34 protein-coding genes and 4 tRNA genes are annotated in these 46,268 nt (G+C 58.8%); 34 read left to right on the top strand and 4 right to left on the bottom strand.

The genetic code is table 11. From position 1 onward, the window contains the following. Window positions 1-249: 249 nt before the first annotated feature. Genes coaE through uvrB form a run of 3 tightly spaced genes read left to right on the top strand, consistent with a single transcriptional unit; the run spans window position 250 to window position 3,757 of the window. Window positions 250-891 (top strand): dephospho-CoA kinase, encoded by a 642-nt coding sequence (coaE, locus tag AAAT03_RS09275; RefSeq protein WP_117564883.1) that lies wholly within the window; start codon window positions 250-252, stop codon window positions 889-891. Next, window positions 884-1,465 carry a lytic transglycosylase domain-containing protein gene (locus tag AAAT03_RS09270; RefSeq protein ID WP_089573603.1) on the top strand — a complete coding sequence of 194 codons (582 nt, stop codon included), beginning with the start codon at window positions 884-886 and terminating at the stop codon, window positions 1,463-1,465. The genes coaE and AAAT03_RS09270 overlap by 8 nt, the downstream gene beginning before the upstream one ends. A 51-nt stretch (window positions 1,466-1,516) precedes the next feature. Beyond that, window positions 1,517-3,757 carry an excinuclease ABC subunit UvrB gene (gene uvrB, locus AAAT03_RS09265; RefSeq protein ID WP_349103179.1) on the top strand — a complete coding sequence of 747 codons (2,241 nt, stop codon included), beginning with the start codon at window positions 1,517-1,519 and terminating at the stop codon, window positions 3,755-3,757. Window positions 3,758-3,822: 65 nt separating this feature from the next. Here the strand turns inward: uvrB and AAAT03_RS09260 are convergent, their stop codons facing one another. The 4 genes from AAAT03_RS09260 to AAAT03_RS09245 all read right to left on the bottom strand — a co-directional run bounded on the left by AAAT03_RS09260 (window position 3,823) and on the right by AAAT03_RS09245 (window position 9,945). After that, window positions 3,823-5,463, bottom strand: coding sequence for an FAD-dependent protein (locus AAAT03_RS09260; protein WP_117655644.1), 1,641 nt, complete (start codon window positions 5,461-5,463; stop codon window positions 3,823-3,825). Between the two features lie 80 nt (window positions 5,464-5,543). Then, window positions 5,544-6,815, bottom strand: coding sequence for an NAD(P)/FAD-dependent oxidoreductase (locus AAAT03_RS09255; RefSeq protein WP_117564881.1), 1,272 nt, complete (start codon window positions 6,813-6,815; stop codon window positions 5,544-5,546). Then, window positions 6,816-7,646, bottom strand: a complete 831-nt coding sequence (locus tag AAAT03_RS09250) for an Mrp/NBP35 family ATP-binding protein (protein WP_022094864.1) — start codon at window positions 7,644-7,646, stop codon at window positions 6,816-6,818. A gap of 145 nt (window positions 7,647-7,791) precedes the next feature. Next, window positions 7,792-9,945 (bottom strand): LTA synthase family protein, encoded by a 2,154-nt coding sequence (locus tag AAAT03_RS09245; protein WP_158555245.1) that lies wholly within the window; start codon window positions 9,943-9,945, stop codon window positions 7,792-7,794. Window positions 9,946-10,138: 193 nt separating this feature from the next. Here AAAT03_RS09245 and uvrA point away from each other — a divergent pair, with 193 nt between their 5' ends. The 31 genes from uvrA (at window position 10,139) to AAAT03_RS09090 (ending at window position 45,811) form a co-directional block, all read left to right on the top strand. Beyond that, window positions 10,139-13,018 carry an excinuclease ABC subunit UvrA gene (uvrA, locus tag AAAT03_RS09240; RefSeq protein ID WP_117635941.1) on the top strand — a complete coding sequence of 960 codons (2,880 nt, stop codon included), beginning with the start codon at window positions 10,139-10,141 and terminating at the stop codon, window positions 13,016-13,018. A gap of 132 nt (window positions 13,019-13,150) precedes the next feature. Continuing rightward, complete coding sequence (gene ybaK, locus AAAT03_RS09235) at window positions 13,151-13,651, top strand: Cys-tRNA(Pro) deacylase (RefSeq protein WP_089573609.1); 501 nt, start codon at window positions 13,151-13,153, stop codon at window positions 13,649-13,651. A 3-nt stretch (window positions 13,652-13,654) separates the two neighbouring features. Next, window positions 13,655-15,337, top strand: coding sequence for a murein biosynthesis integral membrane protein MurJ (gene murJ / locus AAAT03_RS09230; RefSeq protein ID WP_349103178.1), 1,683 nt, complete (start codon window positions 13,655-13,657; stop codon window positions 15,335-15,337). 6 nt (window positions 15,338-15,343) lie between these two features. Beyond that, a complete protein-coding gene (gene uvrC / locus AAAT03_RS09225; RefSeq protein WP_311774759.1) occupies window positions 15,344-17,284 on the top strand; it encodes an excinuclease ABC subunit UvrC in 1,941 nt (646 codons plus the stop codon). Window positions 17,285-17,649: 365 nt separating this feature from the next. Next, entirely contained in the window at window positions 17,650-19,263 is a 1,614-nt protein-coding gene (locus tag AAAT03_RS09220; protein ID WP_117655648.1) for an ABC transporter substrate-binding protein, read from the top strand. Window positions 19,264-19,420: 157 nt separating this feature from the next. After that, window positions 19,421-20,377 (top strand): ABC transporter permease, encoded by a 957-nt coding sequence (locus AAAT03_RS09215; RefSeq protein ID WP_055251823.1) that lies wholly within the window; start codon window positions 19,421-19,423, stop codon window positions 20,375-20,377. Window positions 20,378-20,380: 3 nt separating this feature from the next. Then, the gene (locus tag AAAT03_RS09210) at window positions 20,381-22,396 is read left to right on the top strand and encodes a dipeptide/oligopeptide/nickel ABC transporter permease/ATP-binding protein (protein ID WP_035138893.1); all 2,016 of its coding nucleotides are present in this window, start codon (window positions 20,381-20,383) and stop codon (window positions 22,394-22,396) included. Continuing rightward, window positions 22,397-23,224, top strand: a complete 828-nt coding sequence (locus AAAT03_RS09205) for an ABC transporter ATP-binding protein (protein WP_089573612.1) — start codon at window positions 22,397-22,399, stop codon at window positions 23,222-23,224. 80 nt (window positions 23,225-23,304) lie between these two features. Continuing rightward, window positions 23,305-24,282: an acetylxylan esterase gene (locus AAAT03_RS09200; RefSeq protein ID WP_117647499.1), complete on the top strand. Its 978-nt coding sequence runs from the start codon at window positions 23,305-23,307 to the stop codon at window positions 24,280-24,282. Further along, window positions 24,275-25,126, top strand: coding sequence for an acetylxylan esterase (locus AAAT03_RS09195; protein WP_117786311.1), 852 nt, complete (start codon window positions 24,275-24,277; stop codon window positions 25,124-25,126). Before AAAT03_RS09200 ends, AAAT03_RS09195 begins: the two co-directional genes overlap by 8 nt. 68 nt (window positions 25,127-25,194) lie before the next feature. Next, on the top strand, window positions 25,195-26,115 hold the full coding sequence (locus tag AAAT03_RS09190) for a dihydrodipicolinate synthase family protein (protein ID WP_035138887.1): 921 nt from the start codon (window positions 25,195-25,197) through the stop codon (window positions 26,113-26,115). 169 nt (window positions 26,116-26,284) lie between these two features. After that, entirely contained in the window at window positions 26,285-27,250 is a 966-nt protein-coding gene (locus AAAT03_RS09185; protein WP_022094876.1) for an ROK family protein, read from the top strand. 70 nt (window positions 27,251-27,320) lie between these two features. Beyond that, on the top strand, window positions 27,321-28,007 hold the full coding sequence (locus tag AAAT03_RS09180) for an N-acetylmannosamine-6-phosphate 2-epimerase (RefSeq protein WP_022094877.1): 687 nt from the start codon (window positions 27,321-27,323) through the stop codon (window positions 28,005-28,007). 101 nt (window positions 28,008-28,108) lie between these two features. Beyond that, a complete protein-coding gene (gene rapZ / locus AAAT03_RS09175) occupies window positions 28,109-29,029 on the top strand; it encodes an RNase adapter RapZ (protein ID WP_022094878.1) in 921 nt (306 codons plus the stop codon). 6 nt (window positions 29,030-29,035) lie between these two features. Continuing rightward, entirely contained in the window at window positions 29,036-29,965 is a 930-nt protein-coding gene (whiA, locus tag AAAT03_RS09170; RefSeq protein ID WP_099431435.1) for a DNA-binding protein WhiA, read from the top strand. A 193-nt stretch (window positions 29,966-30,158) separates the two neighbouring features. Next, the gene (gene gap / locus AAAT03_RS09165) at window positions 30,159-31,184 is read left to right on the top strand and encodes a type I glyceraldehyde-3-phosphate dehydrogenase (RefSeq protein ID WP_099431436.1); all 1,026 of its coding nucleotides are present in this window, start codon (window positions 30,159-30,161) and stop codon (window positions 31,182-31,184) included. A gap of 140 nt (window positions 31,185-31,324) precedes the next feature. Further along, the gene (locus tag AAAT03_RS09160) at window positions 31,325-32,515 is read left to right on the top strand and encodes a phosphoglycerate kinase (RefSeq protein ID WP_117564871.1); all 1,191 of its coding nucleotides are present in this window, start codon (window positions 31,325-31,327) and stop codon (window positions 32,513-32,515) included. Continuing rightward, entirely contained in the window at window positions 32,508-33,275 is a 768-nt protein-coding gene (gene tpiA, locus AAAT03_RS09155) for a triose-phosphate isomerase (protein WP_022094882.1), read from the top strand. Before AAAT03_RS09160 ends, tpiA begins: the two co-directional genes overlap by 8 nt. Before the next feature lie 5 nt (window positions 33,276-33,280). Continuing rightward, entirely contained in the window at window positions 33,281-34,834 is a 1,554-nt protein-coding gene (gpmI, locus tag AAAT03_RS09150; protein WP_349103177.1) for a 2,3-bisphosphoglycerate-independent phosphoglycerate mutase, read from the top strand. Window positions 34,835-34,998: 164 nt separating this feature from the next. Further along, window positions 34,999-35,253 (top strand): preprotein translocase subunit SecG, encoded by a 255-nt coding sequence (secG, locus tag AAAT03_RS09145; protein WP_006236144.1) that lies wholly within the window; start codon window positions 34,999-35,001, stop codon window positions 35,251-35,253. A gap of 290 nt (window positions 35,254-35,543) precedes the next feature. Further along, window positions 35,544-37,220 (top strand): ABC transporter substrate-binding protein, encoded by a 1,677-nt coding sequence (locus tag AAAT03_RS09140; RefSeq protein WP_349103176.1) that lies wholly within the window; start codon window positions 35,544-35,546, stop codon window positions 37,218-37,220. A 157-nt stretch (window positions 37,221-37,377) separates the two neighbouring features. Next, complete coding sequence (locus AAAT03_RS09135) at window positions 37,378-38,415, top strand: ABC transporter permease (RefSeq protein ID WP_117635931.1); 1,038 nt, start codon at window positions 37,378-37,380, stop codon at window positions 38,413-38,415. Window positions 38,416-38,429: 14 nt separating this feature from the next. After that, complete coding sequence (locus AAAT03_RS09130; RefSeq protein ID WP_117635930.1) at window positions 38,430-39,365, top strand: ABC transporter permease; 936 nt, start codon at window positions 38,430-38,432, stop codon at window positions 39,363-39,365. 2 nt (window positions 39,366-39,367) lie between these two features. Beyond that, on the top strand, window positions 39,368-40,459 hold the full coding sequence (locus tag AAAT03_RS09125; protein ID WP_117735802.1) for an ABC transporter ATP-binding protein: 1,092 nt from the start codon (window positions 39,368-39,370) through the stop codon (window positions 40,457-40,459). Further along, a complete protein-coding gene (locus AAAT03_RS09120; RefSeq protein WP_349103175.1) occupies window positions 40,460-41,488 on the top strand; it encodes a dipeptide ABC transporter ATP-binding protein in 1,029 nt (342 codons plus the stop codon). 593 nt (window positions 41,489-42,081) lie between these two features. Beyond that, window positions 42,082-42,171: transfer RNA gene (locus tag AAAT03_RS09115), tRNA-Leu, on the top strand. A gap of 59 nt (window positions 42,172-42,230) precedes the next feature. Continuing rightward, on the top strand, window positions 42,231-44,576 hold the full coding sequence (locus tag AAAT03_RS09110) for a SpoIIE family protein phosphatase (RefSeq protein WP_349103174.1): 2,346 nt from the start codon (window positions 42,231-42,233) through the stop codon (window positions 44,574-44,576). Window positions 44,577-44,657: 81 nt separating this feature from the next. Beyond that, window positions 44,658-45,404 carry an anti-sigma factor antagonist gene (locus tag AAAT03_RS09105; RefSeq protein WP_117735800.1) on the top strand — a complete coding sequence of 249 codons (747 nt, stop codon included), beginning with the start codon at window positions 44,658-44,660 and terminating at the stop codon, window positions 45,402-45,404. A gap of 105 nt (window positions 45,405-45,509) precedes the next feature. Continuing rightward, a tRNA-Gly gene (locus AAAT03_RS09100) sits at window positions 45,510-45,585 on the top strand. A gap of 34 nt (window positions 45,586-45,619) precedes the next feature. After that, a tRNA-Cys gene (locus AAAT03_RS09095) sits at window positions 45,620-45,693 on the top strand. A gap of 42 nt (window positions 45,694-45,735) precedes the next feature. Continuing rightward, window positions 45,736-45,811: transfer RNA gene (locus tag AAAT03_RS09090), tRNA-Gly, on the top strand. Window positions 45,812-46,268 lie beyond the last annotated feature (457 nt).

Below are 46,268 nucleotides of genomic sequence, written 5' to 3'. Positions count from 1 at the left end.
CATCGCGCCGAGAGTACTGCGGGGCCAGCCCGTGGGAGGCCAGGGCGCCGCTGACCGGTGGACGGCACCGAGCCGTCGGATGACTTGAAGAAGGGGGAGGCCTCGCGGCCTCCCCCTTTTTTGCGTTTTATAAAGAGCTGTAATACAAGAACTCGCCTTCTTTTAGCTTGTCTTACTGTTTGGCTGTATTTTGAGTCCTTCTTTTGTATTTGCGCGATAATAACTCCCATTGGCGTTAGGGAGGACTTGATGTTTACCGTTTTTGTCTTGGGCAATATTGCTTCGGGTAAGTCGACTGCCTGCCGCTATCTCGAATCTCATGGCGCCATGCTTATCGATCTGGACGAGCTTGCCAAATCGCTGTATGTGCCAGGCTCCGATATCGTCAATGCCCTCGCGGAAGAATTTGGCTGGGATATTTTGGATGAGGAGGGCGGCATTCGCCGCAGCATCCTCGCTTCTCGAGCTTTCGCTTCTCCTGATTCGGTCGCACGGCTCAATGGCCTTGTGCACCCCGTTCTCATTGAACAGCTTTCGCTTAGGATTCTCGATCCGGTTTGTTGTACGGTTTCGTCCCCCCGTTATCCCTTTGCGGTTGTCGAGGTTTCTGCCCCGACTGGTTTTGAGGATGCTTTTGGCCTGGCTGATGAAATTCTGGTTATCAGTGCTCCTTTGGCAGTTCGTCGCGAGCGTGCCATTCATCGTGGTATGGAGTCCTCTGATTTTGATGCTCGCTCTGCATGCCAACCTGATGAGGCTTCGCTTTGCAATCTCGCTACGACGGTAATCGATAATGCGGGAGGCGATAATTCGCTCTTTGAACAACTGGACGCATGGCTTGTGCGCCATGGCTTCGGGGATGTAACGGATAAGGAGGAGGCCGATGCCTAAGACACGTTTCTTTACGTGGTATCGCGTTGCGCCACTTGCCGTTGTGCTCGTCTTCGGCTTTATTTCGCTCGTCTACTCGTATGCTCCTGCCGCCTTCTTTAAGCCTTTGTATCCAATTGACTACGAGGCGTATGTAAAGCAATCGAGCATTTCGCACAATCTTGATCCATATCTGGTGTGTGCTGTCATAAAGTCGGAATCGAATTGGGATCCCGAGGCTGAGTCGAATCAAGGCGCTCGGGGATTGATGCAGCTGATGCCCGAGACTGCCCAGGATATGATTGCCAAGGGTCTTGTCGATGGTAGCGAGTATTCCGCCGACAACCTTAACGATCCCGCTACGAACATCGAGTTTGGCTGTGCGTATCTTTCGTATCTTCTAACGTATTTTAACGGGTCGACTGACAGCGCCATTGCCGCCTATAACGCCGGCATGGGCAATGTCGACGGATGGGCGCAGCAGAGCACGTCGCTTCATAATGCAATCACCTTTCCCGAGACGCAGGCGTATCTGATTCGTGTCAATAATGCCTGGGTTCGCTACAAGACCCTCTATCCCGATCGGTTCGTATAGGACTATGCCTGCCGCCTGCGTATACTGCAGATATATGAGTTAGGAGTATCCATGGCGGAATTTGAAGTTGAGCGTGTTGGAGGAGAGCTCAAACGTTTTGGCGTTGAGGGCTCTGAGGTGCCGTTTGAGGTCGTGTCTCCCTATGAGCCTGCAGGTTCTCAGCCTAAGGCCATTGAGTCGCTTGTGCAGGGTGTGAGGGACGGAGATCGCTATCAGGTTTTGCTGGGCGTGACTGGTTCGGGCAAGACCTTCACGATGGCTAAGACTATTGAGGCCCTGGGGAAGCCGACGCTGGTCATGGCTCCCAATAAAACGCTCGCCGCTCAGCTTGCGAGCGAGCTCAAAGAGTTCTTTCCCAACAACGCTGTGGTCTACTTTGTCTCGTACTACGACTACTATCAGCCCGAGGCGTATGTGCCGCAAAGCGATACATATATCGAGAAAGACTCCTCGATTAACGAAGAGGTCGAGATGCTGCGCCATCAGGCGACCGCGTCACTGCTCTCTCGACGCGATGTGATCGTTGTCGCATCGGTCTCGTGTATCTATGGCATTGGCTCTCCTGAGGACTATGCGGGTCTGGCTCCAAACGTCGACAAGAAGGTGCCGCTCGAGCGCGATGACTTTATCCATGCACTTATCGACATTCAATATGATCGCAATGACTATGACCTAGCGCGCGGCACGTTCCGCGTGCGCGGCGATGTTGTCGACGTGTATCCGCCTTATGCCGAGCATCCGTTGCGGTTTGAGTTCTTTGGCGACGAGGTTGAGCTTATTGCCGAGATCGATGAGTTTACCGGTGAGATGCTTCGTGAGTACGAGGCCATCCCCGTATGGCCGGCATCGCACTACGTGACCGAGAAGCCGAAGGTCAAGGCGTCTCTGAAATCAATCAGTGAAGAGTGCGAGAAGCGTGTGGCCGAGCTCAAGGCGACCGACAAGTTGCTCGAGGCACAGCGTCTGCAGCAGCGCACCGACTATGATCTCGAGATGCTCGAGACCATGGGTTTTTGTAACGGTATCGAGAACTACTCGCGTCATCTGGACGGTCGAAAACCGGGCGAGCCGCCGTTTACCCTGATCGATTACTTCCCTAAGGACATGCTCTGCATCATCGATGAGAGCCATGTGACGGTGCCGCAGATTCGCGGCATGCACGAAGGTGACCGCTCGCGTAAGGTGACGCTGGTGGAACACGGTTTTCGCCTTCCTTCGGCACTCGATAACCGCCCGCTTCGTTTCGATGAGTTTGAGGCAAGGATCCCCCAGTTCATCTACGTTTCGGCCACGCCGGGCGACTACGAGCTGCGGGTGAGCCAGAACGATGTTGAGCAGATTATTCGTCCGACCGGCCTGCTCGATCCCAAGATCGATGTGCGTCCGGTTCGCGGTCAGATTGACGATCTTGAGGACGAGATTCGCGAGCGCGTTGCCCGCAAGGAGCGCGTGCTGGTGACCACGTTGACCAAGCGCATGGCCGAGGACCTGACCGACCATCTGCTTGATGCGGGCATTAAGGTCAATTACATGCATTCTGATACGGCGACAATGGACCGTGTCGAGATCCTGCGAACGCTGCGCGAGGGCAAGATCGATGTTCTCGTTGGCATCAACCTGCTTCGCGAGGGCTTGGATCTTCCCGAGGTCTCACTGGTGGCAATTCTCGATGCCGATAAGGAAGGCTTCTTGCGCAACCGCCGTTCGCTGATTCAGACGATTGGCCGCGCGGCCCGTAACGCCGATGGCGAAGTCATCATGTATGCTGACGTTGTGACCGATTCGATGAAAGAGGCCATCGAGGAGACGCAGCGCCGTCGCGAGATTCAGATGGCATATAACGAAGAGCATGGCATTGTGCCCAAGACGGTGCGCAAGGCCATCAACGACATCTCAAGTTTTATTGCCGAGGCCGAAAAAACCGTGGGTTCCAAGGGACGCTCGAAGGGCGACTCTCTTGGCCATGGCGCATTCTATACGCCCGATGAGTCGGGCGAGGGTGGCGTGCCGGAAACGGTGGCGCCCGAGCAGACACTTGCGGAGCAGTTGGAAGAACTGCCGCATGACGAGCTCGTGCGGATCGTCGAAACCATGGAAGAGGATATGCGTAACGCTTCTGCCGCCATGGACTTTGAGGAGGCGGCGCGCCTGCGCGATGCCGTCGTTCAGATTCGGGCGATGCTCGAGGGTGCGTCTGAGGACGAGACGATCGAGCGCTTACGTTCGCAGGCTCGCAAGGGTTCCACGTTCGCATCGGGCAGAAAACGCCAGGGTGCACGGTTTAAGAAATAGCGAACATGCCCCGAGTTCCCTGCGGAGCTCGGGGCATGCGTCTTTTGCGCGCTGGAATTCGTGCGTTAGAGGTCTGCGATCAGGGCTTCGGCACAACGGATGCCGTCGGTGGCGGCGCTCATGATGCCGCCGGCATATCCAGCTCCCTCACCGCAAGGGTAGAGGCCCGGGGTCGACACGGCATGGCATGTTCGGTCTCGGGTGACGGTGACCGGTGAGCTCGAGCGAGTCTCCACGCCGGTAAGGACAGCATCGGAGCGGTCGTAGCCTCGTAGCTTTTTTCCAAGTAGGGGAAGTCCCAGGCGGAGCGACTCGACGATATGCTGCGGCAGGGCTTCGTCAATTGCCGTCCAGGTCACACCGAGCGGATAGGTGGGCTTTACCTTTCCGGGCGCCTTGCTGGCGCGTCCTGCGAGGAAATCTCCGACGAGCTGTGCCGGTGCGTTCCAGTTGGAACCGCCCAGGCGGTAGGCGGCCGCCTCGCAGGCGCGCTGGAGCTCGATGCCGGCGAGTGGGTCATCGTTGGGAAGGTCCTCAGGCGTGACGTTAACGAGCAGGGCGGCATTTGCGTTGCGTCCGTCGCGGGCATTGAGACTGGCGCCGTTGACGCACAAGTGGCCCTGCTCGGAAGAGGCGGCGACAACCTGCCCGCCGGGACACATGCAAAACGAGAACACGCTGCGGCCGTTGGGAAGATGGGCGACGAGCTTGTAGGGGGCTGCTCCGAGGGCAGGATGTCCCGCCGAGGCTCCGAATTGGGCTCGGTCGATGTCGCGCTGCGGATGCTCGATGCGAACGCCCATGGCAAAGGTCTTTTGTGCGAGGACCACGTTGTGGTCCTTAAGGAGCTCAAAAATATCGCGAGCAGAATGCCCGCAGGCGAGGATGAGGTGCTTTGTCTCGATTGGCTCGCAAGCGGTGTCTTGGGACGATTGGACATCAATACCGGTGATGGCGCCAGACGCGTCGATGCGAATGTCGACGAGCTTCGTTCGATAACGGACGACACCTCCGAGCTGCTCGATGCGCTGGGATATAGCGGTGACGACCGTGGGAAGGATGTCGGAGCCAATGTGCGGCTTGGCATCCCACAGAATATCGCGGGGCGCACCCGCCTCGACGAAGGTTTCGAGGATAAGGCGATGGGCGGGATTTTTGGTTCCCGTATTGAGCTTGCCGTCCGAGAAGGTCCCCGCGCCGCCCAGGCCAAACTGGATATTGCTCTCGGGGTCGAGGATGCGCTCCTTTAGAAAGAGGTCGATCGCCTGCGAGCGGCGAAATGCCGGGTCGCCGCGCTCGATGAGCAAGGGCTTAAGACCTGCTTCGGCGAGCGTAAGCGCAGCGAAAAGGCCGGCGCATCCGGCGCCGACAACGACAGGGCGTTCTTGAGGTACGTCGGAGGCGGGGGAGGGGAATGAAGGCTCATCGTCTTCTATCGCGCGTACGCGCGAGCGGTCACGCTCGGCAACGCTGTCGACCGCTTCTCGCTCGAGGTGGGGACTAGTCAGCTCAACACGAAAGCTCAGGATAAAATGGACGTCTCGTTTTTTGCGAGCGTCGATTGACTTGCGGTGGAGCTCGATGGACTTGATCTCGGAGTCCTTGCAACGTAGGACGCGCTTGGCGACTCGCTTGCCAACAATGAGACAGGCATTTTCATCGTCGGCTTCATCGAGCGACGCGTTGACTTGGGTGATTTCGATCATCGAGGTCTCCTTAGAGGCAAGAAAGAGGCCGTCCGGTATCCCAGACGGCCCGAATGCGTTTTTGATTATAGACTGCGCGGCTACAGGCTGCTTGCAGCGCGAATGCCCGAGATCCAGGCCCACGCAAGGTTAAAGCCTCCGCAATCGGCGTCGATGTCGAGCGCTTCACCGCAGACGTAAAGCGGGGCGTCGACAACGCTGCGCGCGCGTAGGCTGGGTGTTGAGATGCTCTCGACAGATACGCCACCACGCGTGACCTGCGCTGAGCGCTCCTCGGCTGTTCCCTTGACGAGCAACTTAAAGTGCTTGAGGATCGAGACCAGGTGGATGACATCGTTGGAGCCTGGATGGCACTGCTCGAACGCTGTGCAGACGACGCGGGAGAGTTGCGGGGCGAGCATGCCGTCGAGCCAACGGGGATCGCGGGGCGAAAAGCCGCCGAGCAGCTCAACGCGCCGGTTGAGCGTATCGAGCAACTCGTCTTTGGAGAGGTCGGGGAAAACGTCGAGCAGGATCGTATCGCCGTGCTGGATACGACGAGAGAGGTTGAAGACAGCGACGCCCGAGATACCGAAGGTTCGAAACAGCACTTCACCGTCTTCGTGCCAGAGCTCATTATGATTGCGGGCGAGCGTCAAGCGGGCGCGGACGCGCAGGCCATCCAACGTCTTGAGCGCCGCCCGATCGCCAAAGACCGTTGCCGATACGGGGCAGAGGATGGGGCGCAGCGAAGTGAGGGGGAGGCGAAACGTATCGGCGATACCGGTGGGGTTGCCGCCCGTGGCGATAATTACGGCATGTGCCTGCAGGGCCACGTTCTTGCGAGGGACATCAGCGAGCGCTTTCCGAAGCGAGCGGAGCTCCGATTTTCGGTCGTCGTGCTTTTTTGCCTTGAGCGCCCGCGCTGGACGGTCTATTTGGAGTGCCCAGCCTTCGGAAGCTTTGTGCGCCGAGGCAACGTAGGCTCCGCAGATTAAGGTGATACCTAGGCGGTCGCAAACGTTGAGAAGCGCGTCGCGCACCGATTCGGCGCGAAGGGAGCGCGGGTACAGCCGGCCTTCCTCGGAGGTTGTCATGATACCCAGCGAGGAGAAGAAACCCATAAGCTCTTGTTCGGGCTGGGGGCCCATGACGGATGTGACGAATGCTGGGTGGTTATACCGCTGAGGATCGATCGATTCGTTGGAGAGGTTGCAGCGGCCGTTACCGGTCGCAAGGAGCTTAAGGCCGCAGGCGACATCGCGCTCAACGATGCAGACGCTTTTGCCAACGCGTGCGGCCGTAATGGCGGCGGCGAGGCCTGAAGCCCCGCCGCCGATTACCAGGACGTCATAGAAGGCGCTCGCGTTCACTTAGGCCTCGTCGGTCTCGTGCGGGGTAATAGCCTCGACGGCAGAGACTGCCTTGGGCAACATGCCATCGGGCAGCGCGGTCTCGACCTCGCCCTTATCGCAGGCCTCGGCGAGTGCCGGATTAATGGGAAGCTGCCCCAAGATGTCGAGGTTATAGCGCTCTGCGACCTCGGGGAGCTTGCTCTTGCCAAAGACCTCGATCTTCTTGCCGCAGTCGGGGCACTCAATATAGCTCATGTTCTCGACAATGCCCAGAATGGGGACGTTCATCTTCTCGGCCATGTTGACCGCCTTGGCGACGATCATCGAGACCAGATCCTGCGGGCTCGTGACGATGACGATGCCGTCGACGGGCAGCGACTGGAAGACGGTGAGCGCGACGTCGCCTGTTCCCGGAGGCATGTCGACCAGCAGGTAGTCGATGGGGCCCCACGAGGTCTCGCTCCAGAACTGCCTAATGGCGCCTGCGATGACCGGACCGCGCCAAAGGACGGGGTCGGTCTCGTTTTGGAGCAGCAGGTTGGAGCTCATGACCTTGACGCCGTGCTCGGAGATTTCGGGCAGCATAAGGTTGCCAAGGGCATGGACGTGGCGTCCACTCATACCGAACATCTTGGGGATAGAGGGACCGGTGATGTCGGCATCGAGGACGCCGACCTTGTGGCCGTGACGGGCAAGCTCGGTGGCGATGGCACCGGTGACAAATGACTTGCCGACACCGCCCTTGCCGGAAAGCACGGCGATGACGCGCTTGACCTCGGACAGCGTGTTCTCCTCAAATTGCGACGGCGACGTTTGTCCGCCGGCGGCCTGTGCGTGTTCGCAACCCATGTATGACTCCTTTGTATATGCTGGGGCCGGGGCCCCGCGATGTGACACGAGCGTCATTGTACCCTCGTTTGCGAGCGGGAGTCATTTGCGATGCGTTTGGGCCGAGCGTGCTTGCAATACGATGGGCCCAAGCGAATGGGCGGGCTTACTGAACTTTGCTGGCGAACTCGAGGTATTGCATGCGCTGCAGCTTGTCGATCGTCGAGGCGTAGGGGCTGTCTTCCGATTCCAAGTCGTAGCGCAGCCCGTCGGCACCGAGATAGCCGGCGACATTGATGGTGGGCACATCTGACCTTGTCGCAAGCAGGGCCTTTTGGTAATTGGTGAGCGGGGCGCCGATCTTATTAAGGGTAATGGCTGCAATCTCGTTTGCCCCGACGGTGTCGTAGACGTTGAGCTCGGTATTGCCGGCGATCTCATAGTTAGCCCAGACGAGATATGTCGACTGATAGATACGGAAAGCGTGGCTTGCCGTATCTTCCTGAGGGTACAGCTCGTCGTTGAGAGTCGTTGCGGCGCTCGGCTGATGGTCGCCAAAAAAGACAAGAACAACCGGTCTGCCGATGTTGCGGAGCTCGTTGATAAAGTACTCGAGGTCCCGGTCGGATGCGTTGATGCAGGTGAGATAGGTGTTGAGCGCGCTGTTGGCGCCTTCGCTGGCTCCCTCGACCCAATAGTTTGTCAGCTCTTCGGCGGGAACGGTGCCATAGTCGTAGCCGCCGTGATTTTGCATCGTGACGTCAAAGATGAACTGCGGCGCTTCGTCGGTTCTAAGCAGGTCGAGTATCTTGTCGTAGGTGGCGTAGTCGCATACGCCGGCATGGTAATAGGGCGCACCTTCGAAATCGCCGATTGAAAGAAAGTCTCCAAAGCCCAGCTGCTGATAGATTTTATCTCGATGGTAGTTGACGGGGTTTTGCGGGTGCATAGCGGTAGTGGTATACCCAAGCTCTTTAAGGTCCTTTGCCAGGCTGTTTACGCCATTCATCTGATACAGCTGATAGGGGATCTTGCCTAATCCGACAAAGGCCGTTGTCGCTCCGGTCAAAAATTCGAATTCGGAGTTCGCCGTTCCGCCACCGGCGACCGAAGCGAGCATGGTGCCGCGAACAAGTGTGTCGGGAAGCGAGTTGTAGAATGCGGGGCCGGAGTACCCGGCCGCCTGGAGCTGCTCAAAGCACGAAAGGTCGCTAAAACTCTCGTTCATGATGGCAACAATCGTCGGCTTGATTTCATTGAACTGGGCAACGGCCGCCGCGCGCTGTTCGCTCGAGCCATATGTGCTGTCGTAGACGGCGGCGAGCTCCTGCTCGATGCTCTGCGCCTCATCGGGCGTATAGTCTTCGGGCTTCTCAATGGGCAACTCGTTGACCATTTCGGTGAACGAAGTGATAAAACCCTGAGACGCATACGTGGTGATGGGCTGCCAACGGTCAAATCCAAAATCCAGCGCCTGCTCCAAGTCGATGTTGGAAAAGCCTGAGAGCCCCACAACGGTCACTAGCAGAAAAGCACAGAGGTTAGCGGCGATAGCGGGGAAGACATGGGTGGGCGTACGGAGCTTTCGCGGTCGGATGAGCGAAAGAAGCCCCAGGGAAATCTCCAGCAGGGCGAGAGAGGTTACGATTCCGGCGGTAAAGGTAAACTCGTATCCCTCGCTCACTTCCATTGCGGTGCCAAGGGCCAAGATATCGCTTGGCAGGATGGCTTCGCCTTTAAACGTTATGACGAAGTGCTCGGCAATGCCAAGGACGCAACAGACGACGGGCACGAGGACCATGACGCCTCCATGACGCTGTCCCAGCAAATAAAGGGAGAGCAGAACCGTCGCGAGCAACCCGACGGAAAACCCGAATGAGTTGGCGGGAATGCGATAGAACGTTTCGTTGCAGGCAATTTCGATTGAAACGAACGAGAGCGCTGAAACAGCGGCGATGACAAGGATGTCGCGGCAAATACAGGCAACCGTTCCCGTCGCAAGGTCGGTTTGGTCGATAAGTCCCGAAACCAAGGGCTCGACAAGAAGCATGACGGCGGCAGCACCGAGCGCCGAATAAGAAAGGACCCATAGGGAGCTGCCCTCATTTACGAGCGATTGATTCGTAATCCATGCAGCTACCACGCCGAGCGGGATGAGGAGCGTCGCGCACCAAAAGACGCGGGCAATGGGTGGCTTTTCGTTGCGTTTGATTGAAAAATACACGCGCACGACGACGGCGGCCACGATAAGGACGGCGATGAATATGGGCAGATTGGCCATGTCGCTCGAAGTGATTTCAAGGGGGATATCTTCGGTCATGGACGTTCCTCTGGTACAGCAAATTAAGTTCAGTATTAGATTACTGTAACCTTTCCACGGCATTTCGAGAAACAAAGCGCCCGATACGCAAAGCTAAAGGTCTGCGAATCTTGTATTACGAACATCTGTGCGCGTCGAGTGCGCTAAACTCATCGGCAGTATGATTCGATGCAATAGGAGGCAAGGAGCTTCCATGTCTGATTCCTCTATCGTTATTCGCGGCGCTCGTGAGCACAACCTCCGTGATATCGATGTTTCCATTCCGCGTGACCAACTCGTGGTCATTACCGGTCTTTCTGGCTCGGGCAAGAGTTCGCTGGCATTCGACACTATCTATGCCGAGGGCCAGCGTCGATACGTCGAGAGCCTTTCGAGTTATGCGCGCCAGTTCTTGGGCCAGATGGACAAACCCGACTTGGATTCAATCGACGGCCTTTCGCCGGCGGTGTCGATCGACCAAAAGACGACATCTAAAAACCCTCGCTCGACGGTTGGCACCGTAACCGAGATTTATGACTATCTGCGTCTGCTGTTCGCCCGTGTGGGCACCCCGCACTGTCCCGAATGCGGCCGCGTCATTGAGCGCCAGACGACCGACCAGGTCGCCGATAAGGTCCTGGCGGCGGGGGAGGGCCGCCGCGCGTTTGTGCTGGCACCGGTGGTGCGCGGGCGAAAAGGCGAGTACACCAAGCTGTTTGAGGACCTTCGCGCCGAGGGCTTTAGCCGCGTGCGTGTCGACGGCGAGGTTCGCTCGCTTGATGACCCTATCGATTTGGATAAGAAATTCAAGCACGATATCGAGGTCGTGGTCGACCGCATCGTGATTCGCGAGAACTCGCTGGGCCGTATTGCCGAGTCCGTTGAACAGGCGACTGCGCTGGCGCACGGCAATGTGAACGTATACTTGCTGCCCGACCGCGACGCTCCCGAGGGGACCGAAGGCGAGTTGCTGGAGTATTCGCTGGCGTTAGCGTGCCCGGAGCATGGACACTCCATCGATGACCTGCAGCCGCGTGATTTCTCGTTCAACGCGCCCTATGGCGCGTGCCCCGAGTGCGATGGCCTGGGCTTTAAGAAGACGGTCGATGCCGAGGCCCTAATCGAAGACCCCTCGAAGTCGATCGCCGACGGGGTCTTTGGCAGCCTGTTTGGCAACTCTAACTACTATCCGCAGATTTTCGCTGCGGTCTGCAAACACTTTAAGGTGAGCGTCGATACGCCGTGGGAGGATCTGCCTCCGCGGGTGTGTCGTGCGTTTTTAGACGGCATGGGCGACCAGAAGATTTCGGTCGACTATCAAAAGCTCGATGGGCGCCGCAGCCAGTGGGACACCAAGTTCTCGGGTGTGCGCAATATCCTGTACGAGCGCTATACCGAGACGACGAATGAGAACACCAAGGCGCGCTTGGAGAAGTACATCCGCGAGGAGCCGTGCTCGAGCTGCCACGGCGCTCGTTTGCGCCCCGAGATGCTCGCCGTCACCGTGGGCGGCAAGTCCATTTACGAGGTTTGTTGTCTGTCGTGCCGTGAGTCGCTCGAGTTTTTTGAGGGCCTGGAACTCACCGAGCGCCAACAGTTTATCGGCGGACGCATCGTCAAGGAAATCCTGGAGCGCCTGCGTTTTCTGGTCGATGTCGGACTCGACTATCTGACCCTCGATCGTGCCTCGGCGACGCTTTCCGGAGGCGAGGCCCAGCGTATTCGCCTGGCAACGCAGATCGGCGCCGGCCTCATGGGTGTCCTGTACATTTTGGACGAGCCATCGATTGGCCTCCATCAGCGCGATAACGAGCGCCTGATCAAGACGCTTGAGCGCCTACGCGATATCGGCAATACCGTCATCGTCGTCGAGCATGATGAGGATACGATTCGTGCTGCCGACTATGTGATCGACATGGGCCCCGGCGCGGGCGTGAACGGCGGACACGTAGTCGCGGCGGGAACGCCTGCCGATATCATGGCGTGTCCCGAGTCGATGACGGGCGCTTATCTGACCGGCAAACGAATGATCCGGGTTCCCGATGAGCGCCGCAAGCCCGGTCGCGGCTGCCTTAAGATCACGGGCGCCCGCGCCAACAACCTCAAAAACGTTACCGCCAAGATCGAGTTTGGTACGCTTACGGTCGTTACCGGCGTGTCGGGATCGGGTAAGAGCTCCCTGGTTACCGACACTATCGCACCTGCCCTTACGAATGCCATTCACCGTTCGACGCGCCCTGTGGGTCCGTATAAGAAAATCGAGGGCATCGAGTGTATCGATAAGGTTATCGATATCGACCAGTCGCCGATTGGCCGCACGCCGCGTTCCAACCCTGCTACGTACATTGGCCTGTGGGATGATCTTCGCGCGCTGTTTGCGAGTACGCCGGAGTCGAAGGCGCGCGGCTACTCGCCGGGACGTTTCTCCTTTAACGTGAGCGGCGGTCGCTGCGAAGCATGCAAGGGCGACGGACAAATTAAGATCGAGATGCACTTCCTTCCCGATATCTATGTCCCCTGTGAGGTCTGCGGCGGCAAACGCTATAACCGCGAGACGCTTGAGGTCACCTACCGTGGTAAGACCATCTCGGACGTGCTCGACATGAGCGTCACCGAGGCACTGGCCTTCTTTGGGAATATCCCGCAGATTAAGCGCAAGCTCCAGACGCTGTACGATGTAGGCTTGGGCTACGTGAGCCTGGGCCAGCCCGCTACGACGCTCTCGGGCGGCGAGGCGCAGCGTGTGAAGCTCGCCAAGGAGCTTCATCGACGCCAGACGGGCAAGACGTTCTATATTTTGGATGAGCCGACGACCGGCCTTCATTTTGAGGACGTCCGCCAGCTGCTCGATGTGCTGCAGCGCTTGGTCGATGCGGGCAACACGGTGCTGGTGATTGAACACAACCTTGATGTCATCAAGGTTGCCGACCGCCTGATCGATATGGGCCCCGAGGGCGGTAACGGCGGCGGAACCGTCGTGGTTTCGGGCACACCGGAGCAGGTTGCGGACTGTCCGCAGAGTTATACGGGCAAGTTTTTGGCGCCGTTGCTCAGGCGTGACCGGGAGCGTCAGGCTCAACTTGATGCTCAATAAATAGGCGATTCAGTTTATGGGCGCCATCGACTCCTTGTGATTCGATGGCGCTTGCTGTGTCGAAGTGACGTATGCAGCCGAATTGGACATATACTTAATCCTTGCGTCCGAATGCGAGGGAAAGGATATGCCATGGCAAAGGCTGTAAAGACGCCAAAAACCAATGCGATGCGCGAGCTGGAAAGCGCCGGCATTTCCTATGTTCTACATACGTACGAAGACGATGGTGATGAGTCGGCGGGCCTGGGGGTCGCGATTTCGGAGCAGCTTGGCGAGGAGCCCGGACAAGGATTTAAGACCTTGGTCTGCGTGACGCCGTCCAACGACCACGTCGTGTGCTGCATCCCTGTTGCCGACGAGCTCGATCTAAAGTCCGCCGCGCGTGCCGCGGGGGAGAAGTCCTTGGCCATGATGCATGTGAAGGATTTGCTTGCGGCGACTGGCTACGTTCGCGGCGGCTGCAGTCCGGTCGGTATGAAAAAACGCTACCGGACGCTCATTGATGAGACATGTGTCCTTTGGGATACCATTTTTATTTCGGGAGGCAAGCGTGGTTATCAGCTTGAGCTTGCACCCGATGATTTAATTGCATTTTGCGGGGCGACGGTCGCCCCGATTACGAGAGAGGACTGAGCGATGCCGCAGGAAGAATTGAAGTGCGGAGCTCATTTTGCAAAAGAATCTGCGCCTCAGACACTCTCATCCGAAGCTTCTTCGTCGCGAGACGACACTGACGACATGGGCTCGTCGGACTACTCCACGGTTGGTCGTTCCGCCGGGCTTATGACCATCCTGACCATCGTGTCTCGCGTCACCGGCTTTATCCGCACATGGGCAATGGCGGCCGCTATCGGCATGTCGCTGCTCTCGTCCTCCTATCAGGTCGCCAACAACCTGCCCAATATGCTCTACGAACTCGTGATGGGCGGCATGCTCGTGACGGCGTTTTTGCCCGTGTACATGGGCGTGAGGCGTGAGCAGGGTCGCGAGGCCTCGAACGAGTACGTGGGCAACCTGCTCGGTATTCTGCTATTGGTGCTGGGTGGCATTTCGTTGCTGGGGACCGTGTTCGCTCCGGGCTTTATTTGGACGCAATCGTTCCTTTCGGGTGACGGCGGCAGCATGGATACCGCTGCGTTCATGTTCCGTTTCTTCGCCATCCAGATTCTGTTTTATGGTTTGGGCTCGGTGTTCTCGGGCGTTCTCAACGCACACCGCGACTACTTCTGGTCGACGTTTGCCCCGGTCCTCAACAATGTGATCGTCATTGCGAGCTTTATGGGCTTTGCGCCCGTGTCCGCACAGTTTGGCGAACGTGCCGGCATCATCTTGATTGCGGCCGGTACGACCCTCGGTGTCTTTGTTCAGATGGCTTGTCAGATCCCCGCGCTTGGCAAGCACGGCGTGCATCCCCATATCCATATCGACTTTAAGGACCCCGCACTGCGCCAGACGATTGCGCTCGGTATCCCGACGCTGCTCGCCACGGTGTGCATGTTTGTCTCGACTTCTATCACCAACGCTGCTGCGCTGGTGGTCCAGCCCGAGACTGGTCCTTCCGTCATCGCCTATGCGCGCCTGTGGTACACGCTGCCCTACGCGCTGATTGCCGCCTCGCTTTCGACGGCGCTCTATACCGAGCTCTCTCACGACGCACAGGAGAAGGATTACGACAGCGTTCGCACGGGCATTTCGCGTGGCGTCGCCCAGATGCTGTTCTTCCTGGTTCCGTTCGCGCTGTACCTGATTGTCTTCGCGCGTCCGCTCAACATGATCTACTGCGCTGGCAAGTTCGATGAGTCCGGCGTGGCGCTGGTGTCCGAGTTCCTTGTCTACCTGGCGTTCTCGCTGCCGCTCTACGGCGTGGTCGTGCTGATGCAGAAGAGCTTCTCTGCCTTGCTCGACATGAAGCCCTATAGCCGCTATTGCCTGTATTCCGCCATCGGCCAGGCCGGCTCGGTTCTGCTGTTTGGCGTTGTACTGGGCTTCGGTATGCCGGCAATCGCGCTTTCGTATGTCGTCGACTACGTGATCTTGGTCGGTTGCTCGCTGTGGTGGCTGCGTCGTCGTCTGCGTGGTCTTCAGGTTAAATCTATCCTGCATGGCGGTTTCTTTGGCCTTTTGCTCGGTGGCCTGGGTGCTGCCGCAGGCGCCGGCGTCATGTGGGCGCTTGAGCACTTTGTCGGGGCACTTGGCGGCTCGATTCTGATTACTCTTGGCTACGTTTGCGTTGCGGGTGTCGTCTCGCTTGCTGTTACCTTTGGCCTTGCCGTCGTCCTTAAGATGCCCGAGGTCTCGGCGCTGATTCGTCGCAAGTAGGTGCGCGTGGCCGGTCACGACAACATTCCAACGCTTGCCGAGCAGGTTTCGCGCGTTCCCACGCAGCCCGGCTGCTACCTTTGGAAAGACGCCAAGGGCGATGTCATCTACGTGGGCAAGGCGAAAAACCTGCGCGCCCGTATGCGTCAGTACGTGACGCTGCAGGACGAGCGCCAGAAGATCCCGCTGATGATGCAGCTGGTGGCGAGCTTTGACTATATCGTGGTGGAGACCGAGCACGAGGCGTTGGTGCTCGAGCGCAATTTGATTGGTCAGTACCATCCGTACTTTAACGTCGACCTCAAGGATGACAAGAGCTACCCCTTTATCGCCATTACAAAGGGCGACCTGTATCCCGCTATCAAATACACGCGTGAGCGTCATAAGCCGGGAACGCGCTATTTTGGACCTTATACCGATAGCCGCGCGGCACGTGAGACGATAGATACGCTGCGCAAGGTTATCCCCATCTGCTCCGCATCCTGTGCGGAGTGGCGTCGTTGTCGCCGTATCGTCGAGTCCCACAAGGGCGAGGAAGACATCGTCAATATGATTTGCGCGCAAAACGGGCGCCCCTGCTTTGACTACCATGTCGGGCGCGGCCCGGGTGCGTGTGTCGGCGTGATTTCCCCGGCAGACTATGCCAAGAACGTCAAGCGTGTCGAGCGCTTTTTGTCGGGCCATCGCAAGGATGTCGTCGATGAGCTGACCTCCGAGATGACGGATGCCGCTGAGGCGCTCGACTTTGAGCGCGCGGCACGCGTCAAACGTCGTTTGGAGGTCATCAGGGGTCTGGACGATCGTCAGCAAGTCGTTTTTCCCTCCAGTGTCGATATAGATGTCATCGGTTTCTATCGCGAGGAGACCATCTCCGCCGCTTGCGTCTTCGTCGTTCGCGAGGGCCGAACAGTTCGCACCTGCGAGTTCATTCTCGACAAGGGTCTTGATGTTGACGAGGAAGAGCTCCAGTCGGGCTTTCTTAAGCGCTATTACGACGAGACGGCTGATATTCCAGCTGAGGTCAACCTTTCCGTCGAGCTTGAGGATGCGGAAGCGCTGGGGGAGTGGCTTGCGGGCAAGCGTGAGCGTTCCTGCCATCTCCATAGGCCGCAGCGTGGCGAAAAGCACCGTCTGCTCGATATGGCATCCAAAAATGCGCGCCATGCCCTCATGCGCTACATGATGCGAACGGGGTACGCTGACGACCGCACCAATCAAGCGCTCCTGGAGCTCGAAAGTGCGTTGGCGCTGCCATCGCCGCCGTTGCGTATCGAGTGCTTCGATATCTCTACACTGCATGGCACCTTTACGGTCGCCTCGATGGTGGTGTTTACCAACGGGCGCGCCGACAAGAGTCAGTATCGTCGTTTTAAAATTCAGGCCGAATTGGACGAGGCAAACGACTTCGTGTCGATGTCCGAGGTTTTGGGACGACGTTATGCTCCCGAGCGCATGGCCGACGAGCGCTTTGGCTCGCGCCCCGATTTGCTCGTTGTCGATGGCGGTAAGCCGCAATTGACCGCTGCGATCAAGCAACTTGAGGCTCTTGGGCTCGATATACCAGTTTGTGGCTTGGCAAAGGCCGATGAGGAGGTTTTCGTGCCTTGGGACGAGACTCCCGTCGTGCTGCCGACCGGGTCCGCGTCGCTCTATCTAATTAAACAGGTGCGCGATGAATCGCACCGTTTTGCCATCACGTTCCATCGCGAATTGCGCGATAAAGCCATGACGGTTTCGGTACTCGATGACGTTCCAGGCGTGGGACCCACCAGAAAACGTGCCCTTATGCGCCATTTTGGCTCGATGAAGCGTTTGCGCGCGGCGAGCGAGCAAGAGATCGCGGAAGTTCGAGGCATTCCTGCCGATGTCGCCAAAGCGGTTCACGAGGCGCTCGTTGCATGGAATGCCGAGCGCGCCGAGGCGGCGGCAAAGCAATCCGAAAACTAAACACGCCTCTAAACAACTGATATACATGATTGCGTGATTTTCAATCATTTATTTCACGGCGATTACCAGCCGATTTCGGGTTTAATTGACGCTAAAACGTTTGACTAGCCATGGTGAACAACCCTGCTATCCTGCGGGTTGACGAAGACTGATATCTCACCTCGTCGATACATACTGTCTGGCGAATCGTTTGTCAATGAATTCGGTGAACGGTAGCAAATACCGTTCAAGCGTATGTATGTATCGGTCGCCGAGCGCGGCACCTCAGTTGGGTTCGTCGGTAGGTAAGGTATATATCGTCCGCAAGTTGCGCGGGGGCACGTCTAGGCGCTCCCGGGTAAGATTCTCTATTGATAGGAGAAGACATGGCCATCATCAACAAGGGTATGTCCAGGCGTTCGTTCCTCGGCCTCACCGGCAGCGTCGCTGCTGTCGCAGGGCTTGGTCTCACCGGCTGCGGTGGCAGCTCTAGCGACGAGGGTTCCGCTTCCGGTTCCACCGATTCCGCCAACCGTGGCGGCGGCGTGATCACCGCTGGTTCCGCTTACGCTCCGTCCAGCTTCGATCCCGCCAGCACCGGCTCCGCTGTGGGCCTGGGTGCTAACTGGCACGTCGTCGAGGGCCTCTACGGCATCGATTACCACGACTACAGCACCTTCAAAGAGCTCGCCACCGACGATCCCAAGTCTGTGGACGACACCACTTTCGAGGTCACCATCCGCAAGGGCGCCAAGTTCTCCGATGGCACCGAGGTCACCGCTGACGATGTCGTTGCCTCCTACACCGCTTGCGCCGCTTCCGCTACCTATGCTCCGTTCTTCCAGCCCTTCGAGTCCATCGAGGCCAAGGACGCCAGCACCGTGACGGTCAAGACCAAGGTCCCCAACTTCTCCCTGCTCAAGGATCGTCTGGCCATCGTCCGCGTTACCCCGGCCACCCAGACCGAGGAGGATCGCGCCAAGCAGCCGATCGGCTCCGGCCCCTGGATGTACGACTCTATCTCCGATACCGAGATCACCCTGGTTCCCAACCCCGAGTACAACGGTGAGTATGCTGCCGAGGATAAGAAGATCCAGTACAGCATCCTGACCGACCCCACCGCTCGCGTTACCGCTCAGCAGGAGGGCTCCACGCTCGTTATGGAGCTCGTTACCGCTGACGCCGTCGACCAGCTCGAGAGCGCCGGCTGCAAGATCGATAACGTTCAGGGTTTCGGCACCCGCTTCATCATGTTCAACGTCGCCAAGGAGCCTTGGAACAACGTCAAGGTCCGTCAGGCTGTCATGTATGCGCTCGACACCGAGAAGATGGTCAGCAACACCTTCGCCGGCCTTGCCACCGCTGCCAGCTGCTACCTGCCCAAGAGCTTCACCAACTATCATGAGGCTTCCACGGTGTACAAGACCGACGCCAAGAAGGCTAAGAAGCTCATCGAGGAGTCTGGCATCACCCCGGGTGCCATCACCCTGCGCACCACCGACAACGAGCAGATTAAGGGCATGGCCGCCCAGGTCAAGAATGACCTCGACGCTCTCGGCTTCGATGTGACCATCCAGACCGATACCTCGCCGGCCACCTACGCTGCCATCGACGGCGGCGAGGCCTACGATATCCTCCTTGCCCCTGGCGATCCTTCCTGCTTCGGCGCCGACCCCGACCTGCTGCTCAACTGGTGGTACGGCGACAACGTCTGGATGCAGACCCGTTGCCCGTGGAAGGAGTCCGCTGAGTGGCAGAAGCTCCACGGTCTCATGGACGAGGCTCTTGCCGCCGAGGGCGATGAGCAGCAGAAGAAGTGGAACGAGTGCTTCGACATCATTGCCGACAACGCCGTTCTGTACCCCGTTGTCCACGTCAAGACCGTCTCCGCTTCCTGGGACGATCCGTCCACTGCGCCCAACGGCGAGGCCCTCGATGGCTTCAAGGGCATCGGCACGACGAGCATGTCCTTCAGGGGCGTTGCGACCGTCAAGGCGTAAGACTCGCTTGAGTCTGTATGCAGGATGTCGGTCGTTGGGACCGTATCCTCATAGTTGAAACAAAGACCCGGGCGACCTCGATGTCGCTCGGGTCTTGTAATGAGTATCCGTACTCATATACCAGTTGGTCCTACCGACAAAAGAAAGGGGAGAGAACGTGAACAACTTGCTACGTTTGATTGGAAGGCGTCTTGTGGCGCTGCCGATCATGGCATTGGGCGTCACCGTCCTGGTGTTCTTCCTTATGTCGTTCTCCAAGACCGACCCCGCCTACACGGCGTTGGGTGACGGTGCCTCGCCCGAGGCGGTTGCCGAGTACCATGAGAAGTATGGTCTGGACGACCCCTGGCCTGTGCGCTACGTGCGCTATATGGGCGATTTGATCCATGGTGACATGGGCACCTATGGTGCTGCTCGCAACTCCGTTGCCAAGCGCATCTCCACGGCCCTGCCCGTCACGATGCAGCTGACCTTCATCGGCCTTGCCATCGGTGCGGTCGTTTCGTTTTTACTCGGCGTCATCGCGGCACTGTATCGCGACAAATGGCCGGACCAAGTGATCCGCGTCTTTTCCATCGCCGGCTTGGCAACCCCGTCGTTCTGGCTTGCCGTTCTGTTGATCCTGCTGTTCTCTTCCTACCTTAAGGTGCTTCCGGCATCGGGTGCTCTGCCTCACTTCACCACGAATCCGGCTGGCTATCTGGGACGTATGATCATGCCCGCTATCGCCTTGGCATTTCCGCTGACGGGCCAGATGACTCGTATCGTGCGTACCGCCATGGTCGAGGAGCTCGATAAGGATTATGTCCGTATGGCTCGCGGCGCCGGCGTTCCCGAGAAGGTCGTCGTCGGCATCAACGTTCTTCGCAATGCGCTGATCACCCCGGTCACCACCCTCGGTCTTAAGATCGGTTACCTCATGGGCGGCGCCGTCGTCATCGAGGTTATCTTCAACCTCCCCGGCATGGGCACCGCGATTCTGCAGGGCGTTCAGGGCAACGAGGCGAACCTGGTTCAGGGCGTCGTTATCGTCGTTGCTCTTGCCTTCATCATCATCAACATCGTGGTTGACATGCTCTACCTGCTCATCAACCCGCGCATCAGGACGGTGTAGATTATGGTAAAGATTCGAGAGAAGCAAACCGAGCAGCTCGAGAAGGCTGCCTCCAAGGGGCTCAAGCTCGGTGGCTGGAAGAAGATGACGCTGTCTTCTAAGATTGCCGCCGTCGTGTTGGTGCTGGTCGCCCTGACTGCGATTCTGGCGCCCCTTCTTGCCCCCTATAGCCCGGTCGAGATTTTTACGGCTCGCCAGGCTCCCGGCAACGGATTTATCTTCGGTACCGACGATAAGGGTCGCGACATTCTGTCGCGCATGCTCTACGGTGGTCGTTACTCGCTGATTATCGGCTTTGGCGCCACTGCCATGGCTCTGGTCTGCGGCTCGGTCGTGGGCGCCCTTGCGGCGGTTTCGCGCAAGGCCGTTTCCGAGACGATCATGCGTATCCTGGACATCATCATGTCCATCCCGGGCATCGCCCTCGCGGCCGTCTTCGTCTCCATCCTGGGCAACTCCGTGCCGTCGATCATCTTCGCCATCGGCTTTATGTACACTCCGCAGATTGCCCGTATCGTGCGCGCCAACATCGTGTCCGAGTACGGCGAGGACTATGTCCGCGCGGTCATCGTTTCCGGCGCCAAGGCTCCGTGGATTTTGATCAAGCATGTTCTGCGTAACTGCATCGCCCCGATCATGGTCTTCACCGTTACCCTGGTCGCCGACGCCATCATCTTCGAGGCCTCGCTGACCTTCATCGGCGCTGGTATCCAGGAGCCCACCGCTACCTGGGGCAACATCCTCGCCGACGCCCGCGGCGGCGTGCTCGCCGGCCGTTGGTGGCAGGCGCTGTTCCCGGGCCTGGCCATCATGATCACCTGCCTGGCGCTCAACATCCTCTCCGAGGGCATTACCGACGCCATGGCCGCTGCTCCCTCCGCCGCCCTGGATCCGACCGATTCCTCCAAGCGTCGCGAGGCCGACCTGCTGGTCTCCGACCCCGTTCGCGCCTACAAGGAGCAGGCCCAGTCCCTCTCCGCTCGCCTTGGCGCCCTGCGCGATGTCGAGCTCAAGCGTGACGATCGCCATGTGCCCGACGAGTCTGTCGAACCGATTCTCTCGGTCCGTGACTTCTGCATTCAGTTTGAGCATCACGGCGATATCAACGTCGTCGACCATGTCAACTTTGACGTCCGTCCTGGTCAGACCATGGGCCTGGTGGGCGAGTCCGGTTGCGGTAAGTCCATCACCACGCTGGCCATCATGGGCCTGACCGACGATGACGAGCACCTTTCCGGCGAGGTCCTCTGGGAGGGCCGCGACCTGCTCAAGATGAGCAAGAAGGAGTGGTTCGGCCTGCGCGGTACCGATATCGCTATGGTCTATCAGGACGCCCTGTCCTCGCTCAACCCCTCCATGCTCATCTCTGCCCAGATGAAGCAGCTCACCAAGCGCGGCGGCACCCGCAGCGCCGAGGAACTCCTGGAGCTCGTGGGCCTCGACCCCAAGCGTACGCTCGAGAGCTACCCGCATGAGCTTTCCGGTGGCCAGCGTCAGCGTGTCCTGATCGCTATGGCCCTTACCCGCGACCCCAAGCTGGTCATCTGCGACGAGCCCACGACCGCTCTGGACGTTACCGTCCAGAAGCAGGTCATCAAGCTGCTCAACGACCTTCAGGCCAAGCTCGGCTTTGCCATGATCTTCGTCTCGCATGACTTGGCGCTGGTCGCCGAGGTCGCCCATAACATCACGGTTATGTACGCCGGTCAGGTTATCGAGCAGGCGCCCACCAAGGAGCTGCTCACTAACCCGATCCACGAGTACACCCGCGGTCTTCTGGGCTCCGTTCTGTCCATCGAGAGCGGTTCGGGCCGTCTGCACCAGGTGCCCGGCGCCGTTCCGAGCCCGCGCGATTTCCCCAAGGGCGATCGCTTCGCGCCCCGCTCGAGCCATCCGCGCATTGGCCTGGACACCCGTCCGGTCTTCAAGCGCGTGCCCGGCACCGAGCACTTCTATTCCGAGCTCCCCGACGAGGTGCTCAAGGCAAATGGTTTGACCCCTCACGCGGAGGTGATGTAGATGAGCGAGACCGCAGTCAACGGCGTCGAGCCGATCATCTTCCTTGATGACGTCCACGTCACCTTTAGGACCCGTACCGGCTCGATTCTGCACCCCAACCTGGTTCACGCCGTCCAGGGTGTAACGATTAGGCTCATGCCCGGTCAGACGATCGGCATCGTCGGCGAGTCCGGTTGCGGTAAGTCCACCACCGCCAACGTCATGTGCGGCCTGCAGGCCCCCACGAGCGGCAAGGTCTACTTTAAGGGCAAGGACGTAACCAAGCGTACCGCCGAGGACCGTCGCCACATGGGCCGTGTCATCTCGGTCGTGTTCCAGAATCCGGCTACGGCGCTCAATCCCCGCATGGTCGTTCGCGAGCAGCTGCTCGACCCCATGCGCGTCCACAACCTGGGTACCGAGGCCGAGCAGGAGAAGCGCGTCAAGGAGCTCCTGGAGCTCACCGGTCTGCCCAGCTCCGCCGCCGAGGTTCTTCCCGGCCAGCTTTCGGGCGGCCAGCGCCAGCGCGTCGCAATTGCCCGTGCCCTGTCGTTGAACCCCGATGCCATCATCGCCGACGAGCCCACCTCGGCTCTGGACGTTTCGGTCCGCGCGCAGATTCTGAACCTGCTGACCGACCTTAAGAAGGAGCTCGGCCTGGCCATGGTGTTCATCAGCCATGACATCCAGACGGTCCGCTATATCTCTGACGACATCATCGTTATGAATGGCGGCAAGATCGTCGAGCAGGGCGAGGCCAAGCAGGTCTTCCAGCACCCTCAGGACCCCTACACCAAGATGCTGCTCGGTGCTGCGCCGTCGCTGCTGCATCCCAAGCTCGGCGAGTAGCCTCGCTTTCCCTCCCGTGCGCCCGGTTCCCTTGCCGGGCGCACCTCCGTTGCGATTTCGAAAGGTTGGGTTCACGAGCCATGCCAAGTGCTCAGGAGCTACAACAGCAATTTGGTGGGTATCGGGGCGCCATGCCCCGTCCATCAGATTTCGATCTCTTTTGGAAGGACCGCATGGCCGAGGCCGACGCCGTCGGGCTTGACTATGCGATCGAGACGGCATCGGTCACCGATGCCGTGACCTGCCAGCTTTTCGACCTCTGGTATACCGGCATGTGTGGCGCTCGCCTGCATGCCAAGTACCTTAAACCCGTCTCGGACGAGCCCGTGCCATTGGTACTTCAGTTCCATGGGTATCCGGGTGCAAGCCGCAGCTGGTTTGAGCAGGCGTCGTTTGCGGGCATGGGCATGGCACTCATCGCCCTCGACTGCCCCGGCCAAGGAGGTCCCTCCGAGGACATTGGTGGATTTGAGGGCACAACGGTCGCGGGCCATATCGTCGCCGGTATCGACGGCGATCCGGCCAACCTCTACTATGTCCGCTTGCACCAAGATATTCGCATCCTGTGCCGCATCGTTCGCGAGCTCGAGGGCATCGATCTTGCCCGTGTGTTTGTGAACGGCGCGTCGCAGGGCGGCGGTTTGGGCATTGCGACCTGTGCACTTAACAGCGAGCTTATCAATCGCGCCGCCATCCTCTATCCCTTCCTGTCGGATTTCCGCCTGGTCTGGGATTTGGATGCCGACGACATTGCCTACGAGGGCCTGCGCTATTGGTCTCGCTGGTTTGACGAGGACTCGACTCGTATCGACGAAGCCTATGCCAAGCTGGCGTACTTCGATTCCAAGAACTTTGCCCCTATGGTCAAATGCCCCGTGCTGTTTGGCACCGGCACAGCCGATACCGTCTGTCCGCCAGCGACGCAGTTTGCGGTCTATAACAACCTGACCTGTGAAAAGCGTCATGAGTTCTTTGAAGGCTTTGGCCACGAGGAGATTCAGGATTTTGACGATCTGATCATTCCGTTTTTCTGCAAGGGAGGGGAGGCTCATGTCTAAGTGCGAGAGCAATGTCAATGAGCTGATTGTCTCCGACCTTGTGGGGATTCCCGGAACGGTCTCGTCAAGGCTCGCTGATTTCCGGGATTGGCGCGGTGATGCTTCTGCGGATGTTTCCGAATTAGAGATAGCCGCTTCGGACCTTGAGGTTTGCGGGCCGAGTATTACGGCGATCGATTTCGCCAATCCGTATGCCCGCTACTCCGAGGTTTCCTTTGAGCTTGGTGGCGATGTGGTCCACGCACGTTTGATCGAGCCTGCCGGTCGCGCCCGAGCATCCGAGCTTGTGCCGCTATGTCTGATGTTTCACGACATCGACCGACCCGTGCGGGGATGGCATCACATGACGAGGTTTGCGGCCATGGGATATGCCGTGCTTGCGCTGGACGATGAGGCGATTGGATCCAGCGAGCTGCAGCAGGGGATTGCCTCTCCTGCTTTTGTTAAGCGCGTCCGTTGGGGTTGCGCGATGGCGAAGGTGGCGCGCAATCTTGATGGCGTGGACCCCGACCGCATCTTTGCATGGGGCGAGGGCCTTGGCGGCGGAGTCGCGCTGGCGGTTTCTGCTCTGGACGAGCGGGGCCTCGCCTGCACGGCGGTTGCCAATCCAATTCCCGGTGGCCTCGAGGCGTTGTCGTCTCGGGTGCGTGGATCGGTGCTCATGGGCACATCGCTCATGGATGCCGTGAGTGATCCCAAGGGCCAGTTTGCCGTATTCAACGGTCTTGAGTGTGACCGGAGGCATATCATCTATGCCAAATACGCTCATGAGCGCATCAACGCGTTTGAAAACGAAGTCATCGACTTTTTTAACCAAACGTTCTACCCGTGTTCTTTGGCCTAGACGGCCTGGACACTGCCAACAAGAGTGGGTGGCATAGGGCCGCCCGCCAGACAACTAAGGAGATTCTTGTGGCAACTCAGAAATTCACCGGCGTTATCCCTCCCGTCGTTGTTCCCGATACCGAAGACCACCAGCTCGACGTTGCCTCCTTTGAGCGCAGCATCAACCGCATGATCGATGCCGGCGTCGATGGCCTGTTCTTCCTGGGCTCTTCGGGCGAGGTCGTTTTCTCCACCGATGAGCGTCGTCGCCAGATCATCGCCGAGGCCGTTCGTATCGTCGACCACCGCGTGCCCGTCCTGGTCGGCATCATCGATACCGAGACCGAGCGCATGATCGAGCACGGTAAGGTCGCTCAGGAGCTGGGCGCCGATGCGCTTGTCGCCACCTGCCCGTTCTATGCCCTGCAGGGCATGACCGAGGTCGAGGAGCACTTCCGCATCCTGCACGAGGAGCTCGACCTGCCCATCTTTGCCTATGACATTCCCGTCTGCGTTCACACCAAGCTCCCCTGGAAGCTCCTTGCCAAGCTCGGCGCCGAGGGCGTCCTTGCTGGCGTCAAGGATTCCTCGGGTGATGACATCTCGTTCCGCTATCTCGTTCAGGAGAACGAGAAGAACGGCCATCCGATGAGCATCCTCACCGGTCACGAGGTTGTTGTCGACGGCGCTTACCTCGGTGGCGCCGACGGTTCTGTCCCGGGCCTTGCCAACGTTGAGCCCGAGGGCTACGTGCGCCAGTGGAAGGCCGCTCAGGCCGGCGACTGGGCTACCGTCAAGGCCGAGCAGGATCGCCTCAATGAGATTTCGCACATCTGGGACGTCACCTCGGGCGTCCAGGGCTATGCCGGTGGCGTCGGCGCCTTCAAGACCGCTATGAACCTCATGGGTATCTTCGACAGCCCGACCATGCCGCGCCCGGTGAAGGCCATGACCGGCGAGAACGTCGAGGCGATTAAGAAGGTCCTCCAGGACAACGGTCTCCTGTAAAGCTTCCCCAGGCACCCGATCTTGGGGCTCAAGTGGTCGGGCGTGACCCATTAGGTCAACGCCCGACCACTTTCACCCCAACCTCGGGCACCTGGGAAACCTTTACGAAGTTGCGGCGATAATATCGCCTTCATTTCCTGTAGTTGTTTTATCTCCTAAGGAGAACGACATGGAGAACAAGTACGTTTGCTCCGTTGATATCGGCGGCACCAAGATTGCGACCGCCATTATGGAGTACCCGGCTGATGGCAGCGTGCCCCATCCCGTATTTGAGGCCGAGGTTCCCACCGAGGCCCAAGAGGGCGGCGAGGCTGTCTTCCAGCGTATCGAGGCGTCCATCAAGGCTGCTCTCGAGGCGAATCCCGATGTCGAGGTCCTCGGCGTCGGTATCGGTGCCGCCGGCGTCGTCGATCCCAAGACGGGTGCCATCGCGTATGCCAACGAGATCATGCCCGGCTGGTCCGGCGTTCAGTTGGGGCCGCGTCTGCGCGAGGACCTTGGTCTTCCCGTTGCCGTCGTGGGCGACGTGCAGGCTCATGCTCTGGGCGAGGCCCACTGGGGCGTCGGTAAGGGCAAGTTCTCCGTCTTGTGTCTGGGCATCGGTACGGGCATCGGCGGCGCATATGTCGAGAACGGCCGCGTGATGCAAGGCTTCCATGGTGCTGCCGGCCATATGGGCCATATCGAGTGCTCGGCTGCAGCCGGCATTCCCTGTGCCTGTGGTCGTTCTGGCCATCTTGAGTCGGTAGCCTCGGGCACCTCGATTGGCCGTATGTACGACGAACGCTTCGGTCGAGTTGACCCCAGCCGTCCTTCGGTCGGTCGCGACGTGAACGACCTGTGTCGTGCTGGCGACGCAAAGGCGACCGAGGTCATCCATGACGCCGGCTTTGCGCTGGGCGCCAGCTTGGGCTCGCTTGCCAATATTCTGGATCCAGAGGTCATCGTGCTTTCGGGCGGCGTAATTCATCAGGGTCCCGATTGGCGTTCGCAGACGTGGAAGGATTCGGTGCACGAGGGCTATGCCAGCCAGGCGCTCGATCCGCTCCAGGACACGCCGATTCTCATCGGGTCTCTGGAGGGCGATGCTCCGCTCATCGGTGCCGCCGAGCATCTTCTTGCCTCGTTGAAGTAAACGTATCTGCTGTAGGAGCCTCCCGAGACAACACGCCTCGGGAGGCTGTTCTGAGAAAGGTTGCAGCCTTATGACCGTCGATCCTTTGATTCAATCCCTGAAGGGTAAGCTCGTCGTGAGCGTTCAGGCGTATATGGGCGAGCCGCTTCGTACGCCCGAGACCATGGCTCAAATGTCTCGAGCTTGCGAACTCGGCGGCGCCGCCGCCATTCGCTGCCAGGGCCTTGCCGACATTGCCGCCATTAAGGGTCGCTGTGAGGTTCCTGTTATTGGCCTATGGAAGGATGGACACGAGGGCGTTTACATCACGCCGACGCTGCGTCACGCCCGCGCCTGCGTTGCTGCTGGTGCCGATATCGTGGCGATCGACGCCACCGATCGTCCGCGCCCCGATGGCAAGACGGTCGAGGATACCTTCCGTCCGCTGCACGAGGAGGGTGTGCTCCTGATGGCGGATTGTGCCACCATCGAGGACATTCGCCGTGCGGTTGATATGGGCTTCGACCTGGTATCTACCACGCTCTCTCACGGTGTCGCCGCCATCGACTGCACCATGGCCGATGGCCCCGACCTGCCGCTCCTGCGTCAGGCGACCGAGGAATTCCCCGGCCTTCCCATCATTTGCGAGGGTCGCGTGCATACGCCCGAGGAGGCTCGCGCCGCGATCGATGCTGGCGCCTGGGCCGTTGTCGTCGGCACCGCCATCACGCACCCCACGAGTATTACAAGTTGGTTCAAGGCTGCGCTTGAGGCGTAAGACAGGCCTCGTATCCGCTCGGGGCGGTATACTCAATAAAGGCAATTGACCGCGCGGGATCCGGGTTGCTGGGTCCCGCGCTTGTTTTCGGGAGGCAGCACATGCAAAAGGGAGATGCCATGGATGCGGCGGAGCGCTCGGAGCGCATCCCCGATATCGTCATCATCACCGGAATGTCCGGATCGGGCCGCACGCAGGCCATGCACGTGTTCGAGGACATGGGCTATTTTTGCATCGATAACCTGCCTCCGCGTCTGATCGCCCAGCTTGCCGAGCTCGTCGGCATTAATACGGGCGTGGGCAGGCATCTCGCCGTCACCTGCGATTTGCGTAGCCAGGGCTTGTTCGATGAGCTGCTCGATGCGGTCGCCGCGCTCGAAGAGCGTGAGATGAGCTGCGACATCGTGTTCCTGGAGGCTTCTGACGAGGTACTGATTCGTCGCTACAGCGAAAATCGCCGCCGTCATCCCATTGCCAAGCCGGGGGAGACTACGGCCGATGCGATTCAGCGCGAGCGCCTGCAGCTGCAGGGTGTGCGCGATCGAGCCGATATGATTATCGACACGAGCCGCCTACGCACCTCTGCGCTGCGCAACAAATTGCGCATGGCGTTCTCCGAGTTGTCCGACCAGCAGCTCATGGACGTTCACGTGTTCTCGTTTGGCTTTAAGCACGGTATGCCCGTCGAGGCGGACATTATGATTGACGTTCGCTTCCTGCCCAATCCGTTCTACGATCCCGAGATGCGCACCATGACCGGTCTCGATAAGAAAGTCTCCGACTTTGTTCTGGACCATCCCAAGACGCAGGAGTTCTGGAAGGCCTGGACGCAGCTGCTCGATACGGTCATGCCCGGTTATATCGCAGAGGGCAAGCCGCAGCTTTCTATTGCCATCGGTTGCACGGGCGGTCAGCACCGCAGCGTTGCCATCGCCGAGGCCACGGCGCGTTATTTGGAAGGCGCCCAGTATCACGTGAGCATTTCCCATCGCGACTTGTCGCGCGCCAACACGAAAGCATAGGCCTGCATGTCGTTTACCGCCGAGGTGCGTGACGAGCTTGCGCGCTGCGAACCCGAATGTGAATACTGCGATTTGTCGACGCTTGCCGCCCTGACGCGTGTGAGCGGTACGCTTTCGTTGGCCGGCTCCGGGCGGTATCGTTTGACGGTCGCGACCGAGACGGGAGCCGTCGCGCGCACGATGATCACGCTGACGCATCGCATTCTTAAGCTCAAAACGGAATTCACCGTTCGTAAATCGGTCTTGCATAAGGTCCGTAACTATCTCATTACCCTGCCCGATCAACCCGACCTGGACAAGGCTCTGGTGCTGCTGGGCATTCTAGACCGCAGGGGAGGGCTCGTTGCTGGTGTTCCCCGACACATCGTTGCCCGTCCCTGCTGCAGGCTTGCCTACATCCGCGGCGCGCTCATCGCGGGCGGCTTCGTGGCCGATCCACGCGGCGATTTTCATTTGGAGATCGCGGTGCAGGGCGAGCAATATGCTAAGGGGCTTTGCGACCTGTTGGGGCAGATTGGGGTCCATGCTCGTGTTAATGCACGGCGGGGGTCATATGCCGTGTACATTAAGAGCGCCGAGGAAATCGAGCATCTATTAAAGCTGATTGGTGCCAAGCGCAGCGTTGCCGAGATTGAGGAGGCGCGCGCGGTCAAGTTGGTTAAGAACGATGTGAACCGTCGCGTGAACGCCGAGCTCGCCAACCAGACCAGAAGCGCCGGTGCTGCCCAACATCAGCTTGCGCTTATCGATGAGCTCGAGCAGCGCGGCCTTCGCGATGCGCTTCCGGATGCCTTGGCGGTCTTTTGCGACCTGCGCGAGCGCTATCCCGATCTGTCGCTGCGTGATTTAGGGGAGATGGCTGACCCTCCCTTGTCGAAGTCGGCCCTCTACCATCGAGTTTTGAGGCTTGAAAAGCTCATTGAAGCAAACCGGTAGTTTAAAGTATCGACTTATATACGGATTTAGCTGCTATTTTATTCTTTAAAACGTTTTAACGTAAATTTGATTTTCAATTTCGACTATTCTCGTGAAATTCAAGTCAAAAAAAAGGTATATTAGGCGAGTGGTTAGTTTGTGGGCCTCAACGGCGGGCGCTGTAGCTTGCGGGGGCCTTACGAAAGGAGACACAATGGCAGTAAAGGTTGCTATTAACGGCTTCGGTCGCATCGGTCGTCTGGCTTTCCGTCAGATGTTCGGTCATGAGGGCTCCGAGATCGTCGCTATCAACGACCTCACCTCTCCCGATATGCTCGCTTACCTGCTGAAGTACGACTCCACGCAGGGCAACTACGCTCGCGATCACGAGGTCGTTGCTGGCGAGGATTCCATCACCGTTGACGGCAAGGAGATCAAGATCTACAAGGAGGCCGACGCCAACAACCTGCCTTGGGGCGACCTCGACGTCGACGTCGTTCTCGAGTGCACCGGCTTCTACACCAGCAAGGCTAAGGCTCAGGCCCACATCAACGCTGGCGCCAAGAAGGTCGTCATCTCCGCTCCGGCCGGCAGCGATCTGCCCACCATCGTGTACAACGTCAACCACGAGACGCTGACCGCTGAGGACAACATCATCTCCGCTGCTTCCTGCACCACCAACTGCCTCGCCCCGATGGCCAAGGGTCTGAACGACTTCGCTCCCATCGTGTCCGGCATCATGACCACCATTCACGCCTGGACCGGCGACCAGATGCCGCTCGACGGCCCGCAGCGCAAGGGCAACAAGCGTCGTAGCCGCGCCTGCGCCGTCAACATCGTCCCCAACACCACCGGTGCTGCCAAGGCTATCGGCCTGGTTCTCCCCGAGCTCAACGGTAAGCTCATCGGTGCCGCCCAGCGCGTCCCGACGCCGACCGGCTCCATCACCAACCTCTACGCTGTCGTTGACAAGAAGGTCACCGTCGACGAGGTCAACGCCGCTATGAAGGCCTACGCTTCCACCATCTCCGAGACCTTCGGTTACAACGAGGACGACATCGTCTCAACCGACATCATCGGCGAGACCCACGGCTCCATCTTCGACGCCACTCAGACCATGTGCTCTGACCTCGGCAACGGCCAGACCCTCGTTCAGGTCACCTCTTGGTACGACAACGAGAACTCCTACACCTCTCAGATGGTCCGCACCATCAAGTACTTCGAGAAGTTCGTTGCTTAATTTAGCTTTTAGCGAATAGCTCGTTGAGCGTCTAAAGAAGGGCGCGGCCTCATAGGGCTTACACCCTAGGGTCGCGCCCTTTTTATAGGAAATCGTCTGCCGTAATGGGAGGCAGACACGTACGAAAGGTAGAAGCAAACATGGCCTTTACCAAGAAGACCGTCCGCGACATCGATGTCGACGGCAAGCGCGTTCTCGTCCGCGTTGACTTCAACGTGCCTATCAAGGATGGCGTCGTTGGCGACACCACCCGCATCAAGGCTGCCCTGCCCACCATCAACTACCTCGTTGAGCACAACGCTCGCGTCATCCTCATGAGCCACCTCGGCCGTCCCGATGGCACCGGCTTCCAGCCCGAGCTCTCCCTTGAGCCTGTCGCCAAGAAGCTCGCTGAGCTCTCTGGTCTCGATGTTGCCTTTGTCGCCGACACCTACGGCGAGAAGGCCGCCGAGGCTGTTGCCGCCGTCGAGCCGGGCAAGGTCCTCGTTCTCGAGAACGTCCGTTTCGACAAGCGTGAGAAGAAGAACGATCCCGAGATCGCCAAGAAGCTCGCTTCCTATGGTGACGTCTTCGTTCTCGATGCTTTCGGCACCGCTCACCGCGCCCAGGGTTCCGTCGTGGGCCCCGCCGCTTACCTGCCTGCCGTCGCCGGCTTCCTGCTCGAGAAGGAGGTCGACACGCTGACCGGCATCTTCGCCGAGCCCGAGCGCCCCTTCGTCGCTATCGTCGGCGGTTCCAAGGTTTCCTCCAAGATCGGCGTTCTCGATCACCTCATCGACTCCGCTGATACCCTGATCATCGGTGGCGGCATGGCCTACACCTTCTTCCTGGCTCAGGGCCTGACCGTCGGTCAGTCCCTCAAGGAAGAGGACTGGGTCGAGCGTGCCGGCGAGATGCTCAAGAAGGCCGAGGAGAAGGGCGTCAAGATCCTGCTCCCCATCGACAACCGCGTTGCCGATCACTTTGGCGAGGACGCTGTCCCCGAGGTTGTCGCTTCCGACGCTATCCCCGACGATCGTGAGGGCATGGACATCGGCCCCAAGACCGAGGAGCTCTACGCCGAGGCTGTCAAGGGCGCCAAGACCGTGTTCTGGAACGGCCCCATGGGCGTCTTCGAGTTCGATAACTTCGCTCACGGCACCCAGGCTATCGCCGAGGCCGTCGCCGAGGCCGACTGCACCTCGATCATCGGCGGTGGCGACTCTGTCGCAGCTGTCAACAAGTTCAACCTGGCCGACAAGATGAGCTGGATCTCCACCGGTGGTGGCGCTTCCATGGAGCTCGTCGAGGGTAAGGCCCTGCCCGGAGTGGAGGCGCTTCTCGATGCCTAATCGCACCCTTCTTATCGCTGGTAACTGGAAGATGAACAACGACGTCGCCGAGGCCGCCAAGCTCGCCGACGAGCTGGCTCAGGCTCTGCCCGAGGTTCCGGCTGGCGTCGAGGTGCTCGTCTGCCCTCCGACCATCGACATCACCACGGTTCATGACCGCATTCAGGCTGCCCCCATCGCCCTCGGTGCACAGAACGTGTACTGGGAGGCCAAGGGTGCCTTCACCGGTGAGTCCTCTTGCGACATGCTCAAGTCCGCTGGCTGCACCTACTGCATCATCGGTCACTCCGAGCGTCGCGACTACTTCCACGAGACCGACGAGGATCAGAACAAGAAGGCCAAGGCTCTCGTTGCCGCCGGTCTTGTTCCCGTCTTCTGCTGCGGCGAGTCTCTCGAGGTCCGCGAGGCTGGCACCTATGTCGAGCACGTCGTGAACCAGGTCAAGGCTGGCCTTGCTGGTCTTGAGATCACCTGCCCCAAGCAGGTCGTCGTCGCCTACGAGCCCATCTGGGCCATCGGCACCGGCAAGACCGCTACCGCCGAGGACGCTCAGGAGGTCTGCGGCGCTATCCGTGAGACCCTCAAGGAGATGTTCGGCGAGGAGCTCGCTAACGGCATCCGCGTTCTCTATGGTGGCTCTGCCAAGCCCGGCAACATCGCTGAGCTCGTCGCCAAGCCCGACGTTGACGGCGCCCTCGTGGGCGGCGCTTCGCTCAAGGCTGCCGACTTCGCCTCTATGGTCGTCAAGGCAGGCGAGTAGGACATATGGCACAGCGTCATCTTCCTGCACTCCTGATCATCATGGACGGCTGTGGCCTGGCTCCGGCCGATGGCGAGAACGCCGTCGCCGCTGCCAAGACGCCCTTCCTTGATAGCCTGTACGAGAAATACCCCCACACCACGCTCGGCGCTTCGGGCGAGGACGTGGGCCTTCCCGATGGCCAGATGGGCAACTCCGAGGTGGGTCACCTCAATATCGGTGCCGGCCGCATCGTCTTCCAGGAGCTTTCGCGCATCAACAATGCCATCAAGGACGGCTCCATCGCCAAGAACGAGGTCTTCGTCAAGGCTATGGACGATGTCAAGGCCGAAGGCAAGACCCTTCACCTCATGGGCCTTATGAGCCCCGGCGGCGTTCATTCTCACATGAACCATGTCGAGGCCCTGGTCAAGATGGCTGCCCAGCATGGCGTCAAGACCGTTCGCGTCCACGCCTTTATGGATGGCCGCGACGTTGACCCGCAGTCCGGTGCTGGCTACATGAGCGAGTTCTGCGCTTTCTTGGCCAAGATTTCCGAGGAGACCGGTTGCGACGCTCGCGTTGCCACCGTCTCGGGTCGTTATTGGGCCATGGACCGCGATAACCGTTGGGAGCGCATCCAGCGTGCCTACGATGTCATGGTCAACGCGTCCGATGCCGATACCGACCCCGTGGCCGGTATCAAGGCCTACTACGAGAAGGATCCGCGCGGCGATGAGTTCGTCGAGCCCTTCGCTGCCCACAATGAGGGCATCCACGAGGGCGACGCGGCCATCTTCTTCAACTTCCGTCCCGACCGCGCTCGTCAGATGACCCGCGTGTTCACGGACAAGGAGTTCGACGGCTTTGAGCGCGAGCAGATCAAGCTGTCGCACTTTGTGACGATGACCGAGTACGATCCGACGTTTGACGTCGAGGTTGCCTTCCCCAAGACGTTCCCCGAGAACGTTCTGGCCGACGTTATCGCTGCCAATGGCCTGAAGCAGCTGCACACCGCCGAGACCGAGAAGTACGCCCACGTGACGTTCTTCCTCAACGGCGGCATCGAGGAGCCCAAGGAGGGCGAGGAGCGCGTGCTCGTCGCTTCCCCCAAGGTCGCTACCTACGATCTGCAGCCCGAGATGAGCGCTCCCGAGGTTACCGAGAAGCTCGTCGCCGCAATCAACGAGGATCGCGCTGATTTCTACATCGTGAACTTCGCGAACTGCGACATGGTTGGTCACACCGGTGTCTTCGACGCCGCCGTTAAGGCCGTCGAGGCTGTTGACGATGCTCTGTCCAAGGTTGTCCCGGCGATTCTCGCCAAGGGCGGCTTTGCGCTGATTACCGCCGACCATGGCAACGCCGACCACATGTTTGACGTCGCTTCCGACGGTTCCAAGCATCCGTTTACGGCTCACACCACCAACCGTGTGCCGTTCATCATCGTTGATGAGAAGGCCCAGCTCACCGGTATCGAGAACGGCCGTCTTTCCGATATCGCTCCGACCATGCTCACCATGGCTGGTATTGAGCCTTCCGCCGAGATGACGGGTCGCGTGCTCGCCACCGAGGCCTAATAGAAAACAAATACCGTTTTCTAGTAAGGGGGTTGTCCACAACCGGACGACCCCCTTTTTGGTATTTCTGCCATTTCTACCCCGTCCCTAAATGGCAGGTGGGGGAGTGTTGGAGGTTGTGGTACAGTACTGGAGTTTGAATTGTTCTATTAAGGAGCTTATCTATGGGTCCGTTTCAGATTCTTCTGTTTGTCGTTTGGGCTGTTTCTGCCGTGGCGCTGACGATTCTCGTCCTGATGCACTCCGGTAAGGGCACCGGCGTTTCGGATATGATCGCTAGCTCGCTGTATAACTCCAGCTCTGCCACAGGCGTTATGGAGCAGAACCTTGACCGCCTGACCGTTATCATGGCTGTCGTGTTTGCCGTGTGCGTCGTGCTGTGCATGTTCTTCTTCCCGCAGGGCATCGTCGGCTACTAAGCATCGGCGTATATGCGTTTGTAAAGGGTCCCGCATGTGCGGGGCCCTTTTTGTTTACATATTTGTAACAGAGTCAAAATATCCCCACATACTTCGCCCAACTAAAGAAATTCTCGACCGTTAACCGGAATCAGCGCCAAATTGTGCATAAAATGCGCTACTGTATTACGAAACGTTGGCCCGCATTGCATAACCAGCCATAACAGCGGACCGCGTTTGAATGGTTCGATTGGGCTGTCTCGACGTTGCCCGGCCGAATTCACTTTGTCCTATCTCATAAGGAGGATGGCATGGCTGATTCTATGTTCCACCAGCCCGTTATGGGTCGTCGCGCCTTTGTTGGCGGCACCCTCGCTGCGAGCTCCATGGCTTTTCTTGCCGCATGCGGCAAGAAGGGCGGCGACGCTTCCGGTTCTGAGTCCGGTTCGACGCTGAACTTCTACATCAACAACCCGGTCTGCATCGACCCCTACAACGTCCAGGAGGATCAGGGCACTCAGGTCGAGTATCAGCTCTTCGACGCTCTGACGGAGTACGATAACGAGAAGGGCGAGATCGTTCCGCTGGCTTGCGAGTCCTTTGAGGCTAACGACGACGCCACCGAGTTCACCTTCAAGATCAAGAAGGCCAAGTTCCACAACGGTGACGACGTTACCTCCAAGTCCTTCAAGCTCGGCTGGGAGCGCCTGGTCAACACTAAGTCGGCCATCGCTACCGAGTATGGTCCTTCCGAGGTCTCCTACCACCTTTCCATGGTCGAGGGCTATGACGATCTGCTTGCCGGTAATGCTACCGAGCTGTCCGGCGTTACCTGCCCGGATGACGAGACCCTCGTCGTCAAGCTGACTTCCGCCTACGCCGACTTCCCGTTCGTCGCCTCTCACCCGGCTCTGTCCCCGGTTCCCGAGTGCGCCGAGTCCGATGTCAAGAGCTTCTACCTTGCCCCGGTCGGTAACGGCCCGTTCATGATGGACGGCAAGTGGGAGGATGGTCAGGAGATCAACCTCAAGAAGTTTGACGATTACTATGGCGACAAGGCCAAGATCGACGCCATCCACTTCCAGGTCATCAAGGACGTGGAGACCGCTTACAAGGAGTTCCAGGCCGGCAACCTCGATGTCTGCGACGTTCCCGTTGCTCAGATCGACGCCGCCAAGAAGGACCGCGGCGAGTCCAAGGATGGCTATACCATGGGTGACGGCGAGCGCATGCTGCTCGGCTCCGAGCCTTCCACGTACTATCTGACGTGCAACACCACGGCCGAGCCGTTCAACAACGCTGACCTGCGCAGGGGCATCTCCTTGGCTATCAACCGTGAGGCCATCTGCAAGACCATCTTCAAGGGCACCCGTACCCCCGCTGACGGCATCGTTCCTCCGGGAATCGCCGGCTACAAGGAGGGCGCATGGGAGTTCTGCGCCTATGACGTCGACAAGGCTAACGAGTACCTCGACAAGGTCGCTCCCGCTGGCGCTAACGGCGATCGTGGCATCAATGTGACCCTGTCCTACAACCAGGACGGTGGCCACAAGGAGATCATGGAGTCCATCATCGGCGACCTCGCCAAGGTGGGCGTCACCGCCGTCTCCGATACTCCCGAGTGGTCTGCCCTGCTCGAGCAGTATCAGAACTTCAACTATCAGTTCGGCCGTCTGGGCTGGATCGCCGATTACCCGATCATGGACAACTTCCTGTACCCGCTGTTCCACTCCGACTCCCTCGGTGGCGACAACCGCTCTGGTTACAACAACTCCGAGTTCGATGCCAAGGTCGATGAGGCCCGTGCCACGGTTGGCGACGACGAGCGCATCGCCAAGATGCAGGAGGCTGACGCTATGGTCGCCGCTGACTGCCCGGTTATCCCGGTGATGTTCTACACGCACACCATCGTCGGCTCCGATCGCGTCAAGTACCTCTATGTCGATCCGCAGAAGCGCGCCGATCTGGGTACCGCTGAGCTCGCCTAAGAGTTTTGCAGCTTCCATGAGGGTCAAGTATTTACGTAGACCTCATGGGAAACATACAGTTCTCCCTAACCTGGGGTAAACTGGCTGATGGTAATTTTGGGATGCCGGTCTGGCGATCGGCATCCCATTTAGGTTAATCCCTAGATAGGGGAGTGGTATGGGTAAGTACATCGTTAAACGTGTGCTTCAGTTCATCCCGGTATTTTTGGGCGTTACGTTGATTCTGTTCGCCCTCCAGAATATTGTGCCGGGAGACCCGATCAAGCTGATCGGTGGAGACAAGGCTCTGTCCCCCGAGGTAGAGCTTCAACTTCGCGTGCGCTATCACCTGGTCCAGGCGGACGAGGACGGCAACGCGATCCTTGACGAGAACGGCGATCCCGTTCCAACGTCGCTTGTGGACCAATACTTGAATTACATGAATGGTCTGCTTCATGGCGATCTGGGCAATTCGTATCAGCGCAAGCTGCCGGTTGCGGAAATCTTTGCCCAGAAGTATCCGTATACGGTTAAACTCGCCGCGTGCGCCATTGTGCTCGAGGCAATCATGGGTATCGGTGCGGGTATCATTTCGGCGGTAAAGCGCTATTCCTTCTGGGATATTTTGGTAACGCTCACCACGTCGATCCTCGTTGCTGTTCCTGCCTTCTGGCTCGGCATGCTGCTGCAGCTGTTCTTTGGCGTCATCCTTAAGGATGCCACCGGCGGCGCTTTCTCCATGCCGATTTCGGGTGCCGGCGGCTCCAGCTCTCAGTATCAGGATTGGATGCACTATGTGCTTCCGACCATCACGCTGGCTTCGGTTTCGACCGCCTATGCTGCCCGCATCATGCGCTCGCAGCTACTCGACGTCATGAATCAGGATTACATCCGCACGGCAAAGGCCAAGGGTCTCTCCAATCGCGCGATCATCGTCAAGCATGCGCTTAAGAATGCACTCATCCCCGTTGTTACCTATATTGGTGTCGACTTCGGCGGCATGCTTTCGGGCGCCATCCTGACCGAGACGGTCTTTAACTGGCCCGGTATCGGCTCTGAGGTCTACCGCGCCATTAGCATGCGCGACTGGCCCATCGTTATGGGCGGCGTTACGCTCATCGTTGTCGTCGTTATGGTGATCAACCTTCTCGTCGACATTAGCTATGCATTCCTCGACCCGCGTATCCGCCTCGGCGGTCCGTCGGATAAGGCCTAAGGGAGGTACGTCTCATGCAGGAAACTGATTCTCAGTCTCAGGAGCAGGCTACCGCCACCAAGGCCGCATCTGCTCCCGCCAAGTCCCGCACGCTGTGGGGCGACGCTTTCAAGCGTCTTCGCAAGAATAAGCTCGCCGTTATCGGTATCTGCTGGATTATCATCGTCGTTTTGGTTGCCTTGACCGCAGACCTGTGGGCTAAGCCCTGGCTCGGGTCGCCGACGGCTTCTGACTCGACGACCATGGCCGAGACTTCGCTGCTGGCTCCGTGTGCCGAGCACCCGTTTGGTACCGACGCCCTTGGCCGCGACATTCTCGTCCGAGTTATCTACGGCGCGCGCGTTTCGCTTTCCGTCGGTATTATGGCCACCGCCATCTCCACGGTGATCGGTCTGATCATGGGCGCCCTGGCCGGTTTCTATGGCGGCATCTGGGATACGATCATCATGCGCTTCGCGGATATCTTCCTGGCGTTCCCGTACGTGCTGTTCGTTGTCGCCATGATCGCCGTTATCGGCCGTGGTCTTCAAAATGTTTTCATCGCCATCGGTATTCTCGGCTGGCCCTCGATTGCCCGTGTCTTCCGATCTGCGATCCTAACGGTCAAAGAGAACGATTATGTTGACGCCGCTCGCGCGATGGGTGCATCCGATGCGCGTATCGTGATGCGCCATATCTTCCCGAACTCCGTTGCTTCCATCGTGGTCTACGCGACCATGAACATCGGTGGCGCCATTCTGACCGAGTCCGCTCTGTCCTTCCTCGGCATGGGCGTTATTCCGCCTACGCCTTCGTGGGGCTCCATGATTCAGGACGGTCAGCAGTATCTTCTGACTGCTCCCTGGATGATGATCATGCCCGGTTTGGCAATTCTCTCGACGGTGCTCGCCTTCACCCTGCTGGGTGACGGTCTGCGCGACGCCCTCGACGTCAAGATGAAGGACGCATAAGGATGAAGAAGAACAAGAACTATGTGGACCTGAAGGACCAGCCGGTTCCCGAGGGCCAGCATCTGCTCGAGGTCGATGACCTTAAGATGTATTTCCACACCGAGGATGGCGTCGTTCGCGCTGTCGACGGTGTCTCCTACACGCTCGATCGTGGCGAGACCCTGGGCGTCGTTGGCGAGTCCGGCTCCGGTAAGTCTGTGACCGCAATGACCATCATGGGCCTTATCTCGATGCCTCCGGGAAAGATTGAGGGTGGCGACGTTCGCTATCGCGGTCGTTCTATCCTCGAGATGACCGAGGAAGAGATGCAGCACGTTCGCGGTAACGATATCGCAATGATCTTCCAGGATCCTATGACCTCCCTGAACCCGGTCTATAAGATCGGCAAGCAGGTGGGCGAGGGACTTCGTCTGCACCGTGGCTACTCCAAGCAGGAGGCGCTCAAGCGCGCCACCGAGCTTTTGGACCTCGTTGGCATTCCCGAGCCCGAGAAGCGCGTCAATGAGTATCCGCACCAGTTCTCTGGTGGCATGCGTCAGCGCGTCATGATTGCCATGGCGCTTGCCTGCGATCCCGATATCCTGATTGCCGACGAGCCCACGACGGCTCTGGACGTTACCATTCAGGCTCAGATTATCGAGCTCATGCAGGAGATGCAGCAGAAGAACGGCAACGCCATTATCATGATTACCCATGACTTGGGCGTCGTCGCCGATATGGCCGATAAGATCATGGTTATGTACGCCGGCCGTCCCGTCGAGTTCGGTACTGCTGAGGAAATCTTCTACGAGAGCCGCCATCCCTACACCTGGGGTCTTATTCGTTCCATTCCGGAGCAGGCCATCGAGGAGAAGAAGCCGCTGACGCCGATTCACGGCAACCCGCCTTCGCTCATGAACCTGCCCGAGGGCTGCGTCTTCTCTCCTCGCTGCCCCTATGCGACGGACAAGTGCCGCAAGCAGCGCCCCGAGCGCGTTGTCACCGAGTCCGGCCACTATTCTGCGTGCCATTATTCCGGTGACCCCGAGTTCCTCAAGAACGCGCCTGAGACGTCCCGCACGCGCAAGGATTCCAAGAAGGGAGGCGAGGCGTAAATGGCAGACAATAACGAGCGCACTCCGCTGCTGAAGGTCGAGCACCTTTCTAAGGAGTTCCCCGCAGAGTCCGGCATGTTCGCCAAGCGTTTTTCCAAGCGCGTCGTCTCTGCTGTAAACGACATCTCGTTTGAGATTTATCCTGGTGAGACCTTTGGTCTGGTTGGTGAGTCTGGTTGCGGTAAGTCCACGACGGGCCGCACCATCATGCGCCTGACCAAGCCGACGGCAGGCAAAGTGTTCTTCCAGGGCAAAGACGTTGCCGAGATGAGCAAGCACGAGATCAAGGATATGCGTCGCGAGATGCAGTTCATCTTCCAGGACCCCTATGCTTCGCTCAACCCTCGTATGACCATCGGCGAAATTGTTTCTGAGCCCATGACCATTCATGGAGTGGGTACAAAGGAAGAGCGTATCGAGCGCGTCCGCGAGCTGCTGGACGTCGTCGGTCTGAACCCCGAGCACATCAACCGCTATCCGCACGAGTTCTCGGGCGGCCAGCGCCAGCGTGTCGGCATTGCCCGCGCCTTTGCGCTCAAGCCCAGGCTGATTATCTGCGATGAGCCCGTCTCTGCGCTTGACGTATCCATTCAGGCCCAGGTTCTGAACCTTCTTAAGGAGCTCCAGGACAAGTTCGGTACGGCTTATCTCTTCATTGCTCACGACCTCTCTGTCGTGCAGCACATTTCTGATCGCGTTGCCGTTATGTATCTGGGCAAGATGGTCGAGGTTTCGGACTGGAAGACGCTCTACAGTGAGCCGCACCACCCGTACACGCAGTCGCTGCTGTCTGCCGTGCCGGTGCCCGATCCGGATATCCAGAAGACCCGCAAGCGCATCATTCTCGCTGGCGATCCGCCGTCGCCGCTGGATCCGCCGACCGGTTGCCGTTTCCACACGCGCTGCCCGATCGCGCAGGGCATCTGCTCCGAGAAGCTTCCCGAGTTTAAGGAAGTCGCACCGGGTCACTGCTGCGCGTGCCACTTCGCCGAGCCGTTCCCGATCAAGGAATCGCACATCGACCTGTAGTCGGTTGTTTTCGTCCGGGCCCGCCCTTGTGTTACTTTTCAGAACGTCCTCGGACATGCAAGTAGCCCCCGCTGCGCACTTCGTGCGGCGGGGGTTACTTGCGTCCTGCGGAATGTTCTGAAAAGTAACACAAGGGCGGGCCCTGCGGTAACGCGGCAGAGGGGAGTGCGATTCCTTGATCGCTTACTTAATCTAATAAGAAATTGAGTGAGGCCGGAGCTTTAGCTCCGGCCTCCCCATATAAGGGCTCGGCAAAGCCGAGCCACTAAATTCTTATCAGCCCCAGAATATGTTTAGGAACTTTGCCTGGAGCATGTTAACGTAGGTTCGGAATGGGGGCAGCTTCCCAGCGCATTCCGCAGGGGGCGGTACATTTTGTAGCGCGAAGCGCGGATCAAAATGTCCCGCATGCCCGAGGACGCGCTGGGAAGCTGCCCCCATTCCGACCCGGCCATACCAATCTACCTGTGCATTTACAAATTCGTAAACTTTTTTCAAAAAAGTGCTTGCACAGTTCTCGAATCATAGGTTATTATCTTCCTCGTTGAACGCGCGGGTCCAACAAAACGAACCGTGAATCAACAATATAGCATGTCGGAGTGGCGGAATTGGCAGACGCGCTAGCTTGAGGTGCTAGTGACCGCTTTTTGGTCATGCGGGTTCAAGTCCCGCCTCCGACACCATCGCATTTGAGAAGCCTCTTCGGAGGCTTTTTTGTTACCGATAGACGGTGGGGTCCACGATGGAAACGCTTGAACGCAACGAGTGGGCAGACGTTGCCCAACTAGTCGAGATCACGAGCGATGCTGTCATCATCTGCGAGCTCGACGGAACCATTCTGCATGTGAATAATCGCTTACTTGGTTTGATGTGCGAGGAACGCGCCGACGTCATCGGTGGAGATGTTAAAGACGTCCTGTACTCGTCCGCTTTTGAACGTGCGACGGAACATCGTTTGCCATTTGAAACTGATGGCTCCGAGAGCGAACTGATGCTCAAGCTGAGCGATGGCTCCTTTATTCCCGTATTGGTTCGCGCAGGCTCCGTAACGCCTCCACGTATCTTTGGGCGCCGCGCGCCACGTGTCCTGGTGGCGCTTCACAGTATTGAGGAACAGTATTCTCACGACCGGCAACTCAAGCGTGCGTTATCGGAGCTTAGAGTGGCGAACAAGCGTCTCTCTGGCACGCTCTCGGTCATTATGAGCACTGTGGGCTCCGATGAGTTACCCAGCCTGCTTGATACCGTTTTGAACCAGCTTGTAGGAACGCTCGATGCTTCGGGTGCTGCTATCTATTTTTCTGAGAGCGGCGGCTTTAAGCTCCGCGGTGTTTCCAAGGAGCTGCTCGACAGCTACCTGCCCGAGTTTTTGCCGTATGGCGCTGGCATTCCGACGTATGTTCTTCGCGAGTCGCGTGCCTGTCGCTTGTCGATTCAACAGGACCTTGAGGGCGATAAGGCCGCCTCCGGTATGTTCATGGACCTGGATAATCGTTCTAAGCACCTGTTGCGCATGCAGGATATGCCTCCGTACCGCAGTGAAATCTGTCTTCCCGTTTTTTACGGTACGCAGATCCTCGGCGTGCTGGAAGTTGGTTGGAAACGCCCCCAGGTACCGCTCGCTTATGATGTTAATGTACTTGAGGTCATTTGCGATTACCTGTCTATCCAGCTGGTCGGCATGGCATCGAGCCTTCGCTCCCGTCGCACGGCCGAGCTTGGCCGCTCGCTCAATGTCTTGCGGGATGAGTTGTTTACCTTTCTAGACGATTCCGCCGCGGCTACCCAGGCGGTATCGTCCGAGATCTGCAATATGCTCAACTGCCATTTTTGCCCTATTGAGTATGACGCCAGTCTGGATTCCTACGTCATAGATTTTGAAGGCGGCAGTCGCGTTGCTTTGCCGGACGATCCCGAGAAGCTTTTCTTTTCCACGACGGCGCCAGCGGCACGTTTGGGGGCTGCCCCTGATGGCTTTGAGGCATCTGTTTTGGGCGGCACGAGTGCCGAGGACCTTAAACACGTCCGTATAACTCGCGTTGACGAATCGATGCCTATGGGAGGCTGGCTTAGAGCGCATGGCCTGCCTTGCCAGGGTCTCTACGTCGACGCCGGCATCGAGGCGGGGCGCCCACGCCCTGAGGGCGATGGCAAGCACAGTAACGACGCAATCGTTCCTGCTTCTGTTGCGAAGGGGCCGACGACGCGTGCGCTGCTGCTTCGTGATGGTAGCCAAGAGCCGATTGATGATCTTGAATATGACTACTTGGTGCACTTGGCGCATGACTTTGAACTGATCTACGAAGGCGAATCTCAAAAGCGCGAGGAGCGCCATATCGCTCAGACCCTCCAGATTGGCATGAGAAATTCCCTGGGGGATGTTCCGGGAATCGCCGCCGATTCGGTGTACCTGTCGGCCACGAACTCAGCGTTGGTCGGCGGCGATTTCTATACGCTCATCCGTCTTCCCGACGACTGCGCCGTCATGATTTTGGGCGATGTGTCTGGCAAAGGCATTGAGGCTGCATCGATGTCCGCGCTCGTCAAGACGGCCCTGACGGCATATGCCTGGGAGGGCGCTGGACCGGCCCGCATGGCACGCTCCCTTAACAGCATGCTCATGGGCTTCTCGAGGGTCGAGACGTTCGTGACGGCCTTTATCGCCAAGATTGACCTTAAAACCGGACGCGCAACGTATTGTTCGGCGGGCCATCCTCCGACCATGGTCATCAGGCCAGAGTCGATGCCGCTGGGTGGCGGCGAGGCCCGTGGGGGAGAGGTCGAGCTGCTTGGATGCCAATCGGGCGTAATCGGTGCATTTGAGAGCATGGTTTACGAGACGGGCGTGTTTACGTTCGCTCCTGGCGACATGCTCTTCATGTATACGGATGGAACGATTGAGGCCCGCGACCGCACCGGAGCGTTCTTTGGCGAGCAGCGCCTTCGTGATCTTCTGCTCTCTGTCTCGGGTGAGGGCGTATCGGGAATCTGCGGCAAGGTCTTGGGCGAGCTCGACCGATTTACCGAATCGGCGCTGGACGATGACATCGCATTAGTGTCTCTTGAGTTTTTGCGGGGCCGGTCCTAAACAGCGACGCTGGGCGCGCCGAATCCGCACGGTTGCGGAAAGGCATGCATCGAACAAGCTCTTTTGGGGAACCATGGTCGTATGAATGAGTGGAATGACATAGCGGTTTTGACGCCACCAGGCGATATCGACATCGCCACGGTGCCTGCGCTGCGTCGGCGGTTGGATGCTTTGATTGGCCGCGGCGTGCGTCGTGTCGTCATCAACTGTCAGGCTGTTAGCTTTATCGATTCGACGGGCTTGGCATTCCTGCTTACGCGCGCTCGTGAGCTCATGAGGCGAGAAGGCCTGCTTTCGCTCGTCAATGCATCAGGTGAAGTTGTTCGCTTTTTGGAGATTGCTCGTCTTGTCGATATCCTTCATGTCGCGGGGCCGGCACGGGAGCCTATTCCCGCCATTCCGGTGGGGGAGCTGCCTCGCTGGAGTAAGAGCGTCGAGGTCCGTCAGGGTATCGAGAATCTTCCATACTACCGACATCGCATCGCCGAACTCCTTGAATCGCTTCCGTTGCGCCGTGACGAGCGCTACGATGTCGCATTGGCGTCGGGGGAGGCACTGGGTAATGCCTATGACCATGCGGGCGGTATCGGGTGCGTCCTGACGGTTCAGGCCTATGGCGATCGCGTTGTGGTTGAGGTGCTTGATCGAGGTGCTGGCTATTCTATCGATGAAACGAGCGAGCCGGTCGCATCCGAGGAACGCGGCCGCGGTATCAAGCTTATGCGTATGCTCGTCGATAACGTGGAGGTTGCTCGTCGTACGGACGGTGCCGGCACGCGCGTGCAGATGGTGAAGCTGTTTAGCGGAGCACTGGAATCGTGTGCCTAGCCAATCGCTTTAGCGCGTTTAGCTACTAAGAACATGCGGCAGACAAGTTTTTTGAAAAAAGTACTTGCGTCTTTTGGACAACTCGCGTAAATTAATAACCCGCAAGCGGACATGGCTCAGTTGGTAGAGCACAACCTTGCCAAGGTTGGGGTCGCGGGTTCGAGCCCCGTTGTCCGCTCCATTGCATTTCCGGACCGTTTAGGCGGTCCTTTTTCGGCGAAGTGGCCAAGTGGTAAGGCAGAGGCCTGCAAAGCCTTTACCCCCGGTTCGAATCCGGGCTTCGCCTCCAAGCAACATCCGGGCGCTCCGGCGCCCGTTTTGTTTTACATATGCGGACATGGCTCAGTTGGTAGAGCACAACCTTGCCAAGGTTGGGGTCGCGGGTTCGAGCCCCGTTGTCCGCTCCAAACGCAACAGCCCGACTACTACGGTAGCCGGGCTTTTTCGTACCCATCGTATGGGCTCGAACCCGAGAGGGAGGGAGCGTTAAGCAAACGCGGAGCGTTTGTAGCGAGCTGGCGAGGACGCCGACAGGCGACCGAAGCCGGTGCGGATCCGCGAAGCGGATACGCAGACGCCCCGTTGTCCGCTCCAACTATCTTACGCGGTTCTAACGAACCGCGTTTTTTGTTGACGCTGCGCGAGCCCCGGGCACCCCATCTTGCCCCTCAATCGTCGGTCGCGTACATAGAGTACGCTTCCCTCCTCTTTCGCGGCAACCTGGGGTGCCCGGGGCTCGCTCGCTCATATGACCCAATCCACTGTCAAGGGCCACAATGGCCCCGCCGACCGCTTGCAATCGATCGGCGGGGCCTGCCGTTAAACCCGTCCCGGTCCGCCCCCGGCATGTCATCGACGCCTTCG

It is taken from the genome of Collinsella sp. CLA-AA-H167 (assembly GCF_040095305.1).
Classification (GTDB): Bacteria; Actinomycetota; Coriobacteriia; order Coriobacteriales; family Coriobacteriaceae; genus Collinsella.
Note: the sequence above shows the minus strand (reverse complement) of the source record. Positions and strands in the feature narration are given on the sequence as shown.

Coding starts and splice junctions, on each gene's coding strand:
- AAAT03_RS09120 (WP_349103175.1), top strand. CDS start 40,460: ATGGCAGACAATAACGAGCGCACTCCGCTGCTGAAGGTCGAGCACCTT.
- AAAT03_RS09195 (WP_117786311.1), top strand. CDS start 24,275: ATGTCTAAGTGCGAGAGCAATGTCAATGAGCTGATTGTCTCCGACCTT.
- gap (WP_099431436.1), top strand. CDS start 30,159: ATGGCAGTAAAGGTTGCTATTAACGGCTTCGGTCGCATCGGTCGTCTG.
- coaE (WP_117564883.1), top strand. CDS start 250: ATGTTTACCGTTTTTGTCTTGGGCAATATTGCTTCGGGTAAGTCGACT.
- AAAT03_RS09110 (WP_349103174.1), top strand. CDS start 42,231: ATGGAAACGCTTGAACGCAACGAGTGGGCAGACGTTGCCCAACTAGTC.
- AAAT03_RS09205 (WP_089573612.1), top strand. CDS start 22,397: ATGAGCGAGACCGCAGTCAACGGCGTCGAGCCGATCATCTTCCTTGAT.
- murJ (WP_349103178.1), top strand. CDS start 13,655: ATGCCGCAGGAAGAATTGAAGTGCGGAGCTCATTTTGCAAAAGAATCT.
- AAAT03_RS09270 (WP_089573603.1), top strand. CDS start 884: ATGCCTAAGACACGTTTCTTTACGTGGTATCGCGTTGCGCCACTTGCC.
- whiA (WP_099431435.1), top strand. CDS start 29,036: ATGTCGTTTACCGCCGAGGTGCGTGACGAGCTTGCGCGCTGCGAACCC.
- gpmI (WP_349103177.1), top strand. CDS start 33,281: ATGGCACAGCGTCATCTTCCTGCACTCCTGATCATCATGGACGGCTGT.
- AAAT03_RS09130 (WP_117635930.1), top strand. CDS start 38,430: ATGCAGGAAACTGATTCTCAGTCTCAGGAGCAGGCTACCGCCACCAAG.
- AAAT03_RS09210 (WP_035138893.1), top strand. CDS start 20,381: ATGGTAAAGATTCGAGAGAAGCAAACCGAGCAGCTCGAGAAGGCTGCC.
- AAAT03_RS09135 (WP_117635931.1), top strand. CDS start 37,378: ATGGGTAAGTACATCGTTAAACGTGTGCTTCAGTTCATCCCGGTATTT.
- AAAT03_RS09260 (WP_117655644.1), bottom strand. CDS start 5,463: ATGATCGAAATCACCCAAGTCAACGCGTCGCTCGATGAAGCCGACGAT.
- AAAT03_RS09160 (WP_117564871.1), top strand. CDS start 31,325: ATGGCCTTTACCAAGAAGACCGTCCGCGACATCGATGTCGACGGCAAG.
- AAAT03_RS09140 (WP_349103176.1), top strand. CDS start 35,544: ATGGCTGATTCTATGTTCCACCAGCCCGTTATGGGTCGTCGCGCCTTT.
- AAAT03_RS09185 (WP_022094876.1), top strand. CDS start 26,285: ATGGAGAACAAGTACGTTTGCTCCGTTGATATCGGCGGCACCAAGATT.
- rapZ (WP_022094878.1), top strand. CDS start 28,109: ATGCAAAAGGGAGATGCCATGGATGCGGCGGAGCGCTCGGAGCGCATC.
- uvrA (WP_117635941.1), top strand. CDS start 10,139: ATGTCTGATTCCTCTATCGTTATTCGCGGCGCTCGTGAGCACAACCTC.
- AAAT03_RS09105 (WP_117735800.1), top strand. CDS start 44,658: ATGAATGAGTGGAATGACATAGCGGTTTTGACGCCACCAGGCGATATC.
- AAAT03_RS09180 (WP_022094877.1), top strand. CDS start 27,321: ATGACCGTCGATCCTTTGATTCAATCCCTGAAGGGTAAGCTCGTCGTG.
- secG (WP_006236144.1), top strand. CDS start 34,999: ATGGGTCCGTTTCAGATTCTTCTGTTTGTCGTTTGGGCTGTTTCTGCC.
- tpiA (WP_022094882.1), top strand. CDS start 32,508: ATGCCTAATCGCACCCTTCTTATCGCTGGTAACTGGAAGATGAACAAC.
- AAAT03_RS09245 (WP_158555245.1), bottom strand. CDS start 9,945: ATGACCGAAGATATCCCCCTTGAAATCACTTCGAGCGACATGGCCAAT.
- AAAT03_RS09200 (WP_117647499.1), top strand. CDS start 23,305: ATGCCAAGTGCTCAGGAGCTACAACAGCAATTTGGTGGGTATCGGGGC.
- ybaK (WP_089573609.1), top strand. CDS start 13,151: ATGGCAAAGGCTGTAAAGACGCCAAAAACCAATGCGATGCGCGAGCTG.
- uvrB (WP_349103179.1), top strand. CDS start 1,517: ATGGCGGAATTTGAAGTTGAGCGTGTTGGAGGAGAGCTCAAACGTTTT.
- AAAT03_RS09220 (WP_117655648.1), top strand. CDS start 17,650: ATGGCCATCATCAACAAGGGTATGTCCAGGCGTTCGTTCCTCGGCCTC.
- AAAT03_RS09250 (WP_022094864.1), bottom strand. CDS start 7,646: ATGGGTTGCGAACACGCACAGGCCGCCGGCGGACAAACGTCGCCGTCG.
- AAAT03_RS09125 (WP_117735802.1), top strand. CDS start 39,368: ATGAAGAAGAACAAGAACTATGTGGACCTGAAGGACCAGCCGGTTCCC.